Here is a 54,049-nt window from a genome sequence, read left to right as displayed (position 1 = left end):
CTCCCGGGACCTACACGCCTAAGGGCACAGCACTCGTGGAGTTAGTCCGACTCTACTGGCAGCGTCCCGACCTTCGCGATGAACTCATCGATGGGCGCGCCATCGAGAGGCTACGCGCACTCTAGGAAACCTATCCTACCTGCGGTTTCAGTTGAGATTTGCTGCGCGCGGTCGCCCTGATCCGGTGTTAGGCTCGTCCGAGCGAAGTTCGTCGACGATCGGAATTCGGTTATGGGCGTAGGAAGCTTCTACTACTTGCAGGGCAACTACGCCTACGGCATTGCCGACCACGCCAACGGGGCGAAGTCGAGCGTGCCGTGGGCGATGGCAGGCATCGGATCCGACTTTCTGTCAATGGGTCAGCTTGTCGCTACCGAGGGCGCTGGTGCACTGGCAAAATCGGCAGCCGCGAGTGGCGCAACTTCGTCGGCCAAGACCCTGGGGAATATCGCGAAGGGTGCCGCTACCCCAATTATCAATGCCGGTTTGATCGTCCTGACCATGGAAAGCAATATGCTGGGGTTCGGCCGACCCGAGGACGGCGCACGATTCACCGAAGGGGCCAACCATTTCGTCGACGCTCACTCGACCCTTTTAAGATCCGCACCACCCGGCGACTGGACGGGCGACGCGTCAAAGGCCTACGGCGACAGAAATAAGGAACAACAAGCGCGCGCTGCCGATATGTCGTCCACCGACTCCGAGATTCAGAAAGTTGTCGCCGAGGAAGCCAGGCAAGTCGGCGACACCCGCGATTTCGTTTCGCAAATGCAGACGATACTGAGCCTGAGTATTGTTCCAGCCCTCCTCGCCAAAGCTGCCCCAGTCGTCGGTCCCGCGCTTTCGACAGCAATCGAGGTCGCAGCAGTTGCGGGCACCGTGCCCGCCGCAACCATCCAATGCCATCAAATGGCCAGTCGTTCCGGCGAGAATGCGGGCAAGATCAAGGACCTGGCCTCTCGGTACGAATCGACGAACGCCAACGCCAACGCCAAGATTCCCGGCGGCGGTTTCGGCCCGAGCTAGCCCGCCCACCCTGAATCCGACCGAGGAGCTTCCATGACGCAGCCGCCACTTACCGTTTCCGACCAGATCCGGTCGACCGCGACCGTCCAGGGAGAAGCCGCGTCGTTGATCGAGTCGGCCAAATCGGCGCCGGATGGGACCGCGGGCCATGTCTTCCAGACCCACGGTCTGGTGTGCTCTCCCACGGCCATGGCACTCAAGTCCGCAGAACTGTCCCGCCGCGAAGCAGCCGGGAAGATGCATGAAATCTCGACTGACCTTTCCGTCAAGCTGAGATCGGCAGCCACCGACTACACAACCACCGACCATCAAGAGGGCGGCAACCTCGACGGCCAGATGCATCCGCACTGAGCCAAACCCCTACCTAGCCAACAACTTCCGCACAGCGTCAGCCAGGTCATCCTCCATCCAAGCCGGCAACTCTGCGTCGTTGGCATGACGTCGAACGACGGCATACGGGAGGTCGACGACCGCGCGCGACATGGCGTCCATCGTGCGCGCGTCGTCGTTGCCATAAATGCCCCGCGCCAGTTCGCGTAACCGCTCGATGAGTGGCGCGTTCATCGCCGTCAGCGTCGCGGTGAATTCTGCGTCCGGCGCGCCGTCGAGCAGATCGCTGGGCCGGATGGTCAGCAGCAACCGCGCGTCCTCGGGGGTTTCGCGGGCGAAACTGACGGCGGCCACGCCCATCGCGACCGCCGCCTCGACCGGATCATCGGCCGTCGCCGCCATCGCCCGCGATTGAAACCGCTCCAGCGCCCGCAACCAGGCCGCGGTCAGCACACCGTTGCGGTTGCCGAACCGGTGATACAGGGTGCCCGCCGGGGCGCCGCTGACCTTGGCAATCGCTGCAACACTTGCAGCCCTTGGCCCTTCGGAGAGCACCAGGGCCCGCGTCGCATCCAAAATCGCGTCGGTTTCATGCTTCCGTGGAGGCGCCATGTTCTAGTACAGTCCTTCTATATGGAACGTTTACCCTATATCGATGAGCATGCCATAACAGTCGACGCCGACGCTGCCACGACATGGGCCGCCGTCCTTCGAGCAATGTGCGGCGACCCGACCGAGCCGCGGCCTCCGATCGGGTTCGCGATCGGCGAGTGCACGCCGCGCCTGCGCCTGGTACTCAAGGGCCGTCATCCCTTCTCGATCTACGAGTGGGTGTTCGAACTGGACGACCTGGGCCCGCATCGCACCAGGGTGCGCTCACAAACCTGGGCCGCCTTCCCCGGCATCCACGGAAAGGTCTATCGCGCGCTGGTAATCGGTTCGGGCGGCCACAAGGTTGCGGTGCGCTACGCGCTCAAACGCATTGCCGGCCAACTCCGTCCGCGTCCGAACGTCCCGGCATGATCGCGAACTGGGGCGCCACGACGCATGAACGTGCCGCTCCGCTGCCGTGCGATGCCCTCGCCCCCGACGCCGCGGTCTGCGCGGACCGGGCGATCAGCATCGGTGCACCACCGTCGATCGTTTTCGGGTGGCTGTGCCAACTGCGCGCCGCGCCCTACAGCTACGACCTGCTCGACAATTTCGGCAGACGCAGCCCGCGTACCCGGGACCCGGAGCTCGCCCGCCTCACGGTCGGCCAACGCTTCATGCAGATCTTCACGCTGGACTCGTTCATCGAGGACGAGCACATCACCCTGCGATCCGGAACGGTCGCGGTCACGTATGCCACCCGGTCCGAAATCGGCGGCTCTCGATTGCATGTGCGGGTGCGTTTCGGCACGAACCGGATCCTCGGCTGGGCACTGGCACTGGGCGACGTGGTGATGATGCGTAAACAGCTGCTCACCCTGCGCGAGTTGGCCGAAGAGGAAGCCTCGGCGATTACATCTTGACGGTGGCTAGTTACGGTGGCATAGTCCAACTTGTCATTGACTAGATTCACGGGAGTTGAAATGGCCGACACCGCCTTACACACCGTTGAAACCGCCCGCGCCGGCGACCGGGAACGTGCGCAGACCGCGAACGACCTCGGACAGGCACTCACCCAGGGCTATCTGACGATGCCCGAGTACGACGATCGGCTGCAGTCGACGTTCCAGGCGCAGACCGCCGACCAACTGCGCCTGCTCGTCGCCGACCTCCCCGTCAACCGACTACGACGACATGATCCCCGTCGTCACGCCGCGCAGCAGCGGGCCGCCCGGATGAGCGTCCGGATCCACCTCGCCGCCTACCTGGCCGGCGCCCTGCTGATGCTCGGCATCTGGCTTGCCGTCGGACTCGGCGGAGGTGGCTGGTACTTCTGGCCGGTCTGGCCGATCATGGGCTGGGGTATCGGCGTTGCGTCACATGCCATTCCGGTGTGGGCTCACGGTTCGATCAGTCCGGCGCGGATCGCGTAACGCGTCAGCGCAAGCCGGTCTCGCAGCCCGAGTTTTGCCAGGATATTCGTCCGGTGCCGATCAACCGTCTTCGCGCTGATGGTCAGGGTCGCGGCGATCTCACGGGTCGAGTAGCCCTCGGCGATCAGTTTGAGGACCTCCTCCTCACGAGGGGTGAGGATCGTGTCCGGCAGTTCCCCGCCCTGACGTGACCGGTGCAGATAGTCGCGGATCAGCGCCGTCACCGCGCCGGCGTACAGGAACGGCTCCCCTCTCATCGTCGCCCGGCAGGCCTCGAGCAGGTCGCGGTCGGCTACGGACTTCAACACGTAGCCCGATGCCCCGGCCTTGAGCGCCTCGAAGAAGTACTGCTCGTTGTCGTACATCGACAGGATCAGGATCCGCACGTTCGGATGCGTCCGGTTGATCTCCCGGGCGGCCTGCAATCCCGTCATCCGCGGCATCGCGATGTCGAGGATCGCCAGATCCACCGGCGTCGTCCCGAGCGCGGTCACCGCCTCATGCCCGTCGGCGGCCTCGGCCACCACCTGCAGATCCGGCTCGGCGTCGATGATCATGCGCAGACCGCTACGGACCAGTGCGTGGTCGTCGGCGAGCAGGATGCGTGCGGACATCAGAGCGGGATCACCAGCCGCACCTCGGTGCCGCCGTCTGGCGGTGAGGTGATGGAGAGGTCGGCGTTCACCAGCAGGGCGCGCTCGCGCATGCCGTTGATGCCGGCACCTTCGTCATCCACGCCGCCACGGCCGTCGTCGGCGATCCGCAGCGTCAGGTCGGTTGCGCCGGTATGCAGGTCAAGCCACACCTTGCCGGCCTCGGCGTGCCGAGCCACATTCGTCAGGCTCTCCTGGGCGATCCGGTAGCACACGAGCTCGACATCCGGTTTCAACCGACCTGATTGCGGCGCAATGTGTTTGACGACGGCGATCCCAGAGGCCTGACCGAAGTCGGTGCACAGCGCATTGAGCGCACTGTGCAACCCGAGATCCTCCAGCGCATCAGGACGCAGCCGCCGGGCGATTTCACGTACCTCGTCAAGGCTGGATCGAACGATCTCCTGAGCATCGGCCAGTTCGTCCTTGATCGACTCGGGCGCCCGGTCGACAACCCGCTTGAGCCGCAGCAGTGCGACCGTCAGGGTCTGACCGATCTCGTCGTGCAGTTCCCGTGCGATGCGTTGCCGCTCGTTCTCCTGGGCCGCCAGTGCCGACGCGCTGGCGGTGGTCCTTTCCGTCTCCAACCGGTCCAGCATCGCGTTGAACGACTCGATCAGGTGCTGCAGATCGCCGCTGCCACGGCCGTCGACACGATCGCTGCGCTTGGGCGGATCGACCCGCCGCATTGACGCGGCGAGCCGATCCAGTGGGGCAAGACTGGACCGCAACAACACGGCGTTGGCGGCCAGGATGATCACCAAACCCACGGCCAGGACCGGGATTTCGGTGACCTTGATGCGCGCCGACACCGAGGCCGGCGATACCGCCAAAATCAGTGTGCCCAGCGTGAAGATCAACCCGTTGATCAGGAATACCCGCCGGAACAACGCGGCCGCCGGGGTGCGCGCCGGTTTCACCCCACCAGCGTGACCCGAGACCAGCACTGTTGTCCATACAGGCAATTCCCCCCTCCGAATGGGTGTCAGCCCCGATGGTCCCCGACCACCGGGTCGCACACACTGGCAGCCACCGCCGAAGCCGAGCCGTCCCGAAGTGATCGGAGAACGAGGACGATGACACTGACGACGCATTGGAACGAGCTCATGCAGGCACATGAAATCGCAGCCCACCTGCCCACCGTGCGGATCGACGACCCGGTATCGAAGGCCGTCCAGCTCATGGTGGTCAACCGGCTTCCCGGCCTGGTGGTGGTCGACGACGACGATCGCCCGGTGGCGGTGCTGCCCGGAACCCAGGTGCTGCGTCTGGCGATTCCCGAGTCCTACCAAGATGATCCGGCGCTGGTCCGCACCGTCGACGAAATCCACGCCGATCTGTTCTGGCACGGCCCGGGAAAACTCACCGTCGGTGACTGCCTGCCGGGCCCCGCCACCAAGCCGGCGACCGTGACACCCGACGCCACACTGTTGGAGATCGCCACCGTGATGGCCAACAAACGCAGCCCGCTGATCGCCGTCGTCGACCGCAGCGGACGGCTCACCGGAGCCGTCACTCTCGAACGGCTGTTGACCAGCCTCGCGGTCGCCGGGCCCGGCGACTGATCGCCCGAGCCCATGCTGGCTCCGGTTCTGGCGCTGACGATCTTCGTCGTCGCCTTCTGGTTCATCGCCACCGAACGAGCCGACAAGGTCAAGACCGTCCTGGTGGCCGCCGGCCTGATGGCCCTGCTGGGCCTGATTCCCGGCGCGCAGGTGTTCTACTCCGAGCACCAGGGCATCGACTGGAACGTCATCTTCCTGCTGCTCGGGATGATGGTGATCGTCGGCGTCATCAAGCAGACCGGGCTGTTCGACTTCCTCGCGATCTGGGCTGCCAAGCGATCCCGCGGCAATCCGTTCCGGCTGATGGTCATGTTGATGGCGATCACCGCCTTCGCCTCGCCGGTGCTGGACAACGTGACCATCATCCTGCTGATCGCGCCGGTGACCCTGGTGATCTGCGACCGACTGCGTATCGCGCCACAGCCCTATCTGATCGCCGAGGTGCTGGCCTCCAACATCGGCGGCGCCGCGACCCTGATCGGGGATCCGCCGAACATCATCATCGGCAGCCGTGCCGGACTGACCTTCAACGACTTCCTGATCCACATGGCGCCGGTCGTGGTCATCATCTTCGCGTTGTTCGTCCTGTTCACCCGGGTGCTGTTCCATCGAGACCTGCGCGCCGACCAGGTCCAGATCGACGAGGTGATGGCCCTGCAGGAGCGGCGGGCGATCAAGGACAAGCGCCTACTGATCCGCTCTCTACTCGTACTCAACGTCGTGATCGTCGGATTCGCGCTGCACTCGGTGTTGCATGTGGCGCCGTCGATCGTGGCGCTGCTGGGCGCCGGGGCGATGCTGCTGGTCACCGACATCGATGTGGCCGAGGTGCTACCCGAGGTCGAGTGGCCCACCCTGGTCTTCTTCATGGGACTGTTCGTCATGGTCGCCGGGTTGGTCCACACCGGTGTCATCGGTGCGCTCGGGTCGGTGGCCGAATCGGCATTCGGCGACAACTGGTTCGGGGCGGCCACGGCCCTGTTGTTCGGTTCGGCGATCGTCGGCGCCTTCGTCGACAACATTCCTTATACCGCGACGATGACGCCGGTGGTGGAGGACATGGTGGCCCAGGTTCCGGACGCACCCACCGGTCAGGCGCTGTGGTGGGCGTTCGCGCTCGGCGCCTGTTTCAGCGGCAACGGCACCGCCATCGCGGCGAGCGCCAACGTGGTGGCCATCGGCATCGCCAAGCGGGCCGGCCATCCGATCAGCTTCTGGCGGTTCACCCGTTACGGCCTGGTGGTCACCGCCCTCAGCACCGTGTTGGCCTGGGTGTACGTCTGGCTGCGGTACTTCTGATGGCGGTGTACAACCATTGCGTCACTCTCGCGGCCGGAAACGGCCCACGTAGAATGCCATTAATCAGTAGCAACCATCACTAGCAACCAATAGCCCAAAAGCCATAGCCACCTGATAGCTCTCCCTGCCGGTGCTGTTCGCGCAAGCGCTCATCGGTAGCCGACACCCCGACCCCAACCCGATCGGAGTGCCATGCTCGCCGTTCTGCTCGCCCACGCGGTCGCTACCGCGCTGGCGCCACTTCTGGTGGCCAAATGGGGGCGGCGAGCGTTCTATCCCCTGGCCTTGGTGCCGCTCGGCTCCCTGGCCTGGGTCGGCTTGAACTGGCCCAGCCACGATCGCGTCCCGACCGTGAGCATCCCGTGGGTGCACGAGCTGTCGATGGACATCACGCTGCGATTCGACTCGCTGGCCGCGATCATGAGCGTGCTGGTGCTCGCGATCGGCTCATTGGTGCTGTTCTACTGCGGAGAGTATTTCCACCACCACGACGGCAAGATCGAGAAGCGGCTGCCCAGCTTCGCTGCCGAGTTGGTCGCCTTCTCCGGATCGATGTTCGGTCTGGTGGTCAGCGACAACATGCTGGTGCTCTACATCTTCTGGGAAACCACCACGGTGCTGTCGTTCCTGCTGGTCGGGCACTACGCCGAGCGTGCGACCAGCCGACGCGCGGCCACCCAGGCGCTGCTGGTGACGACGTTCGGCGGGCTGGCGATGCTGGTCGGCATCATCGTGCTGGGCCACCTGTCAGGCACGTATCTGCTCTCGGAGTTGATCGCCTCTCCCCCGGGCGGAACTGCGGCCGCCATCGGCATTGCGCTGATCCTCGTCGGGGCGCTGTCCAAGTCGGCGATTGTGCCGATGCACTTCTGGCTGCCCGGCGCGATGGCCGCACCGACTCCGGTCAGCGCCTATCTGCACGCCGCGGCGATGGTCAAGGCCGGTGTGTATCTGGTGGCACGGATGGCGCCGGGCTTCGCCGAGACGCCGCTGTGGCGGCCGATGGTGATCGGCCTCGGGTTGCTCACGATGCTGCTGGCCGGCTGGCGTGCCGTCCGTGAATACGACCTCAAGTTGATTCTCGCGTTCGGCACGGTCAGCCAGCTCGGCCTGATCACCGTGATGGTGGGCGCCGGCGGCAGCGACATGATGCTGGCCGGGCTGGCCATGCTCTGTGCACACGCGATGTTCAAAGCCGGGCTGTTCATGGTGGTGGGCATCATCGACCACACCACCGGCACCCGCGACATCCGCCGCCTCGCGGGCTTGGGGCGTCAGTGCAAGCCGCTACTCATCGTCGCCGCGTGTGCGACCGCCAGCATGGCCGCGTTGCCGCCGTTCTTCGGGTTCGTCGCCAAGGAAGCCGATCTCGAGACGGTTCTGCACAGCCCGGCACTCGGCTCAGCGGCGCCGTGGGTGCTGGCCGGCATCGTCGTCGGCTCGGTGTTCACCACGATGTACAGCCTGCGCTTCATGTGGGGCGCGTTCTCCGACAAGGGACTTCCGAAGCCGAGCACCCGCGTCCTTGAAATGCACCGTCCCTCAATGACTTTCCTGGCCGGCCCGGCCGTCCTGGCTGCCGCCGGCCTGGGCTTCGGGTTGTGGCCGGCCGGGATGGACGCAGTGCTCGACGAATACGCCGACACCATGCCAGGCGGGTCGGGTTACCACCTGGCCCTGTGGCACGGCCTCGGGTTGCCGCTGTTGCTCTCGGTGGTGGTGCTTGCCGTCGGCACCGCGGTGTTCTTCGGGCGGAACCGTTTGCCCCGCACCCGGTTCGCCTATCGCCCGCTGGGTAACGCCGACCGCATGTACGACGCGGTGATTCGCGGTCTGGACATCGCCTCGGTGCGGTTGACGGGTGAGACTCAGCGCGGCTCGCTGCCGGCCACCCAGTCGGTGATCCTGTCGACGCTGGTGGTGCTGCCCATCGTGATGCTGGCGCTCGGAGCGCGGGATCGCCCGGATATCGCACTGTGGGATTCCCCGCTGCAGGTGGTAGTCGGGTTGCTGATGCTGGCCGCCGCCATCGGCGCGACCGTGATGCGTAACCGGCTGGCCGCGGTGCTGCTGGTCGGGGTGACCGGCTACGGCTGCGGTGCGATCTTCGCCTTCCACGGCGCACCTGACCTGGCATTGACCCAATTCCTGGTCGAGACACTGGTTTTGGTGATCTTCGTGCTGGTCCTCCGGATCCTGCCCCCCGAGGCCGACGCCACCAACATCAACCGCCACCGGCTGCCGCGCGCGGCGCTGGCACTGGCGGTGGGGGCCACGGTCACCACGCTGGCGGTATTCGCGATGGCCGCCCGCGACGGCGCCGGCGTCGCCGAGTTGATTCCCGACGCCGCCTATTACCGCGGGCACGGGGCCAACGCGGTAAACGTGCTGCTGGTCGACATCCGCGCCTGGGACACCTTGGGCGAGGTGATGGTGCTTCTGGTGGCCGCCACAGGTGTGGCGTCACTGGTGTTCCGGCATCGGCGATTCGGCGCCGCACCGCGGGTCAGCACGGCCGTCGGCCAGCCCGACATCGGACCTGTCGGCGCGTACAGCCCGGCGGTCGGCGATGTCACCTGGCTACGCGGCAGCGAGCTGCGCGACCCTCGCCACCGTTCCCTGGTGCTGGAGGTCGCGACGCGCGTCATCTTCCCGCTCATCATGGTGCTCTCGGCGTACTTCTTCTTCGCCGGCCATAACACTCCCGGCGGTGGTTTCGCCGGCGGGTTGACCGCAGGCCTGGCGCTCGTGCTGCGGTACCTCGCCGGTGGCCGCTACGAGCTGGGCGAGACGCTGCCGCTCGACGCGGGCAAGATCCTGGGCACCGGGCTGGGCCTGTCGGCGGGGACGGCGGTCGCCTCGATCCTGTTGGGGGCGCCGGCGTTGTCTTCGGCGGTGCTGGAGTTCGACGTGCCGGTGCTGGGCTCGGTCAAGATGGTGACCGCGCTGTTCTTCGATTTGGGGGTGTATCTCATCGTCGTCGGTTTGGTGCTCGACATCCTGCGCAGCCTCGGCGCCCGCGTGGATACGGAGATCGCCCGATGACGACATTCCTGATCACGCTGATCATCATCGGCGGGCTCACCAGCACCGGGGTGTACCTGCTGCTCGAACGCAACCTGACCCGGATGCTGTTGGGACTGTTGCTCATCGGCAACGCGGTCAACCTGTTGATCCTCACCGTCGGCGGCCGCGGGGGTAATCCGCCCATCCGGGGGCGCACCAGCAACGGCGCCACCACCGACGCCGATCCGCTGGCCCAGGGCATGATCCTCACCGCAATCGTCATCAGCATGGGGCTGGCGGCTTTCGTCCTGGCGCTGGCCTACCGCTCGTATCGACTCACCACGGTCGAGGAAGTCAGTAACGATCCGGAGGACACCCGCGTCTCCCAGCGGTCGAGTGCTCAGGAAGAAGAAGTCATTCCGGTGGCCGATCCCCACCGCGATACCGACGCGCCCGACGAACTCGATGCGCTGCCGGGATTCGAGGGGTCCAAGTGAGCGCCCAGGCCCTGATCCCCCTGCCGGTACTGATCCCGGCGCTGGCTGCGGCGGCCACGCTGGTGGCCGGGCGTCGTCCCCGGTTGCAAAGGGTCATCACCCAGTTCGCGCTGACGGCCGTGGTGGTGGTGTGCGCGGCACTGGTTTACCTGGCCGACCGGGACGGCACGCTGGTGCTACACGTCGGCGGGTGGGGGCAGTGCCCACCTATCTGGTGCTGTCGGCCGGTGTGTGCACTGCCTTCCTGGCCGGTGACCTGTTCAACCTGTTCGTCGGCTTCGAGGTGCTGCTGGCCGCGAGCTTCGTCTTGCTGACAATCGGCGCCAGTGAGGACCGGGTCCGGGCCGGCATCTCCTACGTGCTGGTCTCGATGGTGTCGTCGCTGATCTTCCTGATCGGCATCGCGCTGGTGTACGCGGCGACGGGAACCCTCAACATGGCTGAGCTGGCGCTGCGCCTCGATGACATCTCGACGGGCACCCGCACCGCACTGTTCGCGGTGCTGCTGGTGGCGTTCGGCATCAAGGCCGCGGTCTTTCCGCTGTCGACGTGGCTGCCCGACTCCTACCCCACCGCGCCCGCGCCGGTCACCGCGGTGTTCGCCGGTTTGCTGACGAAAGTCGGTGTGTACGCGATCATCCGGGCGCATTCGCTGCTGTTCCCCGGCGGCGAGCTGGACAACGTGCTGCTGGTGGCGGGCCTGCTCACCATGATCATCGGCATCCTCGGCGCGATCGCGCAAAGCGACATCAAACGGCTGCTGTCCTTCACCCTGGTCAGCCACATCGGCTACATGGTTTTCGGGGTCGCACTGGCCAACCAGCTCGGCATGTCCGGCGCGATCTACTACGTGGCCCACCACATCGTGGTGCAGACCACGCTGTTCCTGGTGGTCGGCCTGATCGAACGGCAGGCCGGGGCGTCGACGTTGCAGCGGCTGGGCGGGCTCGCCGCGGCCAGTCCGGTACTCGCGTTCGTCTTCGTGGTGCCCGCGCTCAACCTCGGTGGCATTCCGCCCTTCTCGGGTTTCATCGGCAAGGTTGCGCTGCTGGAAGCCGGTGCCGAGAACGGTTCGGTCCTGGCCTGGATCCTGGTCGCCGGGGGTGTGGTGACCAGCCTGCTCACGCTCTACGTGGTGGCCCGGGTGTGGACGAAGGCGTTCTGGCGGGCCCGCGCCGATGCGCCCGAAGGACATTTGGCCGGGGCAGCGCCGGCAGTGCTCCTCGACGACATCGAGGACATCGAGTTCGCCGATCGTGACAGTGTGGGACGCATGCCGGTGGGAATGCTGGCCCCGACGGGCGCTTTGATCGCGGTCGGGCTCGCGTTGACCGTGGCGGCCGGGCCGATCTTCTCCTACAGCGAGCGCGCCGCGGCCGAGGTCTTGGATCGTGGACAGTACATCTCTGCCGTGCTCGGGGGTGATCCGCGATGAGGTGGCTGCTGCTTCGGGCCTGGATCCTGTGCTGGCTGATGTTGGTCTGGGTGCTGTTGTGGGGCAGCCTCTCTGCGGCCAACATCATCGCGGGCCTGGCCGTCGCCGTGGTGATCACGGTTCTGCTCCCGCTGCCTGCCGTCCCGGTGGAGGGCCGGGTTCATCTGCTGTCGTTGGCGCGGTTGGCGGTTCAGGTGGCCGTCTGGCTGGTGATGTCCTCGTTCCAGATGGCATGGCTGGCCGTCAGGCCCGGGCGGCTGCCGGTCAATGCGGTGCTACGGGCGCATCTGGCGATCAAGTCGGATCTGGTTCTGGCCCTCGGGGTCAACATCATGAACCTGACCCCGGGCACCATCGTGCTGGAGATCGATCAGGCCCGCCGGCTGATCTACGTACACGTCGTCGACGCCGGTTCCGACAAGGCGATCGAGCGGTTCCACAACCAGATCACCACCCTGGAGCGGCTTTTGGTGGCGGCTTTCGAGCGCGAGTCTGATTGGCGTCCCGTGGCCAACAAGGAGGGCGCCTGACATGAGTGTTCGGCGAGGAGCGAAGGCGGATCGCGCATGAGTGTTCAGCGAGGAGCGAAGGCGGATCGCGCATGAGTGTTCAGCGAGGAGCGAAGGCGGATCGCGCATGAGTACCGTCTGGACGATCGCCGCGGTCATGTTGACCGCCGCCGCGGCGATCACGATGTTTCGTCTCTTGGCCGGTCCGAGCACCTTGGATCGGCTGGTGGCGCTGGACACCCTGGTGGCCGTCACGCTGTGCGGTATCGGGACCTGGGCGGCCTACAGCTTGGACACCACGGTGACCTACAGCCTGACCGCGTTGGCGTTGATCAGCTTCGTCGGGTCGGTCAGCGTGGCGCGTTTCCGTGTGCCCGATACCGAGCCGCGGCGGAAGAGGGCGCCATGAACATCCTCGACATCGTCACTGCGGTCTTGATTCTGGCCGGGTCGACGCTGGCCCTGACCGCCGCGATCGGCATTGTGCGGTTCGGCGACACCATGTCGCGGATGCATTCGGCGACCAAGCCTCAGGTGCTCGGGTTGCTGTTGGTGCTGGCCGGCGCCGCGATCCGTCTCCGCGGCCATGCCGATGTCGGCATGCTGATCCTGACCGGTTTGTTCACGCTGATCACCGCGCCGGTGATCGCCAACCGCGTCGGGCAACTGGCCTACCGCGAGCAGAGCAACCGGGAGAACCTGTTGACCCGAGACGAGATGGCCGAGTTCGAGGAGACTGGAAGCGATGGCCAGAACTAACGACGACAGCTGGGATATCACCGAGAGTGTGGGTGCGACCGCGCTCGGGGTGGCGATGGCTCGTGCCGACGAGACCACCGCGGACTCTCCGTTGTTCACCGACCCGTATGCACAGATGTTTCTCGACGCCGCGGCCACGCGGGGCTGGCGACCGCCCACCGGGGCGATGGCTCAACGGATCCGCGCCATCGGCAATTACGCCGCCTCGCGTACCAAGTGGTTCGACGAGTTCTTCGTCGCCGCAGGCGCAGCGGGTATCCGTCAGTCGGTGATCCTGGCGGCCGGTCTGGATGCCCGGGCCTGGCGGTTGCCCTGGATCCAGGAGAGCGTGGTGTTCGAGATCGACCAACCGCAGGTGCTGCAGTTCAAGGAGGAAGTCCTGGCGGCCCGCGGTGCGGTACCGAAGGCCCGGTATGTCGCGGTGCCCGTCGATCTGCGTCAGGATTGGCCGAAAGCCTTGCGGGATGCCGGTTTCGACGCCACCCAACCGACGGCCTGGTCAGTCGAGGGGCTACTGCCCTACCTGCCCGCCGAGGCGCAGGACCTGCTGTTCGAGCGCATCACCGAGCTGTCCGCACGGGACAGCCGGATAGGCGTCGAGTCGTTCAGTGCCGGGTTCTTCTCCGAGGACCATCTGGCGCGTCGCCGTGAGCTCATCGAGAAAATGCGCGCCGAGGCCGCCGAAGCGGGCGAGTCCGCCGAGGACATGCCCGATCCCGCGCAGCTGTGGTTCATCGAGGATCGCCCCTATGTGCCTGAGTGGCTCAGTGAACACTGCTGGGACGTGGCGGCGCTGCCTGCCGACGATCTGATGGCGCGTTACCACCGGTCCCTGCCCGCTGACACCACCGAGGGCACCATGGCCACCGAATTCGTCGAGGGTGTTCTGACCGAGAGAAATTCCTGGTGACGGAGATCAGGCGGTCGCGTTCGTAACCTGGTGGCGGCCGAATCGCGAAATCTTCGCCCTCCGGTTACCAAACGCGGAGCATCACACCGCTGCAAAGAAATCCTGCAGTGCCTCGGCAACACGTTCGGGCACGGTCGCGGTGGCGAAGTGGGATTGGTCGGGCCAGACGACTCGCTGAGCGTGTGGGAGCACCTCCGCCAGGCGGTCCATCCCGTCGGGCAGCGGGGGCCAACTCAGTCCGCCCTGCATGAGCAACACCGGCACGGTGATGGCCGCCCACCGGTCGACGTCACGCCCGTCATGGGCCATCGCTTCGAGATCTGCCCCCGCGGAGGTCGTCGCCACCCGGCCGGCCTCCTCACTTTCTGGCTCGAACGAAGCTTGCTCCACCAGTTCTGAAGGAACGCAGGCGACCTCGCGGGCGAAGAGCTCCACCGCGTCCGCATATCGGGTTTCGGAACACAGCCGTCGGTAGCGGTCCAGGACGGGCAACAGGTGCGCACCGGACAGCAACAACGGCGGCTCGAACAGCGCCAGCGATGCGATGTGATCGGTACCGGCCACCGCGGCGTGAAGGGCAACCGTCGCCCCGTAAGAGCCACCGACGACGTGCGCCCCCGTTCCGGACGCGTCCGTCACCGACTTCAGCACGCATCCCAGATCGGCGGCCTCCACGGCAAACCGGTTGGGCGACGCGCCAATTGCACTCGGCGGGTGGTTTCGCCGCGCATACCGCACGATCTGGAGACCGTTGAGGCGCCCGGCGACATCGGTCCAGGAATCCAGGCCACCGTTGGACCCGTGCACGAAGACCACCGGAGGTCCGGTTCCCGTCGTCTCCAATACCAGATCGGTGCCGTCCGCGGTTGTGAGCACAGAAGCCATTTCCCGAGTATTGCTCTGCTACTCCGAAAGCTGGAACTCCACCATCGCGGTGACCGAATCCACGGCCTCGCTGAGCACCTCGACGCGGGCCGCCTCCGACGGCGCGGCCAGCAGTGAATAGCGGTCGGCCTGCCCCATCGGCAGCCGAGTCGCCAAGGCGTACAAACGGTTCCCCGGGTCGACGCCGGCGGATTCCACGATCTCGCGGCTGCGGATCGGCGTGCCGCGAGCCTCGCCGATCCGGTCGAGCAAGGCGACCATCCGGTCTTCGACGTCAGCGATTCGGGCGGCATCGGCCGGGCCGTCCGGTTCGTCGGGCCACAGTTCGATCTCGGCGCGTGGGTATGGATCGTCGTCGAGCCAGCGCTGCACGCGAATTCGTTCACCCATCACACACAGCAACCGGTACTTGCCGACACCGAACTCCTGGCAGTCCACGATCTTGGCCAGTGCGCCGACCTCGCATCGACGGTCACCCCCGCCCACCTCGCGGCCGGCCGAGATCAGCACCACCCCGAAAGACGGCTCCGAGGAGGCCATACAGTCGCCCACCAGCGCCACATAGCGCGGTTCGAAGATCCGCAGCGGCAGTTCCTGGCCGGGCAGCATCGCCACTTCGAGAGGAAACATCGGTGAGACCGTCATGGGGCCAGGATCGTCTTCGCCTCCGATTTGGTCAATGCGCACGAGCCGGTAACCTCGGATGATGCCACCGTCAGCGGAGCTTGCGACTACCCGCACGCTGCTGTCCGATCCGGGCTACACCGACCTGGACGCGGTCGACCGCCAACTGATCGAACTGCTGCAGGCCGACGGCCGCATTCCCTACGCCGAGCTGGGTCGCCGTGCGGATATCACGGAAAAGACTGCGCGCCGCCGTGTTTCGCGGTTGTTGAGCGAGGGATACATCTCCATCGCCGCCATCACGGATCCAGCTGTCCTCGGATTCCACGCGCTGGGCCTGGCCCTGCTGACCGTCGACGGATCCCGCACCCCGGTCGAGCTCGCCGCGGAGCTCGCCCACCTGCCCGAGGCCGATTACGTGACGGCGGTGACGGGGCCGTACGGCGTGGTGCTCGAGTTGGTCTGCACGGACGCCCGCGAACTTCACGATGTGGCGTTCGGCCGGATCGCGACACTGCCGGGCGTGGGCTCGGTGGAGCTGCTCCCCTATCTGCGGCTGCACTATCAGCAGGCCCGGCTGTCGGGTGCGCTGGCCGACGGCGCGGTGCGCCCGCGCCCACTCGACGACATCGACCGGGCGATCCTCACCCGCCTCGCCGTCGACGGCCGGGCCGCGTTCCGCGACTTCGCTTCGGCCCTCGGCTTGTCCGAGACCCCCATCCGATCCCGCTACAGCCGGATCGTGGAGACGGGCGCAGCTCGGGTGATGTGCATCGCCAACCCGCTGCGCCTCGGTTACCGCCACAGCAGCTGGGTCGCGATCCGCACCGATGGCCGGGCCGGCGCGCAGAAGGTGGCCGAGGCGCTGACGCGGGTGGACGCGGTCTCCTACGTGGCGCTGACCGCCGGCCGCTGGGACGTCCTGGCGGAGGTGCTGACCACCCGCGGCGAGGATCTGCTCGACGCGCTCGACGAGCGCATCCGTGGACTGGACGGGGTCACCGCGATGCAGGCCTGGCCTTATATCTCAGTGCACTACAAGGCAATTCATCCCAGGGATGTCGGCGATCTCAGCCCGGCACCTTTTTGTTGATCGCGTCGACCACGGTCGAGTCCCGATCGGCCAGCACGCACATGGCTCCGATGAACGAGGTCCAGATGTACGGATTCTTCTTCATTCCCGCATAGCCGTTCTTCACCAGTAGCTCGACCATGCCGAGCTGGGTGGCCTCGTCCATCGAGGAATACTCCCGGCAGGTGGTCGACATCCCGTTCGGTGGCGGGGTGCTGGTCCCGCCACTGGTTCCGGGGGACGGGAAAGCCGGAGTCGACGGTGCTGCCGTAGTGCTGGGTCGGCGCTTGGTGGTCGTCGGCGTGGAGATCCCGGTCTGATCGGGATCGGCCATCGGTGTGCCGACGGTGACTGTGCTGCAGCCCGAGAGGGCGAAGCCCGCCACGATAATCCCCACCACGATCCGCTGCCGCATAGCGTTCATCCTTAAAGTTGGAGTTCACCGACCAGGGCATCGACCACTTCGCGCAGGTCGCCGTCATTCTCCTCGGCCACGCGGCGCTGTCGTTGATACGAGCCGCCGCCGTGGTAGATGTCGGTGACCGAGGCCAGCTCGTCAGCGCACCCCAGTGACTTGGCGACCGGCTCAAGGTGATTCAGCAGTTCGTCGAGGTCTTCGGTGACCAGCCGCTCATTGCTGTCGGCATCCAGGATGATCACCGCATCGAGCCCGTAGCGGGCGGCGCGCCATTTGTTCTCCTGGACATGCCACGGCGGCATGGTCGGCAGCTGCTCGCCCGCGTCGAGCCTGCGGTCCAGATCCACGATGAGGCAGTGGGTCAGCGCGACCAGCGCACCGAGTTCCCGCACATTGGACACCCCGTCGAAGATCCGCACCTCGATCGTGCCGAGGTGCGGTGACGGCCTGATGTCCCAACGGATCTCGTTGAGGTGGTCGATTATGCCGGTCTTCTTCTGATCGTGGACGAATCCCTCGAACTCCGACCAGGTCTGGAACTGGAAGGGCAGGCCGGCGGTGGGCAACTGCTGGAACATCATCGCCCGGTTGCTGGCGTACCCGGTGTCCTCGCCTTCCCAGAACGGGGACGACGCCGAGAGCGCCAGCAGATGCGGGTACTGGTTGAGCAGCGAGGAGATGATGGGCATCACCTTGTGCGCCGAGGAGATCCCGACGTGCACGTGCACTCCCCAGATCGTCATCTGCCGGCCCCACCATTGGGTGCGCTTGATCAGCTCGGCATACCGCGGCGCGTCGGTCAGTTGTTGCGCCGACCATTTTGCGAACGGGTGAGTGCCCGCGCAGAACAGTTCCATGCCGCGGTCGTGCACGATCTTGCGCACGGGGCCAAGGGTGCCGCGCAGGTCATCCATCGCCTCACCGGTGTTCTCACAGATTCCGGTGACGATCTCGATGGTGTTGCGCAGCAACTCCTTGTGCACGTGCGGGCTCTCGCCGACCTCGGCGATCACCTCGGCGGCGCCGTTGCTCAGATCACGGGTGTCGGCGTCGACGAGAGCGAACTCCCACTCGACGCCGACGGTTGGCCGGGGCGACCCGGCGAAATCGATGCGGCTGTCAGCCTGCGCCGATAACACCGCACGCCACCCGAGAGCCGGCGTCGCCGGTGGCCAAGGTCGCCTGATCGGGGCCGGGTGCGCCGCCGACGACCTGCTGGTACTTCTCCGGCGGGATGTTGGCGAAGTTGTCGGCCTTCTCGTGGATGATGATGGCCGTCTTGGCGCCGGCCTGCAGATCCTGTGCGGTGAAGGCGTCGGTGGTGGTCACCAGCTTGCCCGAGCCGTCGGCGCGGATCTGCAGCGAGCTCAGGTCACCGCTGGAGGGGTGACCGCTGTGCCCGGACACCTGAAAGTGGCCGCCGGCCGAGTTGAAGTCGCCGGGTGCGCCGCCGGTGGGGGCCACCGAGTTGGCCTCGCACTTGCCGACGGAGTGGATGTGCAGGCCGTGGAATCCGGGAGCCAGCTTGCCCGGGGCGGTCGTCTCGACGGTCACGGTGGCGAAGCCGTCGGCGAACTGGAAGTCGGCGGTTGCCACGGACGTGCCGTCGGCGGTCTTGAGCTCCGCGGTCAGGGTCTCGCCGCCGCTGGTGGCCGGTGCACCGTGTCCGCTGCCGTGCTCACCGGGAGCGGCCGAGGGGGACGGCGATCCGGTCCAGATTGCCGGGGTGGTCCCGGGCGTGTCGGACGGGACCTGACCGGGAGGGCTGCAGGCGCTCAGTGCGACGACAGGGGCGGCGAACAGGACGGCAACACCGACGGACTTAAGCATGGTCCAAAGCCTAGCCGGTGACTACCACGATCACGCCCGGTGGTTGCGCGACAAGTTCGGGGCGTCGGGGTTCGACGGGCGCATGCAACACCTTGCCCGCATTTTCGGCTGCTTCCTTCTCATCGGGAGTCTCACCGAAGAACACCGTGGTGCCGGCAACACCTTCCAGTGTCAGGTTGCCGGTCTCGGTGACATTCCAGTGCGCCTCACGCAACTGATTGGCCGCGGTTTCGGCCGCGCCAGGAACGTCGGAGATGTTGTACACGCGCACGTCGGCCTTGACGTCGGGTGCGGGCGCGGCCTTTGCCGATGTCTTTGTGGTGGTCGTCGCGGTCGTGGTGGCCACGGACGACGATTGATCCGCTGAGTCGTCGTCGGAGCCGAGCGCCTGGAAACCGACCAGCAGGAACACGACCCCGAGGAACAACAGCACCATCACCATGGCGCGCAGGGGCAGCCCGGAGGAGTCTCGCTGATTCATCGCCACCACTGTATCGAGCGAACCGCCCGATCCCTCATTGCGTGACCTTTAGGTAGTGATATCGAAGCCGAGCCGCCGCGCGGCGCGCGCCTTCTGACGGCTTGCCCGCAGCCGCCGCAACCGCTTGACCAGCATCGGGTCGGCGGCCAGCGCCTCGGGGCGGTCCACCAGCGCGTTGAGCACCTGGTAGTACCGGGTAGCCGACATCGAGAAGAGCTCTTTGATCGCGTCTTCCTTGCTGCCGGCGTACTTCCACCATTGGCGTTCGAAGGCCAAAATATCGTGCTCGCGCCGGGTGAGCCCGTCGCTCAGGTCAGAGTCGTCCCCGGATTGCTCAGCCCGCGCCATGGCGCCGTCCATATTGCTCCCTGGACCCTTCCGACACTTGAGAAATAACATCGCTGTGGTTCGGCGATTATTCAACCACGGCTTGCTGGCTTGAGCTGACACATAAACCCGCGAGTCGGGTGAGAAGGATTGCCACCTTAAGCTTCCCCCATGGCTGTCGCACCGATTTGCATCGTCGGGGATCCCGTTCTGCACACACCGACCGAGCCGGTGCCGGTCGGCCCGGACGGCTCGCTGCCCGCAGATCTACCCGAACTCATCCAGACCATGTTCGACACCATGGACGCCGCGAACGGGGTTGGCTTGGCCGCCAACCAGATCGGTGTGGCCAAGCGGTTGTTCGTCTACGACTGCGCTCCGACCCGCGGTCAGGTCACGCGGCGCCGCGGGGTCGTCATCAACCCGGTGCTGGAGACCTCCGACGTTCCCGAGACGATGCCCGACCCCGACGATGACGAGGAAGGCTGCCTGTCCGTGCCGGGCGAGAATTTCCCGACCGGCCGGGCCGACTGGGCACGGGTCACGGGCCTGGATGCCGACGGTTCGCCGATCACTCTCGAGGGCACCGACTTGTTTGCCCGGATGCTGCAGCACGAGACCGGGCATCTCGACGGATTCCTCTACATCGACCGCCTCGTGGGCCGCTACGCGCGGGCTGCCAAGAAGACCGTCAAGCGCAACGGATGGGGTGTTCCCGGCCTGTCCTGGATGCCCGGCGAGGTCCCTGACCCGTTCGGGCACTGATGCCGGCATTACCCGCACTCGGGTCGCGGGTCAGCCTTCGGTACCGGCTGCCCGCCGGGTCGGCCAAGCCGCTCACCGACGTCATCGGGCACCTGGAACAACTGGAGCCGACGGTGCTGATCCGCACCAAGGACGGCGAGCTCGTCGACGTCGCACCGGCAGACATCGTCAGCGTGCGCGAGCTGTCGCACGCCCCGGTTCGGGCCTCGGAGATCCGCGCGCTCGAACATGCGGCGGCGCTGGCCTGGCCGGGCGTCGAGCAGCAATGGTTGGGCGGTTGGCTGCTGCGCGCCGGACACGGAGTCACCAGCCGCGCGAATTCGGCGATCCCGTTGGACATGTCGGCCCAGATCGCCGATCTCGCCGCGGTGCGCAACTGGTACCGCAAACGTGGCCTGCCGGCCTGGCTGGCCCTGCCCGAGCGACTCCTGCCGATTCGCACCCCGGGCATCAAGCCGGCCCGGATCATGGTGCGTGAGCTGCCCGCCCCTCCCCCTTCCTCCTCGAATGTCACGCCGGCGCAACCCTCGCCGTCGAGCGTCACGCTGGCGCAGCAACCGGACGCGGAGTGGCTGCGGCTCTACGAACGCGACGTCCCCGTGGACGTGCTGACGGCCGTGGTCGACGGGCAGCTGGTTTTCGCAACGGTCCCCGATTGCGCGGTGGGCCGCGGGGCGGTGACACCGGCTCCGGACGGCACACTCTGGCTGGGCATCTCGTCGGTCCGGGTCTCCCCGGCGCGGCGCGGGCAGGGCCACGCCCGGTCGGTGTGTGAGGCGCTGGCAACCTGGGGTGCCCAGGCAGGCGCCCGCCAGGCCTACGTCCAGGTGGAGGTCGACAACCACGCGGCAATCGCGCTGTACACCTCGCTGGGTTTTCGGCTGCACCACCAAACCCGTTATGTCGCAGTGGAAGACATCCTCACGCCGCACTGATGCTGCCTCCGCCGTCGACCCTGACGATCTGGCCGGTGACGTAGCCCGCGTCCTCGTCCAGCAGCGCGCAGATCGCGTGCGCGACCTCGTTTGGCTTGCCGACCCGCTTCATCGGAATGGTGTCGAGCATGCGCTGCTCGCGCGGCGATCCCTGCGGGCTGCGCGCACGGTACATCTCGGTCTCGATCGGCCCCGGTGCGACGGCGTTGACCGTGATGCCGGTCGACGCGAGCTCGCCGGCCCAGATCCGGGTGGCGGCTTCCAGAGCGGCCTTCGCCGCGGCGTACGGTGTGCGCTCCGGGGCGCCGAGGGTGGTCAGGCTGGTCACATTGACGATCCGGCCCCAGCCCGCGGCGAGCATGTCCGGCAACGCCGCCTGCACCACCTGGACGGCGGTCCGCACGTTGAGGTCGTAGGTCTCTGCCAACGTGTCCAGGTCGATGCTGCCGATACGGGCGAACCGGGCCAGACCGACGTTGTTCACCACGGCCTCGATCGGCCCATCTGCCAGGACCGCGGTCAGCGCCGCATCGGTCGCTGCCCGGTCGCCGAGATCGACCTCGATCAACTTTCCGGGAAAGCCGGGCGTTGCGGTCCTGGCGAACCCGATCGGTTCGTGGCCGGCGGCGGCCAGCCGGTCGGCAACCGCCCGCCCGATCCCCTTCGAGGCTCCGGTGATCAGAACCCGTCGTGATGTCATGTGCGCTTCCTTTCATCGATGCATTACAGAAACGCTTTACAGACCGAGATGTTCCATGCCATTTTTGATATATACGCATGTCAACAGCGCATAGTTGAGGTGGAGAATGCCCACGTTGCTGCAACTGAAGTCGTTTCTGGCGGTGGTCGACCAGGGCGGCTTCACCGCCGCGGGACAGCTGCTGGACCTGACCCAGCCGGCGGTCAGCCGGGCCGTGGCAAGCCTGGAGAAGGAGCTCGGCCTGCCATTGCTACGTCGCCACCGCAACGGTGTATCGCTGACCGCCGCCGGGGACCGCGCGGCCGCCCACGCCCGCGACGCCGTGCGTCACATGGAGCTGATGCGCACGGAGGTCGCGGCGATGGCCGGGCAGCTGACCGGAACGCTGCGGGTGGCGAGCCTGCCGTTCGCCACCGGCACGATGCTCGCGCCGCGGCTGCGCGCGTTCAGCGATGAGTATCCCGGCGTGACAGTGCACCTGATGGAGGGCAGCGAACCCGAGATCAGGTCCTGGCTGGAGCGCGGCGCGGCGGACGCCGGGGTGGTCAGCCTTCCTGCCCCCGGCCTGGAAGTCGGAAAGCTCGGCGTCGACGAGATGGTGGCCGTCCTGCCTGCCGGCCACCGCCTCGCCGCGCTGAACGCGGTCAGCTACGCCGAGTTGGCCGCCGAACCCTTCATCCGGTCGACGGGGGGATGCGCCGCGGTGTTCACACCGGTCGCCGCCGAGGCTGGCGTTGAGCTCGGTGCCGACTTCGAAGCCCACGAGATGACGGCGGTGCTCGACCTGGTGCGCGCCGGATTGGGGGTGAGCATTCTGCCGTCCCTTTCCGGTCCGCATCCCGGAATCGTCAGTCGCCCACTGATCCCGAGGACAACCCGGACACTGGCACTGGCCATCAGCCCGGGCACCGGCTCCGCTGCCCGGGCGTTCCTGCGTCAGGTCGGCGCCCGTACCCTCTAACCCCATGCGCCTGGCCACGTGGAACGTCAATTCGATCCGTACCCGAGTGGACCGCGTGGTCGACTGGCTGGAGCGCGCTGACGTAGACGTGCTGGCCATGCAGGAAACCAAGTGCACCGACGCGCAGTTCCCGATGATGCCGTTCGCGGCGTTGGGCTACGAGGTGGCCCACGTCGGGCTCAACCAGTGGAACGGCGTGGCCATCGCCTCACGGGTGGGTCTGGACGACGTGGAGGTCGGGTTCGCCGGTCAGCCGACCTGGAGCAGCAAGCCTGAGGAAGAGGCCACGTCCGAGGCCCGCGCCCTTGGCGCGACGTGCGGTGGGGTGCGGGTGTGGAGCCTCTATGTGCCCAACGGCCGCACCTTGGCCGATCCGCACTACGCCTACAAGCTGGATTGGCTTGCCGCCCTGCGGGATACCGCCGCCGGCTGGCTGAAGGACGATCCGGAGCAGCCCATCGCGCTGGTCGGCGACTGGAACATCGCCCCCAAGGACGAGGATGTCTGGGACATGGCCGTCTTTGACGGTCGCACCCATGTGTCCGAGCCCGAGCGGGCCGCCTTCCAGGCCATGCATGACGCCCAATTCACCGATGTGGTGCGACCTTTCACCGAAGGGCCGGGGATCTACACCTACTGGGACTACACCCAGCTGGCGTTCCAGAAGCGCCGCGGCATGCGCATCGACTTCATCCTCGGCTCGCCCGGTCTGGCGTCGCGGGTCACCGGCGCCGAGATCGTGAAGGACGAACGCCGCCCCAAGAAGGGCACCACCGCGCCCAGCGACCATGCCCCGGTCGTGGTCGAGCTCGGCTGAACCCCGGTCGGCTCTGCGGCGAGGGCGAGAAAGTGCGAGTGGGCCACGCCCTGGGCGCAGAATCAACGCCGCGGCGGCGGGGGCGGGCCGGTTAGCATTGGCGCGACGGGCAGGGTCGGCGATTTGGATACCGCGCTCCACCTGGTCGTCATCCGGCCCCCTCCCGTCGCGCCAATGCTAACCGGCCTCACCGCCGCCGACCTGTTCACCCCACCCACGGAGCCCACGGTCACTCTCGACGAGAAGCTGCGCCGCGCCTACTTCTGGCTGATCAACAAGGCCGTCATCTCCCCGTTCTACGACGTCGAGTTCGGCTCGGACACGACCGTCAACTATCCGCTCGGCGACGCGGGTGCGTCCCTGAGCCTGCCCAGGCAGCCCGCCTACTCCTCGAATGTCCTTGTCCCACTGCTGACTTTCGCCGTCGGCGGACGCTGCCTGCTGATCGGCGGGCCGGGCCGCGGCAAGACCACACTGGCAGTGTTGATGGGCGTGCTGGCCGGGTCCACCCCCGCCGACGTACGCCGCCACGTCCAGCAGGGCCAGCCACAGCTGACCGTGGGTGATCTGGTCGGGATCCCGCTGCCGCGCGACCTGGTGCAGGCGGGGAACCTCGCCGAGATCACCATCGCCTGGAAGAGCTGGCTGACCGCGCCGGTCAAGATCCTCGACGAGTACAACCGGATTCCGACCAAGACCCAGTCGGCGCTGCTGACCATGGTCGCCGAGGGTTATGTGGAAAGCCACGACCAGATGCACGTCACCGCACCCGAACACGGGGTGGAGAGCTGGTTCTTCACCGCCAACGACGACGGCGGTGGCGGCACCTTCCCGGTGATCCAGGCGCTGCGCGACCGTATCGACGTGACCGTGCAGGCATTCGGTTTCAACAGCCGCTTCCTCGACGAACTGGTGAGTCGCGTGGAGGCCGGGGACCGGCCGGAGGACAACGTGCCCGCCGAGCTGGTGTTCGGCGGGGCCGAGCAGGCGGAGATGGTCCGGGCGATCCGGGCGATTCCGGTGCCCACCGACGTACGCCGTCGGTTGGAGTTCTTCGTCAGCCACTTCGAGTTCGTCCAGCACGGTGGCCGCCGCTTCGAGTACCGGACCAAGGATGTGGTGGCCACCGCCGGTCTCGAGGTCGAGCAGATCATCGACGCCAACTCGGGCGCCGATCTGCAGATCGATCTCGGCGCGCAGACCGTCAACGGGGTGTCGGTGCGCTCGCTGCAGAACCTGGTGCTCTATGCCAAGGCGCTGGCCTGGTTCCGGGGCAACGACACCGTCACTCTCGAGGACGTGCGGGCGATGGTGCCGTTCGCCTTGCGCGGCAAGCTGTTACCGAATACTGCCCATCCCCGCTTCGACACCGGCACGGACCGGGAACTGGCGTCAGACCCCGCGAGCTGGCTGACCGACCTGTTCGACTCGTCGTGCCGGGAGTTCGTCGCACTGGAGCGCGAGGGCGAGGATCCGGTGGCCGAACTGGTCGAGCAGTTCGGCCACGGTCTCGACGGTTTGGACGCGCTTGAGGTGTCGCGGCGCCTCACCACGATCGAGGCTCAGATCTCGGCGGTCTCTGGCGTCGGCAAGATCTACGGCCGGGATTTCGACGATCTGGTCGCCTTGAAGTATCTCTACCAACGGTATTCGAACTATCTGCACTGGCTGGAGAGCGGCCGGTGATTGCCCGGGCGTACCACCAGGTCAACCTCGACCTGCCCACGCCCGCCGAGCTGCCTGCGGTGCCCGGCCTCGATCTGGCCATCTCGGCTGACAACGTGGCCCGCTTCGGCGGCGACCCGATGCGGTACCGCCATGCCCTGCGCGGTATTTCGGCGGCGCGGGACGTGATGTTCAACGTCGCGGCGGTGGCCGCCTGGCGGGCCGGGGTGCTGGGGATCCGCGACGCTGCGTTGTCCCGTTTGCAGCTGCTCCCCGTCGACCTCGCGGCCTCGGTCCTGGGCCTTCCGGTCGACGCGGTCGTCCCGTTCACCGACGGGCAGGCGCTCGACCGGTTCTACTGGCCTCTGCGCCCGCCGGGCCAATTGATCGCGCGGATCGGCGGTTTCACCGGCCTCGGCGGCAGGTGGGACCAGCCGCCCACCGATCCCGCACCTTGTGGACCGGGTAGGTGGACGGTGAATGTCGGCGCACAGCGCCGGCAGATCGATGCCGACGTGTTCGGCCACGTCATCTCCGACGCCGCCGCGCCCGGCCCGCAGACCGGCGGACCCGCCACGGCGCAACTGGTGGTGCGCCCGACCTCCTACCTGGCCGAGATCTGGCCGGCATGACCGGACGGGCACCGACCGATCCCGAATTGGTGGCCTGGCGGGCCGCACTCGACCTGTGGGGCGTGCAACTCCATCCGCCGAACATGGTGCGCGACAGCGCAACCGGAACATTCGCCTGGTTCTCGTTTCCACCGTCGATCTCGATCGACCTGGACGAGCTGACCCGCCAGGGCGCCGAACGCCATCTGACCAGCGTCTTCGCACATGAGATCGGGCATCACGTGCTTTCTCCGAGCACCCGCATCGTCTCGTTCAAGCTCATGCAACAGATGGCCCGGGCGATCGTGGCGAGCGACCCTCGTCGCGCCATTCCCGTCACCAGCACGGCCCGGCACCTGTCCAATCTGTGGTCGGATCTGCTCATCAACGACCGAGTGGTCCGCATGCAGCGCAGACGGCATCCGGGCATCGAGCCGGACATGATCACGTTGTGGCGCACGCTGACCGCCCGGGAGCCGGTGTCGAACGCAGCCTGGTGGGTACTCATGCGTGCCTACGAGTTGCTGTGGTCACTGCCGTCGAACACGCTGTGCCCCAACGACCCTCCCTCGGTTCCCGAGGCAGTTCATGAAGACGTGCGAGCTCGCCAGCACGTCGACCCGGCCACGCTCGACGTGTCGATGGTCCGCGAGGACCTGCAGGAGAAGGAACGTGCCCACCGAGTAGCCGCCATGCGGGTACGCGCCATCCACGACGAACTACTGCTGAGCCAGCCGGTGCAGCCGGTCGCCGACGCCGAGTACGTGGCACAGGCGATCCGGACCTTCGGTGCGGACCCGGTGGGCGGTGCCCTCACCTTCGGCATGGTCCTGGTGCCCTACCTGGTGCTGGAATCGCTGATCACCGAAGGTGCCGCCCTGCCCGGCGGCGGATGCGCCGAACAGGGCGGAGCCCCCGCGACGGCAGCCGAACTCGCGCAGGTGCTCGCCGATCCGCGGCTCGACGAGCCGCCGGTACACCCCGCGGCGGCCGCGGTCGGCGGCTCCGCACCGGATCAGGCGCCTGGCCAAAGTTACGGTGTCGCACAGACCTTGGCCTTGTTCGACGGATCCGATCCCAACGCCGTGATGCTGGCCTGGTACGAGGCGCAGGCCCGGCCCTGGATCCGCCCGCTGCGGCAATCCGGGCGCGGCGTCGCCGATCAGGGGATCCCCGGGCCGCTGGAGACGTGGGAGCTCGGTGACGACGCCACCGAGCTGGATTGGCCGGCCACCCTCGCGGTGAATCCGATAGTGGTGCCCGGGGTGACGACGCGCCGTCGCACCCAGCTTCCTGACGATCCGGCCCCCACCACCGAAGCGGTGACGCTGGATCTCTACATCGACTCATCCGCCTCGATGCCGCGCCCCGAGCGAGGTTCCCCGGCCGTGTTGGCCGGCATGATCCTCGCGCTGTCGGTACTCAAAGGTGGTGGGCGGGTACGCGTCACGTCGTGGGCGGGTCGCGGCCAGGTCGCCGGGGACAGCGTGTATACCCGGGACCGGTCGGAGATCATCCGCCAGTTGACGACGTTTTTCAGCGGCGGCACCGTGTTTCCCCTCGATCTGCTCGCGCACCGCTATCCACCCGGCGGCCATGACTTTTCAGGCGGCGCTGACGAGCTGCGCCACCTGGTGGTGCTGTCCGACGACGGTTTGATGTCGCTGTTCGGCGCGGGCCAGGAGGAATACGCGGGAGTGGCAGCGGCGGTGCGGCGGCAACTCGACACGGCCACGCTGCTGGTGCAGGACCGGTCCCGCTCGGTGGCCGCTCCGGCGGCCGAGGCCGGTTTCGACGTCGACTATCTGGACAACATGTCCGACGCACCGGCGGTCTGCGCGAGGTTGGCCGCGCGCATCGCCGGATATCGGCGAGAGGTACTGCATGGCTGAACAATTGGCAAACTGGTTCGCCGAGGAATTGGACGAGCAGGCAGTGTGGTCGACGCTCAAGCCCGGCCCTACCGTCGACGAGGTCGCGGCGCGGATGGCGAGTACGCCGCAGCCGTTTCTCGCCGACACCGTCGACGTGGTGGCGCTGGCGTGCGATGTGTTCAACCACACCGGTTGCGCCGCGGCCGCCCAGCGTATCGCCGAGCGGGGCTCTCCGGCGTCCCGGCGCGGCGCCGCCATCGGGCTGTGGTTGTTCGCCAGTGCGGACCTGATCGGCCCGTTCACCGCACCGCTGGACGACCGTAAGGCTGCGACGGCGTTGTTGGCATTGGCTTTTCGGTTGGCGCCGCTGGTCGATCCAGGCCGTTGGCTCAGCGATGCGGACCGCCGCGACGAGGCGGTGCGCACCTTCCTGCTGTGGAACGGCCTGCTGGCGCACGGCGAGGACACCGGGCAGGCCCGATCACTGTTCGAGATGCGCGATTCGGTGCGGCGCGAGGGCGCATTGGCGCAGGCATTGGCCGATCACGAACACCGCATGGCCGTACAACGCCGCCTGGCCGACGCCAAGGCGAAAGAAGCTGCGGCACGGTACAACAGTGAGTGACGATCCGCTGGGGCTTCAGGACTATGTTCCGTTCGGCCAGGTGGCGCTGACCGATGAGCAGCGCTGGCCCGGCCTGTCGGTGGCCGGGCGCGAGCGGCTGGCCGCCCTGGAACAGCACCCGCACGCACCGGCCTGGCGCCACCGGGTCGGGCACCGGCTCACCCCCGCCGAGCAACAAGCCGCCACCCGCCAACTGCCCCTTGATGATTGGCTTCCGCAACATCTCGCGCTGGCCCGCACCCTGCCCGCCTATCGCCGCCACACCGGCCCGCTGGACAGTCTCACCGACTTTCCGCTGATCGGGCGCGAAGACCTCGTCGACGACATCGCGGCGTTCGTCCCGCCCGGCGCCGACCTCGGTCGGATGCTGCACGGCACGAGTTCGGGCAGTACCGGTGCCGCCCTGGTGATGCCCGACGATCCGGACGAGTTGGCTCGCGGATTTCATTGGCTGCGCGGGCTGGTGGGCGCCCACTGGGAGCCGATGGACCATCGGGTGGCTTTGGTGCAGACGGTGTTCCAGCGGCAGGCCTTCACCTACACCTCGGTGATCCCGGGCTTCGACGAGGCGTTGATGGCCCGGCTGAACCTGCATCCGGCCGCTTGGGCAGGCGGGGCCACGCAGCGCGACGCGTATCTGCGGGATACCGATCCGCAGGTGATCAGCGGCACTCCTACGTCGTTGGAGGTGCTGCTCGATCCCGGCCTTGCCGCCGTATTGCGGCCGCTGGCGCTGATCTCCGGGGCGATGACACTGACGGCGCCCTTGCGCCGGGCCCTCGAGGCGGCCTACGACTGTCCGGTCCTGGACGTCTACGGCTTGCACGAGACCCGGCCCATCGCAGTCAGCGACGACGGCGGCCCCTTCGCGGTGGCCGAACGTCGCGTGCACGTCGAGGTGCTGGCCGGTGAGGTCGTGGTGACGTGCGGAGAGAACCAGTTTCTGCCACTGGTGCGCTACCGCACGGGCGACTACGCGCGGCTGGTCAGCCATCGCGGTCGGCCCGCTCTCACCAATCTGGAGGGAAGGGAGGCAACGGTTTTCGTGTCGGCGACGGGCGTCGTGGTGCCGTGTGTCGACCTCACCCAACAGCTGCAGGCGGCCGGAGCCCGCGGGTGGAGCGTCGACCAGGACGCCCACGGTCGCGTCTCAGCGGTGGTCGCGTCCGGCGACCAGCACCGGGTGACCGAGGCACTGAGGCTACTGCTGGGGCATCCGGTCGAAGTCACGCAAGTGAGGACGCTGGCCGAACTCGGGCCCGGCAAGCCGCGCCGCTATTCCTCGGCTATCGCGCCGACGCAACGATGAGTTCCACGGCTTCGGCCACGCTGTCGGTGCAGTGGAGCAGGGCGAACTCGGATTCATCGATCTTGCCGCCGGGCAAAACGGTGTTCCGAATCCAGTCGATCAGGCCCGACCAATAGTCGACACCCAGCAGGATGATCGGAAACTCGGTGACCTTGTGGGTCTGCACCAGGGTCAACGCCTCGAACAGTTCGTCGAGAGTGCCGAATCCGCCCGGCAGGCACACGAAGGCCTGGGCATATTTGACGAACATGGTCTTGCGGACGAAGAAGTAGCGGAAGTTGATGCCGAGATCCACCCAGTGGTTGAGGCGCTGCTCGAAGGGCAGCTCGATACCGAGTCCCACGGAGTAGCCGCCGGACTCGCTGGCGCCGCGGTTGACGGCCTCCATCGAACCCGGACCGCCCCCGGTGATCACCGCGTAGCCCGCCCGCACCAGCGCGATACCCAGTTCCTCGCCCAGTCGGTACTCGGGCGAATGTGGTTCCGTGCGAGCGGACCCGAAAACCGTCACCGCCCTCGGCATTTCGGCGAGGGCGTCGAAACCGTCGACGAACTCACCCTGGATGCGCATCACGCGCCACGGATCGGTGTGCACCCAATCGGTGGGGCCGCGCCGGTCCAGCAGCCGCTGATCAGCGGTCGTGGTGGCACAGCGGTCACGGCGCAGTTGCACCGAACCGCTGATCTGAGGCTGGCTGTCGTCGTTCTCTGTCATGCGGGCTTCACGCCCACGGTGATGGCGTCGGAGATCGGCGTCCATACCGGCCGGCGTACCCGATGTTGTTCGGCGACGGTGAATCCGGCCGCCTCGAACAGCGCGCGCATCTCCTGCTCGGTGGGACTGTGCGCGGGTGCGCCCAGGTCGGCCGACAACGCATGCAGCGGCAGGAAGGTGCGGCGCGGGCTCATCGTCGCCACCGCCACCATCCCCCCGGGCGCCAGCACCCGGTAGAACTCCGCGAGCGCGGCGGGCTGGTCGAAGAAATGGAAAGCCGAGGTGGTCACCACCGCGTCCAGGAAGCCGTCCTGGAAGGGCAGCTCCTCGGCGGGGGCAGACTTCCACCGCACGCGGTCTGACCGCTTGCGCGCCTGGGCGAGCATGCCGTCGGACATGTCCAGGCCGTAGACCTCATCGGGGAGGAGTTCACGCTGGATGCGATCGGCCAGGATGCCGGTACCGCAGGCGATGTCGGCAATCGCACGGGCACCGCGCTCCTGCAGTTGGGCGATCACCTCGTCCTGGGCGGGCCGGTACACCCACCGCTGGAGACAACCCTGGTCATAGGCCGGTGCGGCAAAACTCCAGAAGCGCGTGATGGCGTCGTTGAATCCGCGGCGCTGTGTGGTGGTCACGAGCCCGAGTGTAGGTCGGCTATGACGGCTTCCCCGCGCAGTAGACCCGCGCCGGTTCGGGGAAGGCCACCGCGCGTGAGCCGGAACCGCAGACAGCGGGGTCGGTTGAACCGTCAACCCGCTGGACGATCTTGATGACAGCGTTCGGGTCGGAGCATTCCACCAGGGAGGCGAGCTTGTCGTCGAGGTTGAAGCACTCGCCTTCCTCGAAGTTGAGGATGAAACAGTAGGTGCGAGAGTCGTCCATGAGCACGGAGTAGTCAGAGTCGGCCCGTTTGCCGTCCGGGCAGGTTGCGGATCCGCCACCTCTGGACACCAACTCGTAAATCGCATCCGGGTTGCTGCAGCCGGACGGGGTGAGGTCCATGCCCGCCGTGGCGTACTGATCGCTGGTGATGCACTCCCCCACCGCCAAGTCACCTGAGGCCCCGGACTGCGAGGACCCGGAATTTGAGCTCGTGCCCGGCACCGCACTCGAACTCGACGCCGAACTGGAATTCGACTCAGATCTCGAGGTCGACTCCGACGCGCGGGTGGCCATCCGCCCGGCCAATCCCAACAGGCCGAGCACCAGCAGAATCGCACCGATCACGATCAATGCCGTGCCCGACTTCTTGGGTGGTGCGCCGTAGGCCTGTGGCGGGACCGGCGGATAGCCGGGCTGCTGCGGGTAACCGGGCTGGTAACCCTGCTGCGGATAGCTCGGCGGATAACCCGGCTGCTGGTAACCCTGCGAATACCCCGGCTGCGGGTAGCCCTGGGGGTACCCCGGCTGCGGATAGCCCGGCGGGTACCCGGGCTGGCCAATCGACTTCGACTGAGACGACGAACGCCGAACCAGGCCGAGGATGAGCAGCAGCAGCCCCAACCCCGGAATGAACAGCGTGCCGATGACGTAGCCCGCGGATTCTGCGGCGCTTCCGGCGGCGGCCAATGTCTGAGCGACCATGGCGGCGAGTATCCCATGAGGCCACCGGAAATCGGTTTGCTGACCGGCTGCTGAGGCTGCTCAGGCCTCGTTGTCGGCTCCCGCCGCTCAGGCCTCGTTGTCGGCTCCCGCCTCCGTCCCATAGCGGCCCGCGCTGAACATCGACGCCACCGCACCGATCACCATCATCACGGCCGCGGCGGTGAACACCACCGTCAGGCCGGAATGGAACGGCTCGGTGATCAGCTGCGGGAAGAACGTCTGCCCGGTGATCACGTCCGCGTTCACTCCTGGCTGGTGCAGAGCGTCGTAGGGCGCGAGCAGTTCGGCCATCGGGTTGTAGCCCAGGAAGGCGGCGAACAGGCTGCCGACCGGGGGCAGGTTGGCCACATCGTGGGCGACCGAGGCCGAAACACCTTGCTGCGTCAGGCCGGTGGTCAACGCTGCAGGCAGTGTGTTGGCCAGCCCGACGATCATCAGCGAGAAGAAGATGCCGATCGACAGCGAGTTGCCCGCGTTGAAGAACGTCGACCGGACGCCGGAGGCCGCACCGCGCTGATCGGCCGGCACGCTCGACATGATGGCTGCCGTGTTGGGGGCGGTGAAGATTCCGCCGCCCAGTCCGTTGAGGAACACCAGGATCGCGAACACCCAGTAGTCGAAGTTGACCGGGATCATCAGCAGCGCCACGAAGGTGGCAGCCATCAGCAGCATGCCGCCGACGGTCAGCGGCCGCGCACCGATGCGATCGGAGAGCGACCCGGCGATCGGCGCGGCGACCAGAAACCCGACGGTGACCGGTAGCAGGTAGATGCCGGCCCACAGCGGTGTGGATTCGAAGCTGTAACCGTGCAGCGGCAGCCAGATGCCCTGCAACCAGATGATGAGCATGAATTGCAGTCCGCCGCGGCCCACCGAGGACATCAGCCCGGCGAGGTTGCCCATCCCGAACGCCGCCGATTTGAACAACCGGATGTCGACCATCGGCGACGACACCTTCAACTCGACGATGCAGAACGCCACCAACAGCAGCAGGCCCACCGCGATGGAGCCCAGAACCCACGGGCTGGTCCAGCCGGTGGTCGAGTCACCGTAGGGCTGGATGCCGTAGGTGATGCCGATCAACAGGACCGTCAGGCCCAGCCCGAACGTCAGGGTGCCGGCCCAGTCGAGCCGTCCGGCGGTGCGGACACCGAGTTCCTTGAGTGAGCGGTAGCTCCAGATCGTGCCGAGGATCCCGATCGGCACACCCACCCAGAACACGGCCTTCCAGTGCCATTCGGACAGGAAGCCACCGATCAGCAGTCCGAGGAATGACCCGGCAACGGCGGCCACCATGTTGGTGCCCAGTGCCATGCCGCGCTGGTTGGCGGGGAAGGCATCCGTGAGGATGGCCGAAGACGACGCCATCAGCATGGCGCCGCCGACGCCCTGGACCACGCGCCAAGCGATCAGCCAGACGGCACCGCCACCGAGCTGGAACGGGTCGAAGGACAGCGCGATCGCGGCAACGGTGAAAACCACGAAACCGAGGTTGTAGATGCGCACCCGGCCGTACATGTCGCCGAGACGCCCGAACGGCACGACGAGCACCGCGGTCACCACGAGGTAGCCCATCAGCATCCACAGCAGGTAGCTGACGTTGCCGGGGGCGAGCGGGTTCAACCCGATGCCGCGGAAGATCGCCGGCAGCGAGATCAACACGATCGACGCGTTGATGGAGGCCAGCAGGATGCCCAACGTCGTGTTGGACAGCACCACCCACTTGTAGAACGGGTGGTCGTGATCCATCCGTTTGCGCCGGTCGGCGGTCTCGGCCTCGGCGGTGTCGCCCGCGCCTGGCGGGCTGCTGAGTTCAGCGTCAGTCGTCATCTCGTGTTCGCATCTCGTATCGCGTCAAGGGCTATATCCAGGGCCAGCGGTCGACCCGAAACATGCAAAACACATATATTAGCTATGCAAATCAAGACTGGGCAACTCCTGAACTTCGCGGATCCGGGCCACCGGCGGCGGATTTCGACATGAGGGTCACGCAACGTCGCCGGATACAACCCTGGCGAGAAGGCGACGTGATCCCCCCTGACAACTTCCTGAGAGTGCGCATCCGGTTCCCCCGAACCCTGCGACTGCGCTAGGTTGGGCCCTGCAAACCACACACGCGGGAGTGCGCACGAGCGCACTGAGAGGACGGGTACGCCCGTCGACCGTACGAACCTGACCGGGTAATGCCGGCGTAGGGAGATGAAATGAGCAGTTTTGTTGTCGACCCATCCGTGACCACCGGTCCGATCACCGGAAGCACCAAGGTCTATCGCGAGATCAACCATGACGGCACGACCATGCGCGTGCCGTTTCGCCGGGTGAACCTCACCAATGGGGAACATCTGGACCTGTACGACACCTCGGGCCCGTACACCGACGACGACGCGGTGATCGACCTGAACTCCGGCCTGCCGTCACGGCCCGGAATGCACAAAGACCGCGGCACCCAGTTGCAGCGGGCCCGCGCCGGGGAGATCACTGCCGAGATGGCGTATATCGCTGAACGCGAAGGCGTTTCACCTGAGCTGGTGCGCGACGAGGTAGCTCGGGGCCGGGCGGTCATCCCGGCCAATCACAACCACCCCGAGGCCGAGCCGATGATAATCGGCAAGGCGTTCGGAGTGAAAGTCAATGCCAATATCGGCAATTCGGCTGTCACGTCCTCGATCGGGGAGGAGGTCGACAAGATGGTGTGGGCCACCCGATGGGGTGCTGACACCATCATGGACCTGTCGACCGGCAAGGACATCCACCAGACGCGGGAGTGGATTCTGCGCAACTCCCCGGTTCCGGTCGGGACCGTGCCGATCTACCAGGCGCTGGAGAAGGTCAACGGCGACCCGACCAAGTTGACGTGGGAGATGTACCGCGACACCGTGATCGAGCAGTGCGAGCAGGGTGTCGACTATATGACTGTCCATGCCGGCGTGCTGTTGCGCTACATCCCGCTGACGGTCAAGCGCGTCACCGGCATCGTGTCCCGGGGCGGATCGATCATGGCGGCCTGGTGCCTGGCACACCACACCGAGTCGTTCCTGTACACCCGGTTCGAGGAACTGTGCGAGATCCTGGCCCGCTACGACGTGACCTTCTCGCTGGGCGACGGGCTGCGACCCGGGTCGATCGCCGACGCCAACGACGAGGCCCAGTTCGCCGAGCTGCGCACTCTGGGTGAGCTCACCAAGATCGCGAAATCCCATGGCGTGCAGGTGATGATCGAGGGACCGGGCCACGTTCCGATGCACAAGATCGTCGAGAACGTGCGGCTCGAAGAGGAGTGGTGCGAGGAAGCACCGTTCTACACCCTCGGCCCGCTGGCCACCGATATCGCTCCGGCCTACGACCACATCACGTCGGCGATCGGGGCGGCCATCATCGCCCAGGCCGGTACCGCGATGCTGTGCTACGTCACCCCGAAGGAGCACCTGGGCCTCCCGGACCGAAAGGACGTCAAGGACGGCGTCATCGCCTACAAGATCGCCGCCCACGCCGGCGACCTCGCGAAGGGGCACCCACGCGCCCAGCAGCGCGACGACGCACTCTCCAAGGCGCGCTTCGAGTTCCGCTGGCACGACCAGTTCGCGCTGTCGCTGGATCCCGACACCGCGCGTGAGTTCCACGACGAGACGCTGCCCGCCGAACCAGCCAAGACCGCGCACTTCTGCTCGATGTGTGGTCCCAAGTTCTGCTCGATGCGCATCACGCAGGACATCCGTGATGCCTACCCCGACGGGGTGGCCCCGGAGGATATCGAGCGCGGCATGGCCGAGAAATCGCAGGAGTTCGCCGACCATGGCAACCGCGTCTATCTACCCTTGACCACGTGAGGCCGAAGTGAACTTCTTGCCGTTGACCCCTGCGGGTGAGACCCCGCTGCGGGTGATGACCATCGCCGGGTCCGATTCCGGCGGTGGTGCCGGGATCCAGGCCGACATGCGGACCTTCGCCATGCTCGGCCTGCACGGCTGTGTCGCGCTTACGGCTGTGACGGTGCAGAACTCGCTGGGTGTCAAGGGTTTCCACGAGGTTCCGCTCGACGTGGTGGCCGGTCAGATCTCGGCCGTGACCTCGGATATCGGGATCCAGGCCGCGAAGACCGGCATGTTGGCGTCCTCGGAGATCATCACCACCATCGCCGAGACCTGGCGGGCGGAAGGGTTGGGAGCGGTGCCCCTGGTCGTCGACCCGGTGTGCGCCTCGATGCACGGTGATCCGCTGTTGCACCACAGCGCCCTCGACGCGCTACGCACCGAGCTGTTTCCGCTGGCCACGCTGGTCACCCCGAACCTCGACGAGGTCCGGTTGCTCGTCGACATCGAGGTCGTCGACGACGCCTCGCAGCGGGACGCAGCGCGCGCACTGCACGCGCTCGGTCCGCAGTGGGCACTGGTCAAGGGCGGGCACCTGCGCTCGTCGTCGGCCAGTCCGGATCTGCTGTTCGACGGCACAGAGTTCTACGAGTTCGCGGCGCCGCGGATCGATACCGGCAACGACCACGGGGCCGGCGATACCTTGGCCGCGGCGACGGCTTGTGCCTTGGCACATGGCTATTCGGTTCCGCAGGCAGTGGAGTTCGGCAAGGCCTGGGTAACCGAATGCATTCGGGCCAACTATCCGCTGGGCCACGGCCACGGCCCGGTGAACGCCTTGTTCCGGTTGCAGTCGTGAACCTCGACGCGATCGCCGGCGTCGCCCACGAACCCGAGGCCACCCCGACGGGCGTCGTGGTGCTCACGCATGGCGCAGGGGGCAACCGGGATTCGGCGATGCTGGTCAAGGTCTGCGACGAATGGGCGTCGCGGGGCTGGCTGGCCGTCCGCTACAACCTGCCCTACCGCCGGCGCAGGCCCAAGGGACCACCGTCGGGATCGGCGGCGGGAGACCAGGAGGGCATCGCCGAGGCGATCGCACTGGCCCGCAGCCTCACCGATGGCCCGGTGATCGCGGGTGGGCATTCCTACGGCGGGCGGATGACCTCGATGGTCGCGGCCACCGGGACTGGGCCGGACGTGCTGACTCTGTTTTCCTACCCACTGCATCCGCCTGGTAAGCCGGAACGCGCGCGCACTGAGCATCTCCCCGACATCACGATGCCGACGGTATTCACCCATGGCACCTCCGACCCGTTCGGCACCATCGACGAGCTCACCGCGGCGGCGGCGCTGGTGGCCGGTCCCACCGAAGTCGTCGTCATCGAGGGTGCCCGCCACGACCTCGGATCCAAGCGTCTAGACGTGCCCGCCCTCGCGGTGGATGCCGCGCTGCGGGCAGTCGATATCGTCGAACCATGACCTACCCGCCCGGCCCCACCGGTCGCCCTGGCCCGCAGGGCTCGCCCGGTCACCACTACCCGCCACCGCCGCCGCAGCCGTATTCCACCGGCCCCGACCAGCTCTCGGCGCCACCGAGGAAATCCCCTGCGCTCAAGTGGGTGCTGCTAGGTGTCGTGGTTCTGGTCGCGCTCGTGGTCGCCGCCGGCGCGGTGTTCTACCTGGCTCGGGACCGGGGCGCCACCGAAGCCAGCCAGGTTCGGTCGGGCGATTGTCTGGCCGACATTCCCGACAGCAGCCGGGTGTTGTACGTCAAGTCGGTGAGTTGCGATCAGCCGCACAAGGGTGAGGTGTTCGCGGTGCTGCCGCTGCCCGAGGGGAATTTCCCGGGCGACGCGGCAGTCGTGAAGTACGCCGACAGGTGCGCTCCGGCACTGGCCGATTACGCCCCCGACGCCAACTCGGAATCCGGGATCCAGCTGTTCGTCCTGTACCCGACCGCAGACTCCTGGCAACGCGGGGACCGTAGCGTGACGTGCATCGCTACCAGCAAAAACCCCCGCACCGGCAAAATAGGGTAACGCACTACTCTAGGCCGCCCAGACCGCGTGGTCAGACACTCGATCCATGGTCGAGATCGATACGCGGGCCGCAACCACCCTGCCGCTCGCACCGCGAAATCCGCTGTCCTATCGGCAGACGATCAAGGCGATGCGGTCCTTCATCGAGGGGCATCAACGGCTCCGCGATGCCGGAGGGCCCATCAGCCGGATGGTGCTCGGTCCACGATGGCTGATCCCCCCGGTCCTGTTGGTCACGTCGCCGCAGGGAGCCCGCGATGTCCTGGGCCGCCGCGATTCGATCGCCGATCGCGGCACCGCCCTCAACATGGTCGAGCTACGCCGGCTGATGGGCGGCAACCTGCTGAACCTGCCGCACGAACGCTGGCTGCCGCGACGGCGAACGCTGCAGCCGATGTTCACCAAGCAGAACGTGCCACGGTATGCGGGACACATGGCCGCCGCGGCGGATTCGATCGCCGGCGGGTGGCGCGACGGTACGACGGTCGATCTGGACGTTGCGTGCCGAGCGCTCACGCTGCGGGCGCTGGGCCGCTCGGTATTCGGCGTGGATCTCGACGAGAGCGCCGACGACGTGGGCCCCGCACTGCGTACCGCGTTGTCCTGGATTTCCGACCGGGCGGTCCGCCCGGTCAACTTCCCGCAGTGGGTGCCCACCGGCGGCCAACGTCGGGCCAGGGCGGCCAATGCCCGGCTACATGAGCTGGCCGCCGAGATCCTCGCCGCGGTGCGGGCTGATCCCGATCGGGAAGCACCGCTGGTGCGCGCGCTCATCGAGGCCCGTGACCCCGACACCGGCCGAGAGCTCGCCGACGACGAGATCTGCGATGAATTGGTGCTTTTCATGCTGGCCGGGCATGACACCACCTCGACAACGCTGTGTTACTCACTGTGGGCACTGGGCCGCGATCCCGAGCTGCAGTCCCGCCTGTACGACGAAGTCGCGGCGCTGGGCGATCGCACGCTGACGCCCGAGGATGTGCCGCACCTCGAACACACCGTGCGGGTGCTGCACGAGGCACTGCGGCTCTGCCCGCCCGGTGCCGGCACGCCTCGGATGCTCAACGAGGAGATGACCGTCGACGGCTACCGCGCCGAGGCCGGCACGATGGCGATGGTCAATTTCTATGTCATGCACCGCGACCCGGCGCTGTGGGACGACCCGCTGACCTTCGACCCCGACCGCTTCAGCCCGGAACGTTCGGCAGGTAGAAACCGTTGGCAGTACCTGCCTTTCGGCGGCGGCCCGCGGTCCTGCGTCGGCGATCACTTCGCCATGCTGGAGGCCACCCTGGCGCTGGCGACCATCGTGCGGGAGGTCGCAGTGACCTCCCTGAACGACAGCTTCCCGGTGGATACCCCCTTCACCGTCATCGCCGCCGAGCCGATCCCGGCCCGGATCACCAGAAGGAGTACGCCATGAAATTCATCGTGCACTGGACTCAGTCGCAGGCGAACTACCGGGATGCGATCGAGAAGTTCAAGCAGACGGCCGGCGCGGTTCCGGAAGGCGCGACGATGCTTCACCGATGGTGGGGCATGAACGGCCAGGGCTTCGCCATCGTCGAAACTGACGACGCCAAGACCATGTTCGAGTCGGTCGCCGAGTGGAGCGAGTTTCTCACCTTCGACATCACCCCCTGTGTGGAAGACGCCGAGGCAGGAGAGGTGATCGCAAAGCTGTTCTGATCCCGACGCGGTGCCGTCGTTCCGCCTCTAACCTCGGTGACACAAAGCTAGGCTGACGTCACCACGAGTCGTCAACGGCGGAAGGTGGCATCTGTCTCATGAACGCTGGTCCAGGCAACTCTTGGCCCGCGTTGCGGGTATCCGATTGGGAGCCCACCCGCGACACCCTGCACATGTGGACTCAGATCGTCGGGAAGATCCGGCTGACACACTCGCCACTGATCAACCATTGGTGGCAGGTGACGTTCTACGTGAGCCCGCGCGGTCTGACCACGTCGTCGATCCCGTACCGAAACCGGTTGTTCGACATGGAGTTCAACTTCATCGACCACCTGCTGGAGATCCGTACCAGCGACGGCGGATCCCGCACCGTCACGTTGAAGCCGAAATCGGTCGCCGAGTTCTACGACGAAACCTTCACCGCGCTGCGACAACTGGACATTGAAACGCGAATCTCGGCGAGCCCCAACGAGGTCGACCCGGCCATTCCCTTTGCCGAAGATCACCAGCACGCCTCGTATGACCCCGACGCCGCCAACTTGTTCTGGCGCCAACTGGTCCAGGCGCACCGGGTGATCACCGATTTCCGTTCGCATTTCATCGGCAAGGTCAGCCCTGTGCACTTCTTCTGGGGCTCGTTCGACCTGGCCTGCACCCGATTCTCCGGCCGGCCCGCGCCCGAGCACCCCGGCGGGGCGCCCAACTGCGCGGATTGGGTGATGGTGGAAGGCTATTCGCACGAGTTGAGCAGTTGCGGTTTCTGGCCGGGCGGCGGCGAGGAGGGCGCTTTCTACGCCTACGCCTATCCGGAGCCGGAAGGCTTCGCCGATTATCCCGTCGGCCCGGACGCAGCGTTCTACAGCGCGGACTTTCGGCAGTTCCTTCTCCCGTACGAAGCGGTGCGGACTGCCTCCGAACCCGACCGTGCCCTGCTAGATTTCCTGCAATCGACCTACGCCGCCGCAGCCGACCTTGCGGGCTGGGACCGGGCAGGTCTGGAATGCGATCCACAGCGCTGGTGACACGCACACGGAGACGGAGACGGAGAACACCATGAAGCTCTGCATCGTCGGCAGCGTGGCTGTCGCGCTGATCGCCGGCGGGTTGATCACCTCAGCGCCACCGGCCGCCGCCGGCTGCCAGTACGGCGGGCCGGTGATCAGTAAATGCGACGGGCCCGTCCAACCCGACGGCACCTGGCAGCGCTGCATGGGAACCTGGGGCTATGTGCCCAGTGGCTTCAGCTCCCACCTGGTGCCGGTCAAGCGCTGCGATGTGATGGGGCCCGGCCACGAGATCGCTCCGTGGGACACCCCGTTCGCCGATCCGCCGACACGCATCGACGACTGAGTGCGGCCCCTCGGGCCCCCGCCACCTTGAGATGACAGAGGCCCGCGGTGGCGAGTCGGTCAGACCTTCTTGATGAAGTCGAGTGCCTTCTCGGCCACTTCGTGCCAGCCGCTGTCGATCACGAGCGAATGCCCACGGCCGGGAATCTCGACGATCTCGGTGACATTCGGGTTCTTCTTCTGCCGCTTGAACGCGCCGTTGGCTACCGCCCACGGGACGGTGTTGTCCATCTCCCCCGAAATGATCAGCAGCGGACCGCGATCCAGGTTCTTGCTGTCCACCTTGGTTTCCGAGGCGGGGTTGAAGTTCCCCAGCGCGGCCTGGAACAGCGGTATCGCGGAGCCGGCGACCGAGTACTCGTCGTAGAGCCGATTCGACTCTCCCTCGGAGAGGGCATTACCGAACGAGAAACGGAACTGGCTGCGGGTCAACGGAACCGCGCGGCCATAGTTGAACGGATTGCCGATGACGGGGAACGCCGCCCGCAGCGCCGACACCGGAAGTGCCAGCACACCACGCCCCGGGGCCGGGTCGATGGCGACCGCAGCCTTGGCCAGCCCGAGGCCGGCGAGTTTCTGGGTGATCAACCCGCCGAACGAGTGACCGATGATGATGGGTTTGCGGTCGAGCTGTCGGATCACTTCGGCGTAGTGGTCGGTGATCTCGGCAACCGTTTTGCCCGCGAACACCGACGGGTCGCGGTGCGCCTCGGCCACAGTCTCGGGATCATCCGGCCAGCTCGGCGCGAGCGTCACGTACCCCCGATCCTCGAACAACGCCCGCCAGGCGTCCCAGCTGCTCGGCAAGAGCCACAGGCCATGGACGAAAACGACAGGTTGGGCGTCGGAAGCATTGGCACGTTGCAGTTCGGCCAGTTCGCGGGCGGTGATAGTGGTCATTGCGATCTCCTGGTACGTAGAAAGAACGGTCGTTCTCCCCCTGTAACCGCTGGGGTCGGCAGACTGTTCCCGAAATAAGAAAGAACGTTCTGGCCCGCTCGTATCATCGAGGACATGACAGCATCGGCACCCGCCTCAGCGGCTCGGGAGCGCTTGTTGCGCGTCGCCACCGAGCTGTTCTATCGCGAGGGCATCCACTCGGTCGGGGTCGACCGCATCCTCGCCGAGGCCAAGGTCACCCGCGCCACCATGTACCGGCATTTCAAGGGCAAGGAGGACCTCGTCGAGGCATATCTCGCAGCCGAGGACGCCACGATCCGCGGTTATTTCGCCGAGGCCGCAGCCCACGCCGGGCCCGACACCGACATGCTCGAGCTGGTAATCGAGGGCATCGCCGAGGATGTCGCCCGCTACCACACGCGCGGCTGCCCCTTCATCAACGCCGCTGCCGAGTACCCCGACCCCGACAGCCGGATCCGGCGGCTCATCACCACCCACCGCGACTGGTTCCGCGGCGCGCTGGAACAGGCGGCTGCCGGCCGGGACAAACCCGATGAGATCGCAGCATCGCTGGTACTGCTGCGCGATGCGGCCCTGGTCGGCGGGTATCTCGACGGGATCGACATGGTCAAGCCGGCTTTCATGCGAGCCGCGCGCCAGGCCGCGCACATCGACAGGTAGCCCGGCGTCCGACGTCGATGCCCGGCGCACCCTCGACAAAGTACCCGGTACCTGCGGTACTGTTTGCAGCATGAGCCCGGGGGAATTCGAGGCGGTGATCGTCGGCGCGGGATTTGCCGGCATCGGTGCCGCCATCCAGCTCAAACGGCTGGGCATCGAGAACTTCGTGATCCTGGATCGCGAGGATGATCTCGGCGGCACCTGGTACGTCAACCACTACCCCGGCCTGGCCGTCGACGTGCCGACCACGACCTACTCGTATTTCTTCGAGCCGAACCCGAACTGGTCGAGGTTGTTCTCCACCGGCACCGAGATCAAGCGGTACGCCGACGACGTCGCCGACAAGTACGACGTGCGCCGCCACATCCGGTTCAACACGACCGTCGACGGCGCCCACTGGGACGAAGAGGCTTCACTCTGGCGAGTATCCGTAGCGGGTGGCGAGACCTTGAACGCACGCTTTCTCCTCACCGCCACCGGCTTCCTGTCGCAACCCCACACGCCTGACATCCCCGGCATCGCCGACTTCACCGGCAAGGTCATCCACACCACCGACTGGGACGACGACTACCGGCCCGACGGCCGTCGTATCGCGATCATCGGCACCGGCGCCACTGCCGTTCAGCTCATCCCGGAGCTGGCTCGCAAGGCTGCTGACCTGACGGTGTACCAGCGCACCCCGATCTGGGTCGTGCCCAAGATCGACCTGAAGTTCTCCGCTGGGGTCAAGGCGCTGTTCGCCAGGGTGCCGCTGACCCAGCGGGCCGTGCGCGCCGTTACCGACGCCATCTACGCGTTCATGGTCGACACGGCCGTGCTCAAGCACCGGTACTTCCGTCGGTTCAACATCGCCGCGGCCGACCTGGCCAAGCTGCACCGGTTCGCCTCGATCCGCGACCCCGAATTGCGCCGCAAGCTGACCCCTGACTACGACTTCGGTTGCAAGCGCCCGACGTTCTCGAACGGCTACTACCGCGCCTTCACCAAGCCGAATGTCCACCTGCAGGCCGACGGCATCGAACGCATCGATGCCCGGGGCATCGTCAACGCCGACGGCACCCGGACCGACATCGACACCCTGGTGCTGGCGACGGGGTTCGATCTGTGGGAGGCCAACTTCCCTGCCATCGAGGTGATCGGGCGTGATGGCCGCAACCTCGGCAAGTGGTGGCGGGAAACCCGGTTCCAGGCTTACCAGGGTGTATCGATGCCGTACTTCCCGAACTACTTGAGCCTGGCCAGTCCGTACGCGTTCCTGGGTCTGAACTTCTTCAACACCATGGAGTATCAGATGCATCTGATGGACCGGTTGTTCGGCGAACTCCGGCGCCGGAAGGCGGCGACGTTCGAGGTCACCGAACAGGCCAACGCGCGCTATCTGGACCGGATGACGGAGTTGCTGGGTGACTCGTTGTTCACCCTCGGTAACTGCGCATCGGCACGGTCGTACTATTTCAATCCGAGTGGCGAGGCAACGCTGCTCCGACCGATGACGACCCGCCGGGCCGTCACGGAAGCTTCACGATTCCCGTTGAGCGACTACACATTTGCCTGATCAGAGAGGATCACACATGGCAGAGGGCAAGAACTCCAAGCTGGTCAAGCTCGTCGGCCTCAGCGTGGCCGGCGCCGGCGTCTCACATTTTGTGAAGCCGCAGCTGTTCGAGTCGATCACCAAGCCGGCGTTCCCCAAGGACACGCAGAAGCACATCTACACCAACGGTGGTATCGAGACCGCGATCGGCCTGGGCCTCCTGCTCCCCAAGACGCGCAAGCTGGCCACCATCGGCACGCTCGGCTACGTGGCCTACCTGGCCGGCAACGCCGTGCGTAACCGGTAACGGCCCAGCAGCGTCATATCGACCATGACCGCGACGACGGCTCGGGCCTGCTCCGAATTCTGATAATTCATGAGCCGGCCCAAGTCGATCACCAACGCCATCGCCGCATGAACGGCGAAGCGTGCCTGACCCGCACTCCACCGCGGGCGTACCGGCATGACCACCTCGACCCACGATTCCACCGCCGCCCGCTGAAGGTCGCGCAGGATCTTCTGGTCGGCGGGCGTCATGTTGAGGCGTTCGGTGTAGTAGACGTAGTCGAGTTCGGGGTGGTCGAACGAGCGGGCCACGTAGTCGTCTATGAGCGCGCCCAGAGCCTGCTCGGGATCCGTTGCCGCGCCGAGCACCTCGGCCATGTCGGAAGACAACCGGTCGGCGGCGCGACGGAACCCGGCCGCCAGGATGTCGGACTTGCCGGAGAAGTACCGGTAGATCCCCGAGGCAGGCATGCCGACCGCGGCGGCGATGTCCTCCATGGTGGTGTCGCGGTAGCCGTTCTGATTGAACAGCCGCATCGATTCGGTCAGCAGCGCTTCGTATTTCGTCGTGCTCACGACGGGTGGCGGTGTCACCGCGGGGCTGGTCGCGTTGGGAACCTCCGGCAACTCGGCGGCCAGCACGGTGTCGCAGATGTCGGCGAGCAGCGTGCGGATCTGACCGGCGGGCAGCTTGGACCGGTGGTCGACGACGCTGCCGATCACGCCGAGCACCGCAGTCGACAGGGTCCAGCGGGCGTGCGAGCTCAGCTCCGGCCGCAATTCCATCAGCGGCCGGTGAATCCGTCGGTGCACGGTGCGCACCTGCGCGTCCAGAGTGCTCTGGTCGTCGCCGCGCAGATAACGCGCCTCCCAGCGGTACAGCCCGCCGGATTCGCGATTGACCAAGGCGGTGTCGCTGAGCGCGGCGACGATGAGACGCAACCGCTCCCGCGGATCCCCGTCGGCCTCGTCTGCGAACGCGGTACCGTCGACCAGTTGCTGGCTGAGGTTGAGCACGGCGTCGCGGAACAATTCGTACTTGCTCGAATAGTGCCGGTACAACGCGGCCGCGGAGATCCCGACCCGCGAAGCGATGGCCTCCATGCTGACGCCGTGATAGCCCAGCGCGCTGAAAGACTCCGCCGAGGCCCGCGCTATCTGCGCCTTTCGGTCTTTGGGTCGACGCCGCACAACACTGGCACCACTGTCGATCGACCGGGGCGAGATGCGCGCCATTCCGTCACCATAACGGACCGAAGTGCCGGGTCAAAATGGTAATCCGGCAGAGAATAGGCGTTAACATAGACGGCGTTGAGGCCGGATGGGGGTCGCGTGTTTGCCAAGTTGCGGAGGTTGCTGGCCTACCGCGTCGCACTCGGCGAACTCATCGTCGTCGCTGTCGTGCTGGGAGTGCCGTATCTGTTGATCGGCACGGTCTGGTCCGGTACGCACACCGATCACCTGCCCTCGATGGGCGGCCTCGACGCCGTGGTGTCTTTTCTCGGGTCGATCGTCTCGTGGCCGGTGCTGTTGTTCACCGACGTCTGCATGACCTGAAGGGGGAAGAGAAGTGAGTTTTCGCGCCGTCTACATCGGAATCGCCGGGGCCGTGGTGTTGGGAATCGGGCTGTATCTACTGAGCCTGCCGGTCTACCTCGACGACTTCGATCAGTTCGGAATGCAGATCCCCTGCGGCTCCGGATATTCGACCCACCTGGTGCAGGCCAACGCCGCCGGCGCGGAGTACGCCGACAAGTGCGGGTCGGCTGTGCTGACCCGCAGGCTGTGGACCATCCCGATCGTCGCAGTCGGGGCCCTGGCCCTGATCGCGGTGCTGTTCCGGGCCGCCACATCCTCTGCGCACGAGACGCTGCTGCCCAAGCACGACTCGCACTAGTGCGCGCTGCCCGCACTTGTCGGTGGTCGAATGTATGTTCGATTCATGGAGGCGGGTGCGGTCCGGGCGGTAGCGGGGTTACGCGCGGCTTTCGATGCGTTCGCCGGGTGTGATTTTGAGTCGTTGACCCGGTCTGGGCTGGTGGCGGTGCTCGACGAGTACGAGGAACTGCTGTGTCAGCTGCCTGCTGTGGGGCATCGGCTGCTCGCGCAGTTGCAGGCCGAGGCCACACCTCGGGAGTTGGGTGCCAAATCCTGGAATGAGGTGCTGCGGATCCGGTGGCGGCTATCGACCGCTGAGGCCGGCCGGCGATTGGGTGAGGCCGCCGAGTTGGGGCCGCGGCGTTCGTTGACCGGGGAATCCTTGCCTGCGGTGTTGCCGGTGGTGGCTGCCGCGCAAGGTGCGGGGTTGATCACCGCCGATCACGTGAAGGTTTTGCGTGATGCGGTGCACCGGCTACCGGGATTCGTCGACCAGGTGACCCGCGAACAGTTCGAAGCCGACCTGGTGCGGGTCGCGGTCGGGGTGGGTCCCAAAGAACTCAAAGACACCGCCGAGTTGCGCCTGTTCCTGCTCGATCAGGACGGCCCCGCACCTGATGACACCGAACGGGCCCGCAAACGCGGGGTCAGTGTCGGCAAGCAGGGCCGCGACGCCATGACCCCGTTGACGGCGAACCTGACACCCGAAGCGGCTGCGGTGTGGGAAGTGCTGTTCGCCAAGTTCGCCGCGCCCGGGATGTGCAACCCCGACGACGAGCAGCCCTGCACGTCGGGCACCCCCACCCAGGCCCAGATCGACAATGATCAGCGCAGTTTGGCTCAGCGTCAGCACGACGCGTTGGTGGTGATCGGGCGGATCGCGTTGATGACGGATCTGGGTCAGCTCAACGGGTTACCGGTGTCGATCATCGTGCGTACCACCTTGCAAGACCTGGAATCGCGTGCCGGGATCGGGGTCAGCGGGGGTGGGACGAAGATTCCCATCCGCGACGTCATCCGCATGGGTGCTCACGCCAGTCATTACTTGGCGGTGTTCGATCGGGCCACCGGGGCGGCGTTGAACTATTTTCGGGCTCGGCGTGTCGCCAGCCCGGCTCAACGCATCATGCTCATCGCCCGCGACGGGGGCTGCACCAAACCGGGCTGCACCGTCGGTGTCTATGGCTGTCAAGCTCATCACGGCGAGGCTGACTGGGCTGCCGGCGGGAACACCAATGTCGACGTGATGGCGCTGGCGTGTGGGCCCGACAATCGGCTGGTCGATGACGACGGCGGCTACAGCACCACTATCACCGCCGGCGGTGTCGTGCAGTGGCACCCACCGCCAGAGCTGGATCACGGCCAAAACCGCATCAACTACCTTCACCGCCCCGAACTGCTGCTCACCCCACCCGGGAATCAGCCGGAGCGTGAGCCCGACCCCGACCTCACGCCCGAACCCGACCTGACACAGCCACCGGCACCCGACCTCACCCGCGAGCCCCAACCCGAGCCCTACCCCGAGCGGGACCTGGACTGGGACCCGCAGTGGGACCTGAAGTGGAATCCCGACTGGGACCGCCAGTGGGACAACGACTTCGCCCCACCCCCACCCCACCCGGACTGCCTCTGGGACACCGACCCGTTCGCCACGGACCCGTCACACCCAGACCTGTCCGCCCCAGAACCGGCCGACCCCCGACTCCCACCCGCATGGGACCTACTCGACCACCCCGACCCATGGCAACGCATCGACAACCACCGCACCGCCGGAGGCAAGGCAGTACGAGGACCCTAACTGGGTATTACAACCGGGGCCGGCGAGCTCGTCCGCTAGATCGGGTTGAACGACGAGATCAGCCAGCCCCCATCGATTTTCGTGAGCCCGACCTTCACAGCGCTGGCGGCCTGTGCCGGCTCGGGGTTGTCGCGGCTGGTTGTCGCCTGGTTCAGATAGACCAACACCTCCGCGGTGTCGGACTGCACGGTGATCGGAGCAGCGCGAACAACCGACGCAGTGGCGCGGATGTCCTTCTCCTTGGCCGCCGGCGCGACGAACTTGTTGGCGAACTCGCTGTAGTAATCCAGGAAGTCGCCGGTCAGTTTGGATTTCGCCGTAGCGAAGTCCTGATCCAAACTGTCTGGCGCATAGGACAACAGCGCCACTGAACCTTCAGAGGCCGCATCGACCACCGTCACAGACGCTGCGGCACTCCCGTGGTCGGCGCGGTACACGCCGAAATATAGCGCTGCCGCCGAGCTCGCCGAGGCCAGCAGTAGGCAGACGACGGCGATCGGTCGCCACCGCCGGGCAACGCGATGGATCCACCGGTCCTGATCCTGTGGAGTCTCCTCGAGGCTCGCGTCGACTTCGGCGGCCTGCGGCTCCTCGGGGATTGATTCGTTCTCCGAAGGGATTTCGACGTCAGATTCGGTGGCGGTACTTGGTTGTGCTGTGCTGGTATTCACGGGACGAACTCCACCTTCGACATCTTGATCTGGCCCCCGTCTCGGACCATCGTGACGCTCAGCCGCCAGTTGCGCGGCTGCTGATTGGCGCCGGCCGAGTTGCTGACCGTGGTTGCGGTGCTGACGAGGACGACTGCGGAGTCCGCGTCCATCGACTGGACAGCCGTGGCCTTTGCCGTGGCCTTCGTCGTCGCCTTCGAATCCTGCGCGGCTCTCACCAGGTCCTCGGCCGACGATTCGATGTCCTCTTTGAACTGTCCGGTCGAGTTGTCGACGATCTGCTTGACGTTCTCCTCCGCCTTGGCACTGTCGATCGACATCAGGGTGACTGCGGCTTGCGAGGCCGCCGCCGAGAATTCCGCGCGGCGCTGCTGCTCACGGTCGGTCTGCTGGTGAAACCAGACCAGGTATCCGCTGGCAGCCAGCAACGCACCGCTGACAAGGATGGCGACACCGGCGAGCACCGTCGCGAGTTTCGGTCGCCATCCGCGTTTTTCGTCCGAAGTCGGTGGCTGGTCTTCAGTATCGTCCACGTCCGAAGGGTTGGCCTGACCTGGCAACTCCGCGTCGTCGTGCAGCGGTGAATCGTCGTCGCTCAGCGGCGAGTCGGTGTCGTCGACGTCATCGAGCACGGTCGGCTCAGTTTCCTCGTCGGGGCGGATGAGTAACCGCATAGTGCACCTCCGGTTGGTCTCGGCCGCACGCTAATGCGGCCGGAACCGGCGGCGACGGCGGTGTCCCACCCAGCGGACAAATCCGTTCTGACGGATCGGCACCATCACCAATTCCGCAATGAGCACAACGCCCCTTTGGGTCCGGCAGCGCGGTGGACGACAATCCCGTCGACGGCCAGCTCACAACGCAGAGTCTGGCTGGGTTGCGGAGCCAAGCCTGCCGTGGTGACGGTAACCATGGCCCATTTCATGGGGTCGGCGAGCATCGTCTCGCGAATCCAGGGCTTGCCGGGCTCAAGCGTCAGATCGTCCCTGGGACTGAACTCGTAGGGATTGTGGCTGTAGTCGGCCCACGTCGGCGGGTCCACCTCGCGGAAGTAGATGCCGACCGTCGTCGGCTGCTCCGCGGTCACCGTGTAGGTCACGCGGTGGGGCGCCGGCTCCTCGTCGGCGTATGCCGGGGTCGCCACGGCCGTACCAGCGCCCAGACCGACCACGAGAAGCGTGCTGACGGTGCCTGCGCGCCAACGCTTCAACACTGCGCGGTCCCGCGAATCACAGGTCACCACGAAGCCACCTGCTCGTTCCATCGCTCGACACACAGCTCAGAAACAGCCCGTCGGGCGCCTGTGCGACGGTGTTCTCGAAACCTGTGCATGGCGTGTTCTCCTCGCGAATACCTTTGAGCGGCGGCGACCGGAAGTAGCGCGGCTCGTAACGGCGCGGCGACCCACAGAACACCACCCGGCCCCAGGAGGTGGTGCCGAAGACGTAGTACGCGGTGTCTGAGCACGGCGCGCCGAGCACGACGCCACCGGTGATCCCGGGTACGCATGAGGGTTCACTGCAGCCGACAGGTTCTGCGCCCGCCGGCGACGGAGCGATCATCGTCGCCGCAACGAGCAGTCCTGCCGTGGCTACCACCGGTATTCGCACGTACGACACTGTGGCACGGCTGAATCCGGCCGCCGGCTCATGGCCCACTAGGTGGGACATTGTCCGTCAGAAGACGGAAGAAGTTGCACAGTGAACACTGCCGCGGCGACAACCGGTGGCCGGCGTACAGAGGAGTTTGGTCATGCGGGTGTCGAGTGCGTTCATTGGGGCGGCGGTGCTCACCGCCACCGGGGTGGCCGGCTTGTGCAGCCCGGTTGCCGCGGCATCTCCGAGTTGGGGCCTCAACGGCACGTACACCGCCACGTCGAACGGCGAGTGGGCGAAAACGAATGACATCTTCCACGACGAGGCCAGCATTCGTGGTACCTGGACGATCTCCACGACGTGCAGTTATCCCAGCGAGTGCACCGGCACCGTCGACACCGACTGGGGATGGAGCGCGCCGATCTACAAGAAGAGCGGCGTCTGGTTCGTCAAGAAGACGGTCGACAACTGGCAACCGTGCGGGGACGGCACCGCTGGTCCCGGCCTGCAGGTATACCGCTTCTTCCCCTCGAACGCGGACGCCACCGCAACCGATCCGGCGTCGACGACATTGCTGGGCGAGGACTCGACCACCGGCGTCAGCGGGTCGTGTGGCAGTAGCAGGGTCGTCTTCATCACGATGCCGTTCAAACTCGTGAAAACGGCCTGAACGGAGAGCTTCTCAGCTACTCGGTCAGGTAATGCCAAAGCCCCCGCAACGGATTCCATTGCGGGGGCTTTGACATTCACGGGCAATCAGGTGGTGAACAGGTCTTTCCACGTCGGGTCGCCGGTCGGCGGCACCAGATCGGTCTGCCGGTACACCTTGCCGTCCGGTGTAGCGTACCGCCCCGTGCGCGGATCGTAGGTGGCGATCGCAACCGACGGACCATGAGATCCATTGGGAGTGAACGCACTCGGTGCCATCATCGGCGCATCCGGGCTGGACGGCACCGCATCTGCCGGCGGTGTGACAGGCGCCTCGACAGGCCCTTCGGCAGGCGCGGCAGGCGGCGGCATCGGGGTGCCCTCGACCGGTCCGTGGATGGCCCCGTCCCGATCGACCCGCGAATCCGGCGCTATCCCCTGTGCCAGCAGATTGGGATCGATCGGGTACGGGCCGAGCGGGTGCTGTCGCATCGCCAGCGGCTCGTACGGCCGGTCGCTGTCGCAGATTTCGACAGTGGGAGCACGTTTTCCGGGTTTCCCCATGCACGGGTAGTTGCGCGCTCCGCGGACACCGATCGGCGAGTCCTGCGGCAGTTTGCAGTACAACCCGTCGGGAGTGTCGATGTCGCTGGTGTCCTCCGGAGATCGCCAGGCCGACGGCGGTAGGAATCCGACGGTGCATGCAGGCGGATCTCCGATGTTGAGGGTGAAGTCTCCCAGCGACATTCCAACCGGGTTGTTCTTCGGCGCACCGTAGGACTGTGTAGAGGCCACGACCGGGGGCAGCAGCACCAGCAATTGCTCCAGCGAGGGGTGATAAGTCACCCCGACCTGACCCAAGCTGGTGAGGTTGGCGAGCAACAGAGGCAACGTGGGTTTGACTTGATTGAACAAGCGGGATGCCTCGTCCGCCGTTCCCGGCCCGTCCTTCAGCAGGGTGCGCACGTGCTGGTCGTCGTCGGCGACCTGCTTGGTTATTCCGGCCATGCTCCGGGCCCAGGTGCGGATCGCATCGACCGACTCGGCCTGCCCGTCCAGTAAGGGTGCACCGTCGTCGATGAGCGCCCGGGACTGATCGGAGGCAGCATTCGCCTCGTTGATCAGTCTCGACGAGGAGTCCAGCAGCGCCCCCATGTCATTTCCAGTCCCGTTGAAGGCCTTGAAGGTTTCGTCGAGCAGCGGGCTGATCTTGTCCTTGGGGATGCTGCCCATGAGTGAACTGACCTGATCGAGCATCGGCCCCACGGCTTGGGGAATCGACGTGCTGGATGCCGGGATGACCGACCCGTCGTGGAGATACGGTCCCGAGTCGTTTCGGGGCTGCAGATCGACGTACTGCTCGCCCACTGCCGACACGCTGAGGACCGCGGCGTGCAGGTCCGCGGGCACCTTGGGTGACGTGTTCAGCGACAGTGTGGCCACCGCTCCATCACGGGTGGGCCGCACCTCGGTGACCTTCCCCATCTGTACGCCGCGGTAGGTGACGTTCGAGAACTGGTACAGCCCACCGGTTCCGGGCAGTTGCAGGGTCACCGTCATCCGCCCGATTCCCAACAGGGTGGGTGCCTGCATGTACACGATGCCCATCAGAGCCATCCCGATCACCGACGCCACCGCGAAGATGACCAGCTGAATTCGCACGAAGCGGGTGAGCATCAGTTGCCACCTCCGTTCGGCGCTGCTGCAGGGTCGGAAGGCGGCGTTACGGCCGACGGATCGGACTGCCCTTCGTCAGGAGCCGGGTCGACCAGCGGCGGCATCGTGGCCACTGCGGGTGGTGGTGGAGTCAATGGCATGTTCAGGGGATCCTTGGTGTAGTTCGAGAACCAGGGATCGCCGGGCGCCGGCGTCAACGGTAGGCCCTCCTGGCCCCATCTGGTCCCCAGGAACAACCCTCTCTTCAGTCGCGGGACGGTGAAGTCGAAGGTGATGAACTGGTTGAGGTAGTCCCCGCGAATCGCCCGGTCGATGAAGTTCTGCGGATAGGGGAAAGCCGGTGCGTAGGCCAACACCGTGCCCAGATTCGGACCGACGTCGGCCAGTGCCTTCACCGTCGGTTCAAGGTTGCGCAGGTTGGTCAGCAGGTCGTCCCGCGTCGCATGGACGAGCTTGGTCGCGGTGTCGCTGAACTGACCGAACTTTTCCAAAGCCGTGGTGATGCGCGGGCGTTCCTTCACCAGGACGTCCAAGGCGGGCGGGATCCGTTGCAGCGCCGTGGTGATCACCTCTTGCTGTCCGGACAGCGTGCCCGCCAACCGGTTCAGTGCCGTGATCGAAGCGTTGATGTCGTCGCGCTGGTTGGCGAACATCCCGACGATGTCGTCGAGCCGGGTGAGTAGATCGCGAATCTGGTCTTCGCGGCCGCCCAGCGCGGCGTTGAATTCGGTGACCAGGTCGCCGATCTTGCCCAGACCACCGCCGTTGACGAGAACCGACAGCGACGACAAGGTCTGTTCGGTCGACGGATAAGTCGAAGTCTGGTCGAGCTCGAGCGTGGCGCCCGGCGACAGCCGTCCTGACGGCGACTGCCCCAGCGGGGGGTCGAGTGCGATGTGCATGGAGCCCAGCAGACTGGTCTGACCGACGGTGGCGACTGCGTTGGCCGGAACGACGACGTCGGGCTTGACCGAGACCTCCACGTCCGCGTGCCAGCCCTTCACCACCATGCGGGAGACGCTGCCCACGATGACATCGCCGATCATGACAGGCGAATTAGCCTCCAGCGTACCAATATTGGCCAGCTCAACATGATAGGTCGTGGCGTCAGCCCCGCGTCCCACCGTGCCGGGCAGCGGCAGCGAATTCAGTCCGTGGAACGCACAGCCCGTCAGGGACGCCGCTGCGCAGGCAGCTGTCACGGTCAGGCGCGTCAATGACCTCCGAGCGCTCATGGGGTGCCTCCTGGGGCAGGGGG

The 54,049-nt window shown here is 66.4% G+C and carries 62 protein-coding genes, 1 pseudogene and 1 riboswitch (1 of these 64 cut by a window edge); of the genes and pseudogenes, 40 read left to right on the top strand and 23 right to left on the bottom strand.

Going from position 1 to position 54,049, the window contains the following annotated elements; translation table 11 throughout:
• From A5779_RS33795 to A5779_RS34415, 3 genes are all read left to right on the top strand, one after another.
• Window positions 1-125, top strand: partial view of a hypothetical protein gene (locus tag A5779_RS33795; protein ID WP_064880620.1) — the final stretch only. 589 nt of this gene lie to the left of the window's left edge; the window shows 125 of its 714 coding nt (coding positions 590-714); its start codon lies off the left edge, out of view; its stop codon occupies window positions 123-125.
• Window positions 126-231: 106 nt separating this feature from the next.
• Window positions 232-1,026, top strand: a complete 795-nt coding sequence (locus tag A5779_RS07975; protein ID WP_236734685.1) for an EspA/EspE family type VII secretion system effector — start codon at window positions 232-234, stop codon at window positions 1,024-1,026.
• Between the two features lie 33 nt (window positions 1,027-1,059).
• Window positions 1,060-1,377, top strand: a complete 318-nt coding sequence (locus tag A5779_RS34415) for an ESX-1 secretion-associated protein (protein ID WP_236734683.1) — start codon at window positions 1,060-1,062, stop codon at window positions 1,375-1,377.
• A gap of 9 nt (window positions 1,378-1,386) precedes the next feature.
• Here A5779_RS34415 and A5779_RS07970 read toward each other — a convergent pair whose 3' ends face one another.
• Window positions 1,387-1,968 (bottom strand): TetR/AcrR family transcriptional regulator, encoded by a 582-nt coding sequence (locus A5779_RS07970; protein WP_064880618.1) that lies wholly within the window; start codon window positions 1,966-1,968, stop codon window positions 1,387-1,389.
• Window positions 1,969-1,989: 21 nt separating this feature from the next.
• Here A5779_RS07970 and A5779_RS07965 point away from each other — a divergent pair, with 21 nt between their 5' ends.
• From A5779_RS07965 to A5779_RS07955, 3 genes are read left to right on the top strand one after another with little or no spacing between them, the layout of a single operon-like run.
• Window positions 1,990-2,379 carry a hypothetical protein gene (locus A5779_RS07965; RefSeq protein ID WP_064880616.1) on the top strand — a complete coding sequence of 130 codons (390 nt, stop codon included), beginning with the start codon at window positions 1,990-1,992 and terminating at the stop codon, window positions 2,377-2,379.
• Window positions 2,376-2,870, top strand: coding sequence for a hypothetical protein (locus tag A5779_RS07960; RefSeq protein ID WP_064880614.1), 495 nt, complete (start codon window positions 2,376-2,378; stop codon window positions 2,868-2,870). The genes A5779_RS07965 and A5779_RS07960 overlap by 4 nt, the downstream gene beginning before the upstream one ends.
• Before the next feature lie 60 nt (window positions 2,871-2,930).
• Window positions 2,931-3,380: a DUF1707 domain-containing protein gene (locus A5779_RS07955; RefSeq protein WP_064880612.1), complete on the top strand. Its 450-nt coding sequence runs from the start codon at window positions 2,931-2,933 to the stop codon at window positions 3,378-3,380.
• On the opposite strand, the gene A5779_RS07950 is transcribed toward A5779_RS07955, so the two are convergent.
• Together A5779_RS07950 and A5779_RS07945 are read right to left on the bottom strand one after the other, a co-directional pair.
• Window positions 3,347-3,994 carry a response regulator gene (locus A5779_RS07950; RefSeq protein WP_055110531.1) on the bottom strand — a complete coding sequence of 216 codons (648 nt, stop codon included), beginning with the start codon at window positions 3,992-3,994 and terminating at the stop codon, window positions 3,347-3,349. The two genes, A5779_RS07955 and A5779_RS07950, sit on opposite strands and share 34 nt — an antisense overlap.
• Window positions 3,994-4,953, bottom strand: a complete 960-nt coding sequence (locus A5779_RS07945; RefSeq protein WP_064880610.1) for a sensor histidine kinase — start codon at window positions 4,951-4,953, stop codon at window positions 3,994-3,996. The genes A5779_RS07950 and A5779_RS07945 overlap by 1 nt, the downstream gene beginning before the upstream one ends.
• 156 nt (window positions 4,954-5,109) lie before the next feature.
• On the opposite strand from A5779_RS07945, the gene A5779_RS07940 reads away from it, so the two are divergent.
• The 9 genes and pseudogenes from A5779_RS07940 to A5779_RS07900 all read left to right on the top strand — a co-directional run bounded on the left by A5779_RS07940 (window position 5,110) and on the right by A5779_RS07900 (window position 14,013).
• Entirely contained in the window at window positions 5,110-5,598 is a 489-nt protein-coding gene (locus A5779_RS07940; protein WP_236734682.1) for a CBS domain-containing protein, read from the top strand.
• A gap of 12 nt (window positions 5,599-5,610) precedes the next feature.
• Window positions 5,611-6,897, top strand: coding sequence for an ArsB/NhaD family transporter (locus A5779_RS07935; protein WP_064880608.1), 1,287 nt, complete (start codon window positions 5,611-5,613; stop codon window positions 6,895-6,897).
• Window positions 6,898-7,089: 192 nt separating this feature from the next.
• Window positions 7,090-9,942, top strand: coding sequence for a Na+/H+ antiporter subunit A (locus A5779_RS07930; RefSeq protein ID WP_064880606.1), 2,853 nt, complete (start codon window positions 7,090-7,092; stop codon window positions 9,940-9,942).
• The gene (locus A5779_RS07925; protein ID WP_064880604.1) at window positions 9,939-10,400 is read left to right on the top strand and encodes a Na(+)/H(+) antiporter subunit C; all 462 of its coding nucleotides are present in this window, start codon (window positions 9,939-9,941) and stop codon (window positions 10,398-10,400) included. The genes A5779_RS07930 and A5779_RS07925 overlap by 4 nt, the downstream gene beginning before the upstream one ends.
• Window positions 10,397-11,835 (top strand): annotated as a pseudogene (locus A5779_RS07920) (Na+/H+ antiporter subunit D). The gene A5779_RS07925 and the pseudogene A5779_RS07920 overlap by 4 nt, the downstream one beginning before the upstream one ends.
• A complete protein-coding gene (locus A5779_RS07915; protein ID WP_064880602.1) occupies window positions 11,832-12,365 on the top strand; it encodes a Na+/H+ antiporter subunit E in 534 nt (177 codons plus the stop codon). The pseudogene A5779_RS07920 and the gene A5779_RS07915 overlap by 4 nt, the downstream one beginning before the upstream one ends.
• 106 nt (window positions 12,366-12,471) lie before the next feature.
• Entirely contained in the window at window positions 12,472-12,753 is a 282-nt protein-coding gene (locus A5779_RS07910; protein WP_064880600.1) for a monovalent cation/H+ antiporter complex subunit F, read from the top strand.
• Entirely contained in the window at window positions 12,750-13,103 is a 354-nt protein-coding gene (locus tag A5779_RS07905; protein WP_064880598.1) for a monovalent cation/H(+) antiporter subunit G, read from the top strand. The genes A5779_RS07910 and A5779_RS07905 overlap by 4 nt, the downstream gene beginning before the upstream one ends.
• Window positions 13,090-14,013 carry an SAM-dependent methyltransferase gene (locus A5779_RS07900; RefSeq protein ID WP_064880596.1) on the top strand — a complete coding sequence of 308 codons (924 nt, stop codon included), beginning with the start codon at window positions 13,090-13,092 and terminating at the stop codon, window positions 14,011-14,013. Before A5779_RS07905 ends, A5779_RS07900 begins: the two co-directional genes overlap by 14 nt.
• Window positions 14,014-14,094: 81 nt before the next feature.
• Here A5779_RS07900 and A5779_RS07895 read toward each other — a convergent pair whose 3' ends face one another.
• Window positions 14,095-14,898 carry an alpha/beta fold hydrolase gene (locus A5779_RS07895; protein ID WP_064880594.1) on the bottom strand — a complete coding sequence of 268 codons (804 nt, stop codon included), beginning with the start codon at window positions 14,896-14,898 and terminating at the stop codon, window positions 14,095-14,097.
• A gap of 18 nt (window positions 14,899-14,916) precedes the next feature.
• Entirely contained in the window at window positions 14,917-15,543 is a 627-nt protein-coding gene (locus A5779_RS07890) for an LON peptidase substrate-binding domain-containing protein (protein ID WP_064880592.1), read from the bottom strand.
• A 61-nt stretch (window positions 15,544-15,604) separates the two neighbouring features.
• On the opposite strand from A5779_RS07890, the gene A5779_RS07885 reads away from it, so the two are divergent.
• A complete protein-coding gene (locus A5779_RS07885; RefSeq protein ID WP_064880711.1) occupies window positions 15,605-16,615 on the top strand; it encodes an Lrp/AsnC family transcriptional regulator in 1,011 nt (336 codons plus the stop codon).
• Here A5779_RS07885 and A5779_RS07880 read toward each other — a convergent pair.
• From A5779_RS07880 to A5779_RS07860, 5 genes are read right to left on the bottom strand one after another with little or no spacing between them, the layout of a single operon-like run.
• The gene (locus A5779_RS07880) at window positions 16,593-17,009 is read right to left on the bottom strand and encodes a hypothetical protein (protein WP_064880709.1); all 417 of its coding nucleotides are present in this window, start codon (window positions 17,007-17,009) and stop codon (window positions 16,593-16,595) included. The two genes, A5779_RS07885 and A5779_RS07880, sit on opposite strands and share 23 nt — an antisense overlap.
• Before the next feature lie 11 nt (window positions 17,010-17,020).
• A complete protein-coding gene (locus tag A5779_RS07875; protein ID WP_064880590.1) occupies window positions 17,021-18,151 on the bottom strand; it encodes a glutamate--cysteine ligase in 1,131 nt (376 codons plus the stop codon).
• Window positions 18,132-18,842 carry a superoxide dismutase[Cu-Zn] gene (gene sodC / locus A5779_RS07870; RefSeq protein ID WP_064880588.1) on the bottom strand — a complete coding sequence of 237 codons (711 nt, stop codon included), beginning with the start codon at window positions 18,840-18,842 and terminating at the stop codon, window positions 18,132-18,134. The genes A5779_RS07875 and sodC overlap by 20 nt, the downstream gene beginning before the upstream one ends.
• A gap of 10 nt (window positions 18,843-18,852) precedes the next feature.
• Complete coding sequence (locus tag A5779_RS07865) at window positions 18,853-19,323, bottom strand: LytR C-terminal domain-containing protein (RefSeq protein ID WP_207549043.1); 471 nt, start codon at window positions 19,321-19,323, stop codon at window positions 18,853-18,855.
• A gap of 48 nt (window positions 19,324-19,371) precedes the next feature.
• Window positions 19,372-19,683, bottom strand: coding sequence for a nucleoid-associated protein NapA (locus A5779_RS07860; protein ID WP_054601151.1), 312 nt, complete (start codon window positions 19,681-19,683; stop codon window positions 19,372-19,374).
• Between the two features lie 138 nt (window positions 19,684-19,821).
• Here A5779_RS07860 and A5779_RS07855 point away from each other — a divergent pair, with 138 nt between their 5' ends.
• Both A5779_RS07855 and A5779_RS07850 read left to right on the top strand, forming a co-directional pair.
• Window positions 19,822-20,415, top strand: a complete 594-nt coding sequence (locus A5779_RS07855; protein WP_064880584.1) for a peptide deformylase — start codon at window positions 19,822-19,824, stop codon at window positions 20,413-20,415.
• A complete protein-coding gene (locus A5779_RS07850; RefSeq protein WP_064880582.1) occupies window positions 20,415-21,350 on the top strand; it encodes an N-acetylglutamate synthase, CG3035 family in 936 nt (311 codons plus the stop codon). The genes A5779_RS07855 and A5779_RS07850 overlap by 1 nt, the downstream gene beginning before the upstream one ends.
• Here A5779_RS07850 and A5779_RS07845 read toward each other — a convergent pair.
• Window positions 21,337-22,050, bottom strand: coding sequence for an SDR family oxidoreductase (locus tag A5779_RS07845; RefSeq protein WP_064880580.1), 714 nt, complete (start codon window positions 22,048-22,050; stop codon window positions 21,337-21,339). The genes A5779_RS07850 and A5779_RS07845 overlap by 14 nt on opposite strands.
• 106 nt (window positions 22,051-22,156) lie before the next feature.
• Here A5779_RS07845 and A5779_RS07840 point away from each other — a divergent pair, with 106 nt between their 5' ends.
• The 7 genes from A5779_RS07840 to A5779_RS07810 all read left to right on the top strand — a co-directional run bounded on the left by A5779_RS07840 (window position 22,157) and on the right by A5779_RS07810 (window position 29,912).
• Complete coding sequence (locus tag A5779_RS07840; RefSeq protein ID WP_064880578.1) at window positions 22,157-23,011, top strand: LysR family transcriptional regulator; 855 nt, start codon at window positions 22,157-22,159, stop codon at window positions 23,009-23,011.
• A gap of 4 nt (window positions 23,012-23,015) precedes the next feature.
• A complete protein-coding gene (locus A5779_RS07835; protein WP_064880576.1) occupies window positions 23,016-23,828 on the top strand; it encodes an exodeoxyribonuclease III in 813 nt (270 codons plus the stop codon).
• Window positions 23,829-24,002: 174 nt separating this feature from the next.
• Window positions 24,003-25,514 carry an AAA family ATPase gene (locus A5779_RS07830; protein WP_064880574.1) on the top strand — a complete coding sequence of 504 codons (1,512 nt, stop codon included), beginning with the start codon at window positions 24,003-24,005 and terminating at the stop codon, window positions 25,512-25,514.
• On the top strand, window positions 25,511-26,125 hold the full coding sequence (locus A5779_RS07825; protein WP_082941580.1) for a hypothetical protein: 615 nt from the start codon (window positions 25,511-25,513) through the stop codon (window positions 26,123-26,125). Before A5779_RS07830 ends, A5779_RS07825 begins: the two co-directional genes overlap by 4 nt.
• Window positions 26,122-27,996 carry a hypothetical protein gene (locus A5779_RS07820; protein ID WP_064880573.1) on the top strand — a complete coding sequence of 625 codons (1,875 nt, stop codon included), beginning with the start codon at window positions 26,122-26,124 and terminating at the stop codon, window positions 27,994-27,996. The genes A5779_RS07825 and A5779_RS07820 overlap by 4 nt, the downstream gene beginning before the upstream one ends.
• Window positions 27,989-28,603, top strand: a complete 615-nt coding sequence (locus A5779_RS07815) for a hypothetical protein (protein ID WP_064880571.1) — start codon at window positions 27,989-27,991, stop codon at window positions 28,601-28,603. Before A5779_RS07820 ends, A5779_RS07815 begins: the two co-directional genes overlap by 8 nt.
• Window positions 28,596-29,912: a phenylacetate--CoA ligase family protein gene (locus A5779_RS07810; protein ID WP_064880569.1), complete on the top strand. Its 1,317-nt coding sequence runs from the start codon at window positions 28,596-28,598 to the stop codon at window positions 29,910-29,912. The genes A5779_RS07815 and A5779_RS07810 overlap by 8 nt, the downstream gene beginning before the upstream one ends.
• Here the strand turns inward: A5779_RS07810 and A5779_RS07805 are convergent.
• From A5779_RS07805 to A5779_RS07790, 4 genes are all read right to left on the bottom strand, one after another.
• A complete protein-coding gene (locus A5779_RS07805) occupies window positions 29,890-30,627 on the bottom strand; it encodes an LOG family protein (protein WP_064880567.1) in 738 nt (245 codons plus the stop codon). The two genes, A5779_RS07810 and A5779_RS07805, sit on opposite strands and share 23 nt — an antisense overlap.
• Window positions 30,624-31,265, bottom strand: a complete 642-nt coding sequence (locus tag A5779_RS07800) for a class I SAM-dependent methyltransferase (protein WP_064880565.1) — start codon at window positions 31,263-31,265, stop codon at window positions 30,624-30,626. The genes A5779_RS07805 and A5779_RS07800 overlap by 4 nt, the downstream gene beginning before the upstream one ends.
• A 19-nt stretch (window positions 31,266-31,284) precedes the next feature.
• Window positions 31,285-32,214, bottom strand: a complete 930-nt coding sequence (locus A5779_RS33455) for an LppU/SCO3897 family protein (protein ID WP_064880563.1) — start codon at window positions 32,212-32,214, stop codon at window positions 31,285-31,287.
• 87 nt (window positions 32,215-32,301) lie between these two features.
• A complete protein-coding gene (locus tag A5779_RS07790; RefSeq protein WP_064880561.1) occupies window positions 32,302-34,065 on the bottom strand; it encodes an MFS transporter in 1,764 nt (587 codons plus the stop codon).
• Window positions 34,066-34,341: 276 nt separating this feature from the next.
• A riboswitch (TPP riboswitch) is annotated at window positions 34,342-34,451 on the top strand.
• Here A5779_RS07790 and thiC point away from each other — a divergent pair.
• From thiC to A5779_RS07750, 8 genes are all read left to right on the top strand, one after another.
• A complete protein-coding gene (thiC, locus tag A5779_RS07785) occupies window positions 34,440-36,062 on the top strand; it encodes a phosphomethylpyrimidine synthase ThiC (RefSeq protein WP_064880559.1) in 1,623 nt (540 codons plus the stop codon). It overlaps the preceding riboswitch by 12 nt.
• A 7-nt stretch (window positions 36,063-36,069) precedes the next feature.
• The gene (gene thiD / locus A5779_RS07780) at window positions 36,070-36,903 is read left to right on the top strand and encodes a bifunctional hydroxymethylpyrimidine kinase/phosphomethylpyrimidine kinase (RefSeq protein ID WP_064880557.1); all 834 of its coding nucleotides are present in this window, start codon (window positions 36,070-36,072) and stop codon (window positions 36,901-36,903) included.
• On the top strand, window positions 36,900-37,526 hold the full coding sequence (locus A5779_RS07775; RefSeq protein ID WP_064880555.1) for an alpha/beta hydrolase family protein: 627 nt from the start codon (window positions 36,900-36,902) through the stop codon (window positions 37,524-37,526). The genes thiD and A5779_RS07775 overlap by 4 nt, the downstream gene beginning before the upstream one ends.
• Window positions 37,523-38,086, top strand: coding sequence for a septum formation family protein (locus tag A5779_RS07770; protein ID WP_064880553.1), 564 nt, complete (start codon window positions 37,523-37,525; stop codon window positions 38,084-38,086). The genes A5779_RS07775 and A5779_RS07770 overlap by 4 nt, the downstream gene beginning before the upstream one ends.
• Before the next feature lie 46 nt (window positions 38,087-38,132).
• Window positions 38,133-39,509 carry a cytochrome P450 gene (locus tag A5779_RS07765; RefSeq protein WP_064880551.1) on the top strand — a complete coding sequence of 459 codons (1,377 nt, stop codon included), beginning with the start codon at window positions 38,133-38,135 and terminating at the stop codon, window positions 39,507-39,509.
• On the top strand, window positions 39,506-39,775 hold the full coding sequence (locus A5779_RS07760; RefSeq protein WP_064880549.1) for a DUF3303 domain-containing protein: 270 nt from the start codon (window positions 39,506-39,508) through the stop codon (window positions 39,773-39,775). Before A5779_RS07765 ends, A5779_RS07760 begins: the two co-directional genes overlap by 4 nt.
• 98 nt (window positions 39,776-39,873) lie before the next feature.
• Window positions 39,874-40,797, top strand: coding sequence for a DUF5996 family protein (locus tag A5779_RS07755; protein WP_064880547.1), 924 nt, complete (start codon window positions 39,874-39,876; stop codon window positions 40,795-40,797).
• A gap of 31 nt (window positions 40,798-40,828) precedes the next feature.
• The gene (locus A5779_RS07750) at window positions 40,829-41,125 is read left to right on the top strand and encodes a CDGP domain-containing protein (RefSeq protein WP_064880545.1); all 297 of its coding nucleotides are present in this window, start codon (window positions 40,829-40,831) and stop codon (window positions 41,123-41,125) included.
• Between the two features lie 59 nt (window positions 41,126-41,184).
• On the opposite strand, the gene A5779_RS07745 is transcribed toward A5779_RS07750, so the two are convergent.
• On the bottom strand, window positions 41,185-42,024 hold the full coding sequence (locus A5779_RS07745; RefSeq protein ID WP_064880544.1) for an alpha/beta hydrolase: 840 nt from the start codon (window positions 42,022-42,024) through the stop codon (window positions 41,185-41,187).
• 114 nt (window positions 42,025-42,138) lie between these two features.
• On the opposite strand from A5779_RS07745, the gene A5779_RS07740 reads away from it, so the two are divergent.
• The 3 genes from A5779_RS07740 (at window position 42,139) to A5779_RS07730 (ending at window position 44,546) form a co-directional block, all read left to right on the top strand.
• On the top strand, window positions 42,139-42,705 hold the full coding sequence (locus A5779_RS07740; RefSeq protein ID WP_064880542.1) for a TetR/AcrR family transcriptional regulator: 567 nt from the start codon (window positions 42,139-42,141) through the stop codon (window positions 42,703-42,705).
• Between the two features lie 70 nt (window positions 42,706-42,775).
• Window positions 42,776-44,260, top strand: a complete 1,485-nt coding sequence (locus tag A5779_RS07735) for a flavin-containing monooxygenase (RefSeq protein ID WP_064880540.1) — start codon at window positions 42,776-42,778, stop codon at window positions 44,258-44,260.
• A 16-nt stretch (window positions 44,261-44,276) separates the two neighbouring features.
• Window positions 44,277-44,546: a DoxX-related protein gene (locus A5779_RS07730; RefSeq protein WP_004571515.1), complete on the top strand. Its 270-nt coding sequence runs from the start codon at window positions 44,277-44,279 to the stop codon at window positions 44,544-44,546.
• Here the strand turns inward: A5779_RS07730 and A5779_RS07725 are convergent.
• Window positions 44,513-45,760: a TetR/AcrR family transcriptional regulator gene (locus A5779_RS07725; protein WP_064880538.1), complete on the bottom strand. Its 1,248-nt coding sequence runs from the start codon at window positions 45,758-45,760 to the stop codon at window positions 44,513-44,515. The genes A5779_RS07730 and A5779_RS07725 overlap by 34 nt on opposite strands.
• Before the next feature lie 96 nt (window positions 45,761-45,856).
• Here A5779_RS07725 and A5779_RS07720 point away from each other — a divergent pair, with 96 nt between their 5' ends.
• Genes A5779_RS07720 through A5779_RS07710 form a run of 3 tightly spaced genes read left to right on the top strand, consistent with a single transcriptional unit; the run spans window position 45,857 to window position 48,200 of the window.
• Window positions 45,857-46,081 carry a hypothetical protein gene (locus tag A5779_RS07720; RefSeq protein ID WP_064880536.1) on the top strand — a complete coding sequence of 75 codons (225 nt, stop codon included), beginning with the start codon at window positions 45,857-45,859 and terminating at the stop codon, window positions 46,079-46,081.
• A 13-nt stretch (window positions 46,082-46,094) separates the two neighbouring features.
• Window positions 46,095-46,421 (top strand): hypothetical protein, encoded by a 327-nt coding sequence (locus A5779_RS07715; protein WP_064880534.1) that lies wholly within the window; start codon window positions 46,095-46,097, stop codon window positions 46,419-46,421.
• Window positions 46,422-46,451: 30 nt separating this feature from the next.
• Window positions 46,452-48,200 (top strand): DUF222 domain-containing protein, encoded by a 1,749-nt coding sequence (locus A5779_RS07710; protein ID WP_110777009.1) that lies wholly within the window; start codon window positions 46,452-46,454, stop codon window positions 48,198-48,200.
• Window positions 48,201-48,235: 35 nt separating this feature from the next.
• On the opposite strand, the gene A5779_RS07705 is transcribed toward A5779_RS07710, so the two are convergent.
• The 4 genes from A5779_RS07705 to A5779_RS07690 all read right to left on the bottom strand — a co-directional run bounded on the left by A5779_RS07705 (window position 48,236) and on the right by A5779_RS07690 (window position 50,433).
• The gene (locus A5779_RS07705; RefSeq protein WP_064880532.1) at window positions 48,236-48,871 is read right to left on the bottom strand and encodes a hypothetical protein; all 636 of its coding nucleotides are present in this window, start codon (window positions 48,869-48,871) and stop codon (window positions 48,236-48,238) included.
• Window positions 48,868-49,545, bottom strand: coding sequence for an Rv1363c family protein (locus A5779_RS07700; protein ID WP_236734681.1), 678 nt, complete (start codon window positions 49,543-49,545; stop codon window positions 48,868-48,870). Before A5779_RS07700 ends, A5779_RS07705 begins: the two co-directional genes overlap by 4 nt.
• A 104-nt stretch (window positions 49,546-49,649) precedes the next feature.
• The gene (locus A5779_RS07695; protein WP_330220062.1) at window positions 49,650-50,111 is read right to left on the bottom strand and encodes an Rv2576c family protein; all 462 of its coding nucleotides are present in this window, start codon (window positions 50,109-50,111) and stop codon (window positions 49,650-49,652) included.
• Window positions 50,101-50,433, bottom strand: a complete 333-nt coding sequence (locus A5779_RS07690; RefSeq protein ID WP_174554334.1) for a hypothetical protein — start codon at window positions 50,431-50,433, stop codon at window positions 50,101-50,103. The genes A5779_RS07695 and A5779_RS07690 overlap by 11 nt, the downstream gene beginning before the upstream one ends.
• Before the next feature lie 190 nt (window positions 50,434-50,623).
• On the opposite strand from A5779_RS07690, the gene A5779_RS07685 reads away from it, so the two are divergent.
• Window positions 50,624-51,136 (top strand): Rv2253/PknI dimerization domain-containing protein, encoded by a 513-nt coding sequence (locus A5779_RS07685; protein ID WP_110777007.1) that lies wholly within the window; start codon window positions 50,624-50,626, stop codon window positions 51,134-51,136.
• An 86-nt stretch (window positions 51,137-51,222) separates the two neighbouring features.
• On the opposite strand, the gene A5779_RS07680 is transcribed toward A5779_RS07685, so the two are convergent.
• Window positions 51,223-52,791 (bottom strand): MCE family protein, encoded by a 1,569-nt coding sequence (locus tag A5779_RS07680; RefSeq protein ID WP_064880530.1) that lies wholly within the window; start codon window positions 52,789-52,791, stop codon window positions 51,223-51,225.
• Window positions 52,791-54,026, bottom strand: a complete 1,236-nt coding sequence (locus A5779_RS07675; RefSeq protein WP_064880528.1) for an MCE family protein — start codon at window positions 54,024-54,026, stop codon at window positions 52,791-52,793. The genes A5779_RS07680 and A5779_RS07675 overlap by 1 nt, the downstream gene beginning before the upstream one ends.
• Between the last annotated feature and the right edge of the window lie 23 nt (window positions 54,027-54,049).

The organism is Mycolicibacterium peregrinum, assembly GCF_001665625.1.
Taxonomy (GTDB): domain Bacteria; phylum Actinomycetota; class Actinomycetes; order Mycobacteriales; family Mycobacteriaceae; genus Mycobacterium; species Mycobacterium peregrinum_B.
This window is presented reverse-complemented; position numbering and strand designations above follow the sequence as displayed.

What these genes read in the sequence shown, in the direction of transcription:
- A5779_RS07975 (WP_236734685.1), top strand. Translation starts at nt 232, where the DNA reads ATGGGCGTAGGAAGCTTCTACTACTTGCAGGGCAACTACGCCTACGGC.
- A5779_RS34415 (WP_236734683.1), top strand. Translation starts at nt 1,060, where the DNA reads ATGACGCAGCCGCCACTTACCGTTTCCGACCAGATCCGGTCGACCGCG.
- A5779_RS07970 (WP_064880618.1), bottom strand. Translation starts at nt 1,968, where the DNA reads ATGGCGCCTCCACGGAAGCATGAAACCGACGCGATTTTGGATGCGACG.
- A5779_RS07965 (WP_064880616.1), top strand. Translation starts at nt 1,990, where the DNA reads ATGGAACGTTTACCCTATATCGATGAGCATGCCATAACAGTCGACGCC.
- A5779_RS07960 (WP_064880614.1), top strand. Translation starts at nt 2,376, where the DNA reads ATGATCGCGAACTGGGGCGCCACGACGCATGAACGTGCCGCTCCGCTG.
- A5779_RS07955 (WP_064880612.1), top strand. Translation starts at nt 2,931, where the DNA reads ATGGCCGACACCGCCTTACACACCGTTGAAACCGCCCGCGCCGGCGAC.
- A5779_RS07950 (WP_055110531.1), bottom strand. Translation starts at nt 3,994, where the DNA reads ATGTCCGCACGCATCCTGCTCGCCGACGACCACGCACTGGTCCGTAGC.
- A5779_RS07940 (WP_236734682.1), top strand. Translation starts at nt 5,110, where the DNA reads ATGACACTGACGACGCATTGGAACGAGCTCATGCAGGCACATGAAATC.
- A5779_RS07935 (WP_064880608.1), top strand. Translation starts at nt 5,611, where the DNA reads ATGCTGGCTCCGGTTCTGGCGCTGACGATCTTCGTCGTCGCCTTCTGG.
- A5779_RS07930 (WP_064880606.1), top strand. Translation starts at nt 7,090, where the DNA reads ATGCTCGCCGTTCTGCTCGCCCACGCGGTCGCTACCGCGCTGGCGCCA.
- A5779_RS07925 (WP_064880604.1), top strand. Translation starts at nt 9,939, where the DNA reads ATGACGACATTCCTGATCACGCTGATCATCATCGGCGGGCTCACCAGC.
- A5779_RS07915 (WP_064880602.1), top strand. Translation starts at nt 11,832, where the DNA reads ATGAGGTGGCTGCTGCTTCGGGCCTGGATCCTGTGCTGGCTGATGTTG.
- A5779_RS07910 (WP_064880600.1), top strand. Translation starts at nt 12,472, where the DNA reads ATGAGTACCGTCTGGACGATCGCCGCGGTCATGTTGACCGCCGCCGCG.
- A5779_RS07905 (WP_064880598.1), top strand. Translation starts at nt 12,750, where the DNA reads ATGAACATCCTCGACATCGTCACTGCGGTCTTGATTCTGGCCGGGTCG.
- A5779_RS07900 (WP_064880596.1), top strand. Translation starts at nt 13,090, where the DNA reads ATGGCCAGAACTAACGACGACAGCTGGGATATCACCGAGAGTGTGGGT.
- A5779_RS07895 (WP_064880594.1), bottom strand. Translation starts at nt 14,898, where the DNA reads ATGGCTTCTGTGCTCACAACCGCGGACGGCACCGATCTGGTATTGGAG.
- A5779_RS07890 (WP_064880592.1), bottom strand. Translation starts at nt 15,543, where the DNA reads ATGACGGTCTCACCGATGTTTCCTCTCGAAGTGGCGATGCTGCCCGGC.
- A5779_RS07885 (WP_064880711.1), top strand. Translation starts at nt 15,605, where the DNA reads ATGCCACCGTCAGCGGAGCTTGCGACTACCCGCACGCTGCTGTCCGAT.
- A5779_RS07880 (WP_064880709.1), bottom strand. Translation starts at nt 17,009, where the DNA reads ATGCGGCAGCGGATCGTGGTGGGGATTATCGTGGCGGGCTTCGCCCTC.
- sodC (WP_064880588.1), bottom strand. Translation starts at nt 18,842, where the DNA reads ATGCTTAAGTCCGTCGGTGTTGCCGTCCTGTTCGCCGCCCCTGTCGTC.
- A5779_RS07865 (WP_207549043.1), bottom strand. Translation starts at nt 19,323, where the DNA reads ATGAATCAGCGAGACTCCTCCGGGCTGCCCCTGCGCGCCATGGTGATG.
- A5779_RS07860 (WP_054601151.1), bottom strand. Translation starts at nt 19,683, where the DNA reads ATGGACGGCGCCATGGCGCGGGCTGAGCAATCCGGGGACGACTCTGAC.
- A5779_RS07855 (WP_064880584.1), top strand. Translation starts at nt 19,822, where the DNA reads ATGGCTGTCGCACCGATTTGCATCGTCGGGGATCCCGTTCTGCACACA.
- A5779_RS07850 (WP_064880582.1), top strand. Translation starts at nt 20,415, where the DNA reads ATGCCGGCATTACCCGCACTCGGGTCGCGGGTCAGCCTTCGGTACCGG.
- A5779_RS07845 (WP_064880580.1), bottom strand. Translation starts at nt 22,050, where the DNA reads ATGACATCACGACGGGTTCTGATCACCGGAGCCTCGAAGGGGATCGGG.
- A5779_RS07840 (WP_064880578.1), top strand. Translation starts at nt 22,157, where the DNA reads ATGCCCACGTTGCTGCAACTGAAGTCGTTTCTGGCGGTGGTCGACCAG.
- A5779_RS07835 (WP_064880576.1), top strand. Translation starts at nt 23,016, where the DNA reads ATGCGCCTGGCCACGTGGAACGTCAATTCGATCCGTACCCGAGTGGAC.
- A5779_RS07830 (WP_064880574.1), top strand. Translation starts at nt 24,003, where the DNA reads ATGCTAACCGGCCTCACCGCCGCCGACCTGTTCACCCCACCCACGGAG.
- A5779_RS07820 (WP_064880573.1), top strand. Translation starts at nt 26,122, where the DNA reads ATGACCGGACGGGCACCGACCGATCCCGAATTGGTGGCCTGGCGGGCC.
- A5779_RS07815 (WP_064880571.1), top strand. Translation starts at nt 27,989, where the DNA reads ATGGCTGAACAATTGGCAAACTGGTTCGCCGAGGAATTGGACGAGCAG.
- A5779_RS07805 (WP_064880567.1), bottom strand. Translation starts at nt 30,627, where the DNA reads ATGACAGAGAACGACGACAGCCAGCCTCAGATCAGCGGTTCGGTGCAA.
- A5779_RS33455 (WP_064880563.1), bottom strand. Translation starts at nt 32,214, where the DNA reads ATGGTCGCTCAGACATTGGCCGCCGCCGGAAGCGCCGCAGAATCCGCG.
- A5779_RS07790 (WP_064880561.1), bottom strand. Translation starts at nt 34,065, where the DNA reads ATGACGACTGACGCTGAACTCAGCAGCCCGCCAGGCGCGGGCGACACC.
- thiC (WP_064880559.1), top strand. Translation starts at nt 34,440, where the DNA reads ATGAGCAGTTTTGTTGTCGACCCATCCGTGACCACCGGTCCGATCACC.
- A5779_RS07770 (WP_064880553.1), top strand. Translation starts at nt 37,523, where the DNA reads ATGACCTACCCGCCCGGCCCCACCGGTCGCCCTGGCCCGCAGGGCTCG.
- A5779_RS07765 (WP_064880551.1), top strand. Translation starts at nt 38,133, where the DNA reads ATGGTCGAGATCGATACGCGGGCCGCAACCACCCTGCCGCTCGCACCG.
- A5779_RS07760 (WP_064880549.1), top strand. Translation starts at nt 39,506, where the DNA reads ATGAAATTCATCGTGCACTGGACTCAGTCGCAGGCGAACTACCGGGAT.
- A5779_RS07755 (WP_064880547.1), top strand. Translation starts at nt 39,874, where the DNA reads ATGAACGCTGGTCCAGGCAACTCTTGGCCCGCGTTGCGGGTATCCGAT.
- A5779_RS07750 (WP_064880545.1), top strand. Translation starts at nt 40,829, where the DNA reads ATGAAGCTCTGCATCGTCGGCAGCGTGGCTGTCGCGCTGATCGCCGGC.
- A5779_RS07745 (WP_064880544.1), bottom strand. Translation starts at nt 42,024, where the DNA reads ATGACCACTATCACCGCCCGCGAACTGGCCGAACTGCAACGTGCCAAT.
- A5779_RS07740 (WP_064880542.1), top strand. Translation starts at nt 42,139, where the DNA reads ATGACAGCATCGGCACCCGCCTCAGCGGCTCGGGAGCGCTTGTTGCGC.
- A5779_RS07735 (WP_064880540.1), top strand. Translation starts at nt 42,776, where the DNA reads ATGAGCCCGGGGGAATTCGAGGCGGTGATCGTCGGCGCGGGATTTGCC.
- A5779_RS07730 (WP_004571515.1), top strand. Translation starts at nt 44,277, where the DNA reads ATGGCAGAGGGCAAGAACTCCAAGCTGGTCAAGCTCGTCGGCCTCAGC.
- A5779_RS07725 (WP_064880538.1), bottom strand. Translation starts at nt 45,760, where the DNA reads ATGGCGCGCATCTCGCCCCGGTCGATCGACAGTGGTGCCAGTGTTGTG.
- A5779_RS07710 (WP_110777009.1), top strand. Translation starts at nt 46,452, where the DNA reads ATGTATGTTCGATTCATGGAGGCGGGTGCGGTCCGGGCGGTAGCGGGG.
- A5779_RS07700 (WP_236734681.1), bottom strand. Translation starts at nt 49,545, where the DNA reads ATGCGGTTACTCATCCGCCCCGACGAGGAAACTGAGCCGACCGTGCTC.
- A5779_RS07690 (WP_174554334.1), bottom strand. Translation starts at nt 50,433, where the DNA reads ATGATCGCTCCGTCGCCGGCGGGCGCAGAACCTGTCGGCTGCAGTGAA.
- A5779_RS07685 (WP_110777007.1), top strand. Translation starts at nt 50,624, where the DNA reads ATGCGGGTGTCGAGTGCGTTCATTGGGGCGGCGGTGCTCACCGCCACC.
- A5779_RS07680 (WP_064880530.1), bottom strand. Translation starts at nt 52,791, where the DNA reads ATGCTCACCCGCTTCGTGCGAATTCAGCTGGTCATCTTCGCGGTGGCG.
- A5779_RS07675 (WP_064880528.1), bottom strand. Translation starts at nt 54,026, where the DNA reads ATGAGCGCTCGGAGGTCATTGACGCGCCTGACCGTGACAGCTGCCTGC.